The 56,276-nt window shown below is 72.2% G+C and carries 50 protein-coding genes, 1 tRNA gene and 1 pseudogene (2 of these 52 cut by a window edge); 30 read left to right on the top strand and 22 right to left on the bottom strand.

The features are described from left to right. Window positions 1–259 (bottom strand): annotated as a pseudogene (locus ACGFMM_RS10315) (alpha/beta hydrolase family protein) (it extends 702 nt beyond the left edge of the window). Between the two features lie 225 nt (window positions 260–484). Here ACGFMM_RS10315 and ACGFMM_RS10310 point away from each other — a divergent pair. After that, window positions 485–1,072, top strand: coding sequence for a TetR/AcrR family transcriptional regulator (locus ACGFMM_RS10310; protein ID WP_393645056.1), 588 nt, complete (start codon window positions 485–487; stop codon window positions 1,070–1,072). A gap of 176 nt (window positions 1,073–1,248) precedes the next feature. Here the strand turns inward: ACGFMM_RS10310 and ACGFMM_RS10305 are convergent, their stop codons facing one another. The 3 genes from ACGFMM_RS10305 to ACGFMM_RS10295 form a co-directional block, all read right to left on the bottom strand. After that, the gene (locus tag ACGFMM_RS10305; RefSeq protein ID WP_393645054.1) at window positions 1,249–1,944 is read right to left on the bottom strand and encodes a hypothetical protein; all 696 of its coding nucleotides are present in this window, start codon (window positions 1,942–1,944) and stop codon (window positions 1,249–1,251) included. Window positions 1,945–2,030: 86 nt separating this feature from the next. Then, window positions 2,031–2,396, bottom strand: a complete 366-nt coding sequence (locus tag ACGFMM_RS10300; protein WP_393645508.1) for a hypothetical protein — start codon at window positions 2,394–2,396, stop codon at window positions 2,031–2,033. 222 nt (window positions 2,397–2,618) lie between these two features. After that, window positions 2,619–3,437 carry a helix-turn-helix domain-containing protein gene (locus ACGFMM_RS10295; RefSeq protein WP_393645053.1) on the bottom strand — a complete coding sequence of 273 codons (819 nt, stop codon included), beginning with the start codon at window positions 3,435–3,437 and terminating at the stop codon, window positions 2,619–2,621. Between the two features lie 128 nt (window positions 3,438–3,565). On the opposite strand from ACGFMM_RS10295, the gene ACGFMM_RS10290 reads away from it, so the two are divergent. From ACGFMM_RS10290 to ACGFMM_RS10280, 3 genes are all read left to right on the top strand, one after another. Next, on the top strand, window positions 3,566–3,928 hold the full coding sequence (locus tag ACGFMM_RS10290; protein WP_393645051.1) for a VOC family protein: 363 nt from the start codon (window positions 3,566–3,568) through the stop codon (window positions 3,926–3,928). A 24-nt stretch (window positions 3,929–3,952) separates the two neighbouring features. Continuing rightward, window positions 3,953–4,372, top strand: a complete 420-nt coding sequence (locus ACGFMM_RS10285) for an SRPBCC family protein (RefSeq protein ID WP_393645049.1) — start codon at window positions 3,953–3,955, stop codon at window positions 4,370–4,372. A gap of 187 nt (window positions 4,373–4,559) precedes the next feature. Next, window positions 4,560–4,847 carry a hypothetical protein gene (locus ACGFMM_RS10280; RefSeq protein WP_393645047.1) on the top strand — a complete coding sequence of 96 codons (288 nt, stop codon included), beginning with the start codon at window positions 4,560–4,562 and terminating at the stop codon, window positions 4,845–4,847. 524 nt (window positions 4,848–5,371) lie between these two features. Here the strand turns inward: ACGFMM_RS10280 and ACGFMM_RS10275 are convergent. The 4 genes from ACGFMM_RS10275 to ACGFMM_RS10260 all read right to left on the bottom strand — a co-directional run bounded on the left by ACGFMM_RS10275 (window position 5,372) and on the right by ACGFMM_RS10260 (window position 6,865). Beyond that, window positions 5,372–5,593: a hypothetical protein gene (locus ACGFMM_RS10275; RefSeq protein ID WP_393645045.1), complete on the bottom strand. Its 222-nt coding sequence runs from the start codon at window positions 5,591–5,593 to the stop codon at window positions 5,372–5,374. A 354-nt stretch (window positions 5,594–5,947) separates the two neighbouring features. After that, a complete protein-coding gene (locus tag ACGFMM_RS10270) occupies window positions 5,948–6,271 on the bottom strand; it encodes a hypothetical protein (protein ID WP_393645043.1) in 324 nt (107 codons plus the stop codon). Beyond that, window positions 6,268–6,633, bottom strand: a complete 366-nt coding sequence (locus ACGFMM_RS10265) for a DUF6247 family protein (protein ID WP_393645041.1) — start codon at window positions 6,631–6,633, stop codon at window positions 6,268–6,270. Before ACGFMM_RS10265 ends, ACGFMM_RS10270 begins: the two co-directional genes overlap by 4 nt. A 25-nt stretch (window positions 6,634–6,658) precedes the next feature. Further along, window positions 6,659–6,865 (bottom strand): type II toxin-antitoxin system Phd/YefM family antitoxin, encoded by a 207-nt coding sequence (locus tag ACGFMM_RS10260; protein WP_393645039.1) that lies wholly within the window; start codon window positions 6,863–6,865, stop codon window positions 6,659–6,661. Between the two features lie 624 nt (window positions 6,866–7,489). Between ACGFMM_RS10260 and ACGFMM_RS10255 the strand changes: the two genes are divergently transcribed. Beyond that, window positions 7,490–8,764 (top strand): M23 family metallopeptidase, encoded by a 1,275-nt coding sequence (locus tag ACGFMM_RS10255; protein ID WP_393645038.1) that lies wholly within the window; start codon window positions 7,490–7,492, stop codon window positions 8,762–8,764. Window positions 8,765–8,853: 89 nt separating this feature from the next. On the opposite strand, the gene ACGFMM_RS10250 is transcribed toward ACGFMM_RS10255, so the two are convergent. Next, a tRNA-Gly gene (locus ACGFMM_RS10250) sits at window positions 8,854–8,924 on the bottom strand. 479 nt (window positions 8,925–9,403) lie between these two features. On the opposite strand from ACGFMM_RS10250, the gene dcd reads away from it, so the two are divergent. From dcd to ACGFMM_RS10230, 4 genes are all read left to right on the top strand, one after another. Next, window positions 9,404–9,979, top strand: a complete 576-nt coding sequence (gene dcd, locus ACGFMM_RS10245) for a dCTP deaminase (protein ID WP_393645036.1) — start codon at window positions 9,404–9,406, stop codon at window positions 9,977–9,979. 5 nt (window positions 9,980–9,984) lie between these two features. Then, complete coding sequence (locus tag ACGFMM_RS10240) at window positions 9,985–10,482, top strand: phosphoribosyltransferase (protein ID WP_393645034.1); 498 nt, start codon at window positions 9,985–9,987, stop codon at window positions 10,480–10,482. Between the two features lie 201 nt (window positions 10,483–10,683). After that, on the top strand, window positions 10,684–12,729 hold the full coding sequence (locus ACGFMM_RS10235) for a PA14 domain-containing protein (protein WP_393645033.1): 2,046 nt from the start codon (window positions 10,684–10,686) through the stop codon (window positions 12,727–12,729). Between the two features lie 232 nt (window positions 12,730–12,961). After that, window positions 12,962–15,025 (top strand): fibronectin type III domain-containing protein, encoded by a 2,064-nt coding sequence (locus ACGFMM_RS10230; protein ID WP_393645031.1) that lies wholly within the window; start codon window positions 12,962–12,964, stop codon window positions 15,023–15,025. 4 nt (window positions 15,026–15,029) lie between these two features. On the opposite strand, the gene ACGFMM_RS10225 is transcribed toward ACGFMM_RS10230, so the two are convergent. Then, a complete protein-coding gene (locus ACGFMM_RS10225; RefSeq protein WP_393645030.1) occupies window positions 15,030–15,773 on the bottom strand; it encodes a cobalt-precorrin-6A reductase in 744 nt (247 codons plus the stop codon). Window positions 15,774–15,785: 12 nt separating this feature from the next. Here ACGFMM_RS10225 and ACGFMM_RS10220 point away from each other — a divergent pair, with 12 nt between their 5' ends. Next, window positions 15,786–16,904 carry a cobalt-precorrin-5B (C(1))-methyltransferase gene (locus tag ACGFMM_RS10220; protein WP_393645028.1) on the top strand — a complete coding sequence of 373 codons (1,119 nt, stop codon included), beginning with the start codon at window positions 15,786–15,788 and terminating at the stop codon, window positions 16,902–16,904. A gap of 10 nt (window positions 16,905–16,914) precedes the next feature. On the opposite strand, the gene cobM is transcribed toward ACGFMM_RS10220, so the two are convergent. Beyond that, window positions 16,915–17,664: a precorrin-4 C(11)-methyltransferase gene (cobM, locus tag ACGFMM_RS10215; protein WP_393645027.1), complete on the bottom strand. Its 750-nt coding sequence runs from the start codon at window positions 17,662–17,664 to the stop codon at window positions 16,915–16,917. After that, a complete protein-coding gene (gene cbiE, locus ACGFMM_RS10210; RefSeq protein ID WP_393645025.1) occupies window positions 17,661–18,902 on the bottom strand; it encodes a precorrin-6y C5,15-methyltransferase (decarboxylating) subunit CbiE in 1,242 nt (413 codons plus the stop codon). Before cbiE ends, cobM begins: the two co-directional genes overlap by 4 nt. A gap of 154 nt (window positions 18,903–19,056) precedes the next feature. Between cbiE and ACGFMM_RS10205 the strand changes: the two genes are divergently transcribed. From ACGFMM_RS10205 to ACGFMM_RS10195, 3 genes are all read left to right on the top strand, one after another. Next, window positions 19,057–20,136 (top strand): LLM class flavin-dependent oxidoreductase, encoded by a 1,080-nt coding sequence (locus ACGFMM_RS10205; protein ID WP_393645023.1) that lies wholly within the window; start codon window positions 19,057–19,059, stop codon window positions 20,134–20,136. Window positions 20,137–20,142: 6 nt separating this feature from the next. After that, window positions 20,143–20,766: an FMN reductase gene (locus ACGFMM_RS10200; RefSeq protein ID WP_393645021.1), complete on the top strand. Its 624-nt coding sequence runs from the start codon at window positions 20,143–20,145 to the stop codon at window positions 20,764–20,766. A gap of 76 nt (window positions 20,767–20,842) precedes the next feature. Beyond that, window positions 20,843–21,214 carry a GNAT family N-acetyltransferase gene (locus ACGFMM_RS10195; protein ID WP_393645019.1) on the top strand — a complete coding sequence of 124 codons (372 nt, stop codon included), beginning with the start codon at window positions 20,843–20,845 and terminating at the stop codon, window positions 21,212–21,214. 25 nt (window positions 21,215–21,239) lie between these two features. Here ACGFMM_RS10195 and ACGFMM_RS10190 read toward each other — a convergent pair whose 3' ends face one another. The 3 genes from ACGFMM_RS10190 to ACGFMM_RS10180 all read right to left on the bottom strand — a co-directional run bounded on the left by ACGFMM_RS10190 (window position 21,240) and on the right by ACGFMM_RS10180 (window position 23,618). After that, on the bottom strand, window positions 21,240–22,103 hold the full coding sequence (locus ACGFMM_RS10190) for an ABC transporter permease (RefSeq protein ID WP_393645017.1): 864 nt from the start codon (window positions 22,101–22,103) through the stop codon (window positions 21,240–21,242). After that, entirely contained in the window at window positions 22,100–23,107 is a 1,008-nt protein-coding gene (locus tag ACGFMM_RS10185; RefSeq protein ID WP_393645015.1) for an ATP-binding cassette domain-containing protein, read from the bottom strand. The genes ACGFMM_RS10190 and ACGFMM_RS10185 overlap by 4 nt, the downstream gene beginning before the upstream one ends. Window positions 23,108–23,198: 91 nt before the next feature. Beyond that, complete coding sequence (locus ACGFMM_RS10180) at window positions 23,199–23,618, bottom strand: hypothetical protein (RefSeq protein ID WP_393645013.1); 420 nt, start codon at window positions 23,616–23,618, stop codon at window positions 23,199–23,201. Window positions 23,619–23,764: 146 nt separating this feature from the next. Between ACGFMM_RS10180 and ACGFMM_RS10175 the strand changes: the two genes are divergently transcribed. From ACGFMM_RS10175 to ACGFMM_RS10150, 6 genes are all read left to right on the top strand, one after another. Continuing rightward, entirely contained in the window at window positions 23,765–24,211 is a 447-nt protein-coding gene (locus tag ACGFMM_RS10175; RefSeq protein ID WP_393645011.1) for a hypothetical protein, read from the top strand. 33 nt (window positions 24,212–24,244) lie between these two features. After that, entirely contained in the window at window positions 24,245–25,210 is a 966-nt protein-coding gene (locus tag ACGFMM_RS10170; RefSeq protein ID WP_393645009.1) for an endonuclease/exonuclease/phosphatase family protein, read from the top strand. A gap of 26 nt (window positions 25,211–25,236) precedes the next feature. After that, the gene (locus ACGFMM_RS10165; protein ID WP_393645507.1) at window positions 25,237–25,473 is read left to right on the top strand and encodes a DUF2630 family protein; all 237 of its coding nucleotides are present in this window, start codon (window positions 25,237–25,239) and stop codon (window positions 25,471–25,473) included. 88 nt (window positions 25,474–25,561) lie between these two features. Continuing rightward, on the top strand, window positions 25,562–27,517 hold the full coding sequence (locus tag ACGFMM_RS10160; protein ID WP_393645008.1) for an FUSC family protein: 1,956 nt from the start codon (window positions 25,562–25,564) through the stop codon (window positions 27,515–27,517). Window positions 27,518–27,718: 201 nt separating this feature from the next. After that, on the top strand, window positions 27,719–29,194 hold the full coding sequence (locus ACGFMM_RS10155) for an APC family permease (protein ID WP_393645006.1): 1,476 nt from the start codon (window positions 27,719–27,721) through the stop codon (window positions 29,192–29,194). Between the two features lie 108 nt (window positions 29,195–29,302). Continuing rightward, complete coding sequence (locus ACGFMM_RS10150) at window positions 29,303–30,274, top strand: hypothetical protein (protein ID WP_393645005.1); 972 nt, start codon at window positions 29,303–29,305, stop codon at window positions 30,272–30,274. Between the two features lie 75 nt (window positions 30,275–30,349). On the opposite strand, the gene ACGFMM_RS10145 is transcribed toward ACGFMM_RS10150, so the two are convergent. Beyond that, window positions 30,350–32,419 (bottom strand): PhoX family protein, encoded by a 2,070-nt coding sequence (locus ACGFMM_RS10145; protein WP_393645003.1) that lies wholly within the window; start codon window positions 32,417–32,419, stop codon window positions 30,350–30,352. A 258-nt stretch (window positions 32,420–32,677) separates the two neighbouring features. Here ACGFMM_RS10145 and ACGFMM_RS10140 point away from each other — a divergent pair, with 258 nt between their 5' ends. From ACGFMM_RS10140 to metG, 5 genes are all read left to right on the top strand, one after another. Then, the gene (locus ACGFMM_RS10140) at window positions 32,678–34,243 is read left to right on the top strand and encodes a VWA domain-containing protein (RefSeq protein WP_393645001.1); all 1,566 of its coding nucleotides are present in this window, start codon (window positions 32,678–32,680) and stop codon (window positions 34,241–34,243) included. A 166-nt stretch (window positions 34,244–34,409) separates the two neighbouring features. Further along, window positions 34,410–34,727 (top strand): trypco2 family protein, encoded by a 318-nt coding sequence (locus ACGFMM_RS10135; protein ID WP_393644999.1) that lies wholly within the window; start codon window positions 34,410–34,412, stop codon window positions 34,725–34,727. A gap of 85 nt (window positions 34,728–34,812) precedes the next feature. Next, the gene (locus tag ACGFMM_RS10130; RefSeq protein ID WP_393644998.1) at window positions 34,813–38,889 is read left to right on the top strand and encodes a trypsin-like peptidase domain-containing protein; all 4,077 of its coding nucleotides are present in this window, start codon (window positions 34,813–34,815) and stop codon (window positions 38,887–38,889) included. Beyond that, the gene (locus ACGFMM_RS10125; protein ID WP_393644996.1) at window positions 38,886–39,326 is read left to right on the top strand and encodes a DUF4913 domain-containing protein; all 441 of its coding nucleotides are present in this window, start codon (window positions 38,886–38,888) and stop codon (window positions 39,324–39,326) included. The genes ACGFMM_RS10130 and ACGFMM_RS10125 overlap by 4 nt, the downstream gene beginning before the upstream one ends. 53 nt (window positions 39,327–39,379) lie before the next feature. Beyond that, the gene (gene metG, locus ACGFMM_RS10120) at window positions 39,380–40,987 is read left to right on the top strand and encodes a methionine--tRNA ligase (RefSeq protein ID WP_393644995.1); all 1,608 of its coding nucleotides are present in this window, start codon (window positions 39,380–39,382) and stop codon (window positions 40,985–40,987) included. 76 nt (window positions 40,988–41,063) lie between these two features. Here metG and ACGFMM_RS10115 read toward each other — a convergent pair whose 3' ends face one another. Continuing rightward, window positions 41,064–42,266, bottom strand: a complete 1,203-nt coding sequence (locus ACGFMM_RS10115) for an erythromycin esterase family protein (protein ID WP_393644993.1) — start codon at window positions 42,264–42,266, stop codon at window positions 41,064–41,066. Between the two features lie 58 nt (window positions 42,267–42,324). Here ACGFMM_RS10115 and ACGFMM_RS10110 point away from each other — a divergent pair, with 58 nt between their 5' ends. Further along, entirely contained in the window at window positions 42,325–43,038 is a 714-nt protein-coding gene (locus ACGFMM_RS10110; RefSeq protein WP_393644991.1) for a MerR family DNA-binding transcriptional regulator, read from the top strand. Between the two features lie 60 nt (window positions 43,039–43,098). Here the strand turns inward: ACGFMM_RS10110 and aspS are convergent, their stop codons facing one another. Then, window positions 43,099–44,919, bottom strand: a complete 1,821-nt coding sequence (aspS, locus tag ACGFMM_RS10105) for an aspartate--tRNA ligase (RefSeq protein ID WP_393644990.1) — start codon at window positions 44,917–44,919, stop codon at window positions 43,099–43,101. 136 nt (window positions 44,920–45,055) lie between these two features. Between aspS and ACGFMM_RS10100 the strand changes: the two genes are divergently transcribed. Next, on the top strand, window positions 45,056–47,140 hold the full coding sequence (locus tag ACGFMM_RS10100) for a SpoIIE family protein phosphatase (protein WP_393644988.1): 2,085 nt from the start codon (window positions 45,056–45,058) through the stop codon (window positions 47,138–47,140). A 77-nt stretch (window positions 47,141–47,217) separates the two neighbouring features. Next, window positions 47,218–48,036, top strand: coding sequence for an MBL fold metallo-hydrolase (locus tag ACGFMM_RS10095; RefSeq protein WP_393644986.1), 819 nt, complete (start codon window positions 47,218–47,220; stop codon window positions 48,034–48,036). A gap of 13 nt (window positions 48,037–48,049) precedes the next feature. Here the strand turns inward: ACGFMM_RS10095 and ACGFMM_RS10090 are convergent, their stop codons facing one another. Further along, window positions 48,050–49,108, bottom strand: coding sequence for an AI-2E family transporter (locus ACGFMM_RS10090; RefSeq protein WP_393644984.1), 1,059 nt, complete (start codon window positions 49,106–49,108; stop codon window positions 48,050–48,052). A gap of 135 nt (window positions 49,109–49,243) precedes the next feature. Then, window positions 49,244–50,206: a pirin family protein gene (locus ACGFMM_RS10085; RefSeq protein ID WP_393644982.1), complete on the bottom strand. Its 963-nt coding sequence runs from the start codon at window positions 50,204–50,206 to the stop codon at window positions 49,244–49,246. Window positions 50,207–50,335: 129 nt separating this feature from the next. On the opposite strand from ACGFMM_RS10085, the gene ACGFMM_RS10080 reads away from it, so the two are divergent. Continuing rightward, complete coding sequence (locus ACGFMM_RS10080) at window positions 50,336–50,872, top strand: hypothetical protein (RefSeq protein ID WP_393644980.1); 537 nt, start codon at window positions 50,336–50,338, stop codon at window positions 50,870–50,872. Here ACGFMM_RS10080 and ACGFMM_RS10075 read toward each other — a convergent pair. Continuing rightward, window positions 50,869–51,387, bottom strand: a complete 519-nt coding sequence (locus ACGFMM_RS10075; protein WP_393644979.1) for an SseB family protein — start codon at window positions 51,385–51,387, stop codon at window positions 50,869–50,871. The genes ACGFMM_RS10080 and ACGFMM_RS10075 overlap by 4 nt on opposite strands. 142 nt (window positions 51,388–51,529) lie before the next feature. Here ACGFMM_RS10075 and ACGFMM_RS10070 point away from each other — a divergent pair, with 142 nt between their 5' ends. Both ACGFMM_RS10070 and ACGFMM_RS10065 read left to right on the top strand, forming a co-directional pair. Continuing rightward, entirely contained in the window at window positions 51,530–53,359 is a 1,830-nt protein-coding gene (locus ACGFMM_RS10070) for an acyl-CoA dehydrogenase (protein ID WP_393644977.1), read from the top strand. A 169-nt stretch (window positions 53,360–53,528) separates the two neighbouring features. Continuing rightward, window positions 53,529–54,836 (top strand): M18 family aminopeptidase, encoded by a 1,308-nt coding sequence (locus ACGFMM_RS10065; protein ID WP_393644975.1) that lies wholly within the window; start codon window positions 53,529–53,531, stop codon window positions 54,834–54,836. Between the two features lie 46 nt (window positions 54,837–54,882). Here the strand turns inward: ACGFMM_RS10065 and ACGFMM_RS10060 are convergent, their stop codons facing one another. Then, window positions 54,883–56,276, bottom strand: the 3' portion of a protein-coding gene (locus tag ACGFMM_RS10060) for a thioredoxin-like domain-containing protein (RefSeq protein WP_393644973.1). The gene runs 424 nt beyond the window's last position; 1,394 of the gene's 1,818 nt are visible here — the last part of the coding sequence; its start codon lies beyond the right edge, outside the window; its stop codon occupies window positions 54,883–54,885.

Below are 56,276 nucleotides of genomic sequence, written 5' to 3'. Positions count from 1 at the left end.
CGGGGATGGCGAGGGTGCGGGAGTCGAGGTGGGTGGGCTGGACGACCACGAAGCCCTGCGCGGCCCAGTGGTCCGCGAGCGGAGCGTAGCCGTTCATGGACCAGCCGAAGCCGTGCGAGAAGACGACGACGGGCAGCTCGCCGCCGGAAGCGGGTGCGGACACGCGGACCTGGAGGCTGTCGCCGCGGCCGCTGAAGGCGGGCAGGACGACGGGCTTGGCGGAGAGCACCAGGGCGGGTGTGATCTTCGAATCGGACATGGAAGTGCCCATGGAAGTGCCTTTCGTTCGGATCTCCGGGCGCTTGTGCGATGGGCACGGCCGCAGGCGGGGCCGCGGGCCGGACCTGGTTCTTCGAGCGGACGACGCACGGTGTGGTCGGCGGCCCCCGGGTCTGCCATCATGAGTAAAACGGAACACCGTTCCGCAAGAACGATACGGAACACGGTTCCACTTCGCAAGGTTCGTCATGGAAGGAGTGCCGCAGTGGGCGACGGCAACCGGCAGGAGAGTGCGGCCGGCCCCAAGCGCAAGGACGTCCGGCGCAACCAGCAGACCCTGCTGGACGCGGCCGCGGCGGTCTTCGTCGCCTCGGGCGTGGAGGCGCCCGTACGCGACATCGCGGCAAAGGCGGGCGTCGGCGTGGCCACGCTCTACCGCCACTTCCCCACCCGGGCGGACCTCGTCATCGCCGTCTACCGCCACCAGGTCGAAGCCTGCGCCGAAGCGGGCCCGGCCCTCCTGGCGGCCGGCCCCACGCCGCACGCCGCGCTCGGACGCTGGGTCGACCTCTTCGTCGACTTCCTGGTCACCAAGCACGGCCTCGCCGCCGCGATGCAGTCCGACAACGCCGGCTTCGAGGCGCTGCACGCCCACTTCCTCGACCGGCTCGTCCCCGTCTGCACGCAGCTGCTCGACGCGGCCGCCGCCGCGGGCGAGATCCGCACCGACCTCACCGCGTACCAGCTCATGCGCGGCATCGGGAACCTCTGCATCGGGGCCGAGAGCGACCCCCGCTACAACGCCCGCCGCCTGGTCGCGATCCTCGTCGCGGGACTGCACGTGCCGCAGTGACCGGCGCCGCCGTCCCTCTCCGGCAGCCGGCCGAAAGGATCTCGCCCCGGCTGTGCCGCCAAGGGGGACACCCTCGGCGGCACAGGCAGAGCACCCCCCACCCGAGCAACCCCCTACCCTGCGGGGCCTACCCTGCGGGGATCAGTGGCTACGGACGCGGGACGAGAGTCTTCCCCTCAGTGGCTGTGGGACGAGTGACCGTCCTCTGCCTGCTTGGCGGGTGAGTTGGTCGGCTGCTCCTGTTGGTTGGCGGGTGAGTCGGTCGGCTGCTCCTGCTGGGCGGGAGTCTGGCTCTGTTCTGCGGGGGTCTTCGTCGTGGAGCCGCTGTCGTGGCTGTGGCCGTCGGAGCTGATGGTGCCGGCGAGGGCGGTCATGCCCAGCCAGACGAGGGCCGAGACGACGACGACACCGGCCGCGAACGGGCTGACGAGGTGCCGCCAGCGCCCCTTGGAGTCCTTGGCCACGAACGCGACATACGACATGAGCAGGCCGATGGGGGTCATCCAGGCGCTGCGCTCGGGGAACTGCTCGAAGTGCTGGATGCCGCCGCCGACCATGCCGACACCGAAGGACAGCAGCAGGGAGAACGCGACCAGCGAGACCGCCTGGCTCAGCACCGGCCGCTCGTCGGCCAGTACGAACTCGTTGACGACGGTGCCGAGGAGAAACACGAAGGCGCCGACGACGCAGATGATCGTGTACAGCTTCGGATCGATCGGGTAATGGACGACGGCACCGGCGATGAGGGCGGCGCCCATGAAGTACAGCATCTGGCCGCTGTAGCGAGCCGGGAGTGACTTCTTGTCGAAGGCTGGGCGCCGATGCTTCGAGGGGGAAGTCCGGTGGAGCTCGGGCTTGAGAACGGTGGTCATGCGGGTAAGGCCTTTCAGATCTTGCTGTGTCAGAGCAGGCGGAAGCGCGCCGGCACCAGTGGTGCGGCGTGACGCTGGTGCGGCTCTCAGCAGCGCAGGATCGAAAGTCGGTGCAGGCACGGCGGGTCGCCCGTGCGGCTGATCCAGCTGTGCGCGGGTGGCGCCCCACGGTGGAGCACGTAGAGGACGCGGTGGGAGGCTCCGCGCCCGAGGCCGAACGCGAGCAGGGCGCCGACGACGCACAGCAGCGCCAGGCAGGTCTCTTCGGCTCCGCCGTGGTCGTGGCGGGATGCGTGGCCCGGGCTGTCCGGTGTGTGGGCGGCGTCCCCGGGGGAGACGCCGGTGTGAGCATGCTGAGTCTCGTCCGCCCCGCCGATGAGCGGCAACGCGGCGGTGTGGCAGCTGTGGGCTCGCTCAGTGGTCAGGGTGTGCATCGCGAATACGGCAAACACCACCGCGAGGAGTGCTGCCCACAGCAACGCTCCCGTGTGGTGGCCGCGACGGACCTGGCCTGAATTCACGCCTCAGGACCATAGACGGGCTGGGTGGCGAAAATGACAACAGGAGGCGTCCCCACCCCCTGAAAAGAACAAGATCTCATCAGGCGGAGAATATGATTGCGCAGCGTAACGGCGTGGCCGCACCGTGTTGCGATCGAGCAGGGGCCGATATTCTCAGGGCAACCGCAGGGCGAGGAGCCGCCGCAGTGCCGTTGGCGTGTGGCCGAGGTGCTGGCGCATGGTCCGGCAGAGATGGGCCTGGTCGGAGAAGCCCAGGTCGGCGGCGAGGGTGGCGAGGCTGTCCTCGCCCGCGTCCAGACGGTCGAGAGCCCGGCCGACACGGACCCGGTTGCGGTAGCGCGTCAGCGAAACTCCCAGCTCGCGGGTGAAGGCGCGGCTCAGGCGGTAGGGCGAGACGCCGAGGAGCTCCGCGAGCGGCAGAAGCCCCTCGGAGGCGGGGTGGGCCTCGCCGATCGCATGCCGGGCCGCGGCGACGAGCGTCGCCTCGTCCCGGCCGGGGACGCCGGTCGGGACGGCTCCGTCGAGGGCCTGACCGACGGTGGCGGAGAGCAGTCCGACCAGTTCCTCGGCCACCGCATGGTCCACGTCGCCGGTGCGGGCGGACGCCAGGACGCGGCGGTGGGCCAGGTCGAGGCGGGCGTCCACGTAAACGCTCTGGCGAGCCGGGCGGGCCTCCTCACCGGCCACGGCCCGCCACAGCGTGGGCGTCAGGCTGATCGAGGTGCACTCGTCGCCCCCGGCGGCCGGGTGCGCGAAACGCTCCTCCTCGCCCGGGACACCGAGATAGGCCGTCGTCGGGTCGACCTCGGCCGGGGTTCCGGCGGCCCGCCTGCGGAACCGGCCGCGCCGTACGAGCACCACTCGGTAGTCCTCGCGGACCTCCGCCTCCGACCAGCGGGTGTGGTCGTCCCGGCAGTTCACCGCGGTGATGCGGAAGTCGGGCCGGGTGGCGAGGACGGTGGCGGTCAGCACTCCTGAACGCTACGCCGGGGGTCTGACATCGGCCCCGCCGCAAGGATCTTCAAGACCGGGACGGGGCGTGGCGAGCAGGCTGAGCGGCGTCGCACTTCACCCCGTACCGCCATCGAGGAGTCGCCGTCATGTCCGCTCTCGCGCAGATCAGCACCATCGTCATCGACTGTGGTGACCCGGCCCGGCTCGCCGAGTTCTACAGCGAGCTCACCGGCTGGGAGATCACCTACAGGGGCGAGGATTACGCCTCCCTGGCCGGCGGGGAGCACGCCGGCCTGACTTTCGTACGCATCGAGGGCTACCGGGCCCCCGGCTGGCCCGACGCCGGCAAGCACGCCCACCTCGACTTCACGGTCGCCGACCTGGAGGAGGCGGCCGGACGGATCCTCGCCCTCGGAGCGTCGAGGCCCGAATTCCAGCCCGACAAGGACCAGTGGGTCGTCCTCACCGATCCCGAGGGGCACCCGTTCTGTCTCACCACCGGTGCCTGACACGTCACCCGACAGGAGAATCACATGGCTCACATCCACAAGGAATTCCTGATCGACAACTCCCCGGAGAACGTCTGGGAGGCCCTGCGCGAGGTCGGAGCTGTGCACCAGCGCCTGGTGCCGGGCTTCGTCACGGACACCCGCATGGAGGCGGACACCAGGATCGTGACCTTCGCGAACGGTGTCGTCGTGCACGAGCTGATCGTCGACATCGACGAGGCGGCCCGCCGGGTGGCCTACGCGGTGGTCGGCGGCTCGATGGCGCCGAAGCACCATCACGCCTCCATGCAGGTCCTTGCCGCCACCGGGGGGCACAGCCGTTTCGTCTGGACGATCGACGTGACGCCGGACGAACTCGCCGGCCCCATCAGCGAGATGGCCGAGCAGGGCGCGCACATCATGCAGGAGACGCTGAAGTCCACACCGGTCCCGACGGACAGGTAGAGAGCTCGTACCGGGGCCGGGCCGAGAACGTGCCTCGGTCCGGGGCAGGTGGTGCGCAGGTGGTACGCACCACCTGCGCAGGTGGTGCTCGACGCCTGAATAGGTCTCGACAACGACGAAGCCCCAGGTGTCTGACCTGGGGCTTCGTTCACGAGCGGATGACGGGAATCGAACCCGCGCTATAAGCTTGGGAATCACTGCTGCCCAGCTCGAACATCTGTGGTCTGACCTGCGGAAACGCTTCTTGGTATGGCGTTTCTCGCCAATCCCGAGACGCCCGGGTCGACCGCTGTTCACCGCCCTGAAGGGCACGGCTGGGGCACGCTGCCAGAGCCTGGAAGCGATCTGCGTCGACACCAGCACCGGCGAGCCGGCCATGGCCGCGATCCCGGTCGGCCTGCCCACGCGCCACCGTCCGGTGTTCGTGCGCCTGGACGGTGCGACGGTGGGACCGGACCGGCTGGCCCGCCGCTGAGCTTCCCGTCCGACCGGGGAGGTGCCCCTCCTGTCGCCCTTTCCTGGACCTGATCATCGTCGCGATCGCGCTCGGTGTCATCGGCGCATCGTGCTGTTCGTGGCCGACCTCATCCATGCCGCCACGCGCCTGCGCCCGCTCACCGCCGCCTCGTCTGGTGACAGATCGGAGTCCGTCGCACCCGCACGGAGCCGGTCGGCGCATGCCGTGGATGGAGACGGAAACGGATACGCCTCGTGGCCCGATGCCGAAGCCGTCGTCACGAGTGGGAGCTAGCCTGCCTCGCGTCGAGCCGCACTCGTGCCAGGGGCGGACGCTTGCGCATCCTCGTCGAGCAGGAAGGTTTCGACCTCCCCGAAGTCGGGCGCCTGGAAGGGATGTGCGGTGGGATGCGGTGATGCTGCAGCGGTGCAGGGGGACGCCTCTACCGGAGCGGAGAACGGCGAGGTCAGGTCGATGACAGGGGTCCTCTTCATTGCGGGTCCAAGAACGGATCTGGTGTGCCGTGACCGGGCACGGCGGTCCTACAGCTTGCTCATCTTGGCGTACGGACTCAAGATCCGCTCTTGCGTCGAGCCGAAATCCACGACCGCCGCTATCCCGTCCTCGATGCCGGTGACCCGGCCGAGGCCGTGCACGTCGTGTGTGACCTGGTCGCCTACGGCGAACTGCTTAGGAGGCAGCGTGACCGGGGCTTTGAAGGGGCTGGTGGGCAAAAAGCGCTTCGGTGCACTTGGCTTTGTCATTGCTATCAGTATGCGCCCACGCGTATCCGCTACGGCCGTTCACGTCCGCAGCGCGCGGTAGCTGAGAAGGGTCTCCCCGAAAAGCAACAGCCCCAGGTCAGTGACCTGGGGCTTTGTCATGGAGCGGATGACGGGAATCGAACCCGCGCTATAAGCTTGGGAATCACCCGGCACTTGGGCCGGTGTATGGCGCCTGACCTGCAGAAACGTGTGCTGAAGGTTGCGTCGTGGTTACTTCCGCGCCCCCCTTGGTGACCGCTGTTCACCGCCCCTACTGGCGCGTTGTGGCACGCGCCTCCCGGCGGGAGCGTCGGAATGGATGCCTCTGGGGCGCAGGGTTGAGGGGCGCCGGGGTCAGGCCCAGAAGGCATCGGTCACGACGATCTGGGGCTCGGTGTGTCGGCGTATGAAGGTGTAGACGAGCCAGCCTCGTCCGCCGGCCAGGTCCACGATGTGGGGGCCGCCGGGGCTGGTGGAGGCCAGCGGCCGGACGGTCATCCAATGCGGAAGCGAGGCATCGGCGTCGATTCCCCGGAAGTAGGGGTCGTTGGCAGTGACCAGCTCCGCGCGGGCGCTCATGATCAGGTCCCGGCCTTCGGCGGGCATGCTCTGGAAGTCGTCCTGAGCCTGCTTCGTCCAGTCCATTTGCCAGGATGGCCGGGGTGGTTCGTCGATCACTCGCCCGGCTCCCTCTCGGCGGCTTCGTGGCGAAGACGGCTGTACTCCTCCAGGAGTCGCATGGACTCCTCGGGGTCTTCGGATGTGGCGGCGCGAGCTTCGAGATCGCGCATGTGGGAGTCGAGGACGGGATCTCGCGCTATGGCGTACTGCGTCCACCACAGGCGCATGAAGGCCGGCACCGGTGTGACGCTGAAGGCATTGCCGATGACGCGCTTCCAGTGGGCTTCGAAGTCGGGGAGGAGGTGCGGGGCGTGTTCCTGGATCGCCAGCCGGAGCGCTTGGGGGGTGCGTTCGGGCATGGGCGGCAACCGCCGGGGTTCCCCCTCGTACTCCTCGAAGTGGAGTGCATGGGCGGGCATGGTTCGGGGCTCCTTGGACGGAGGGTCAGGCCGCGTCCTGCCGGGCGTCCTGCCGGGCTTCGTGCGGCTGCTGCTGGCTGGTCATCTGCTCGAACCACTCGGCTGGAACCAAGTAAGCGACGGTCTTCCCTTTTCGGGTGATGGCTGCCGCCTCGCCGGCGATCCGGGTCCGGTCCAGGATCTCGCCCATCCCCTTACGAAGGTCGATGGTCGTGTACGTCTTCGTCTCCATGGGCTCCAGTGTATGGCAACTCTCATAGTTGAGATATGTGCCTGTGGTGCTCGGCGCAACACGGGAGGGTGTGCGGAGCTGGTGCGCGGCATCTGAACGGGAGTTGAGGCACCTGGAAGGGCACAACGGAGGTGAGGGGTCTGGACAACGACAAAGCCCCAGGTCGCTGACCTGGGGCTTTGTCGTGGAGCGGATGACGGGAATCGAACCCGCGCTATAAGCTTGGGAATCACCGCTGCTCAGGCGTTCAAACCGCCTCTGACCTGCGGACAAGTCCCTTGTTCGGGCCTGCCGGGAGGCTCTGCTCGCACCCGTGGTGACCGCTGTTCACCGCCCTGAAGGGCACGGATGGGGCACGCGCCGGCCCCTCGGGGAGTCTGCGGTCATCCGAGCGGGACCGCTGCCCACGGGCCGTCACGAACTCGGCGCTCGACAGAGGCCCGAAGGATCCGCGAGGCGAGGCCAGGCTCGGCGGGCCGGTGCGGCCGGACAGGTGTAGTTCGGCACCTGCCTCCGGCGCTGTCCGCCGGGAGCTCCGCGTCGCCGGATTACATGGGCCTGCGCCTCGGCGCGGGGCGTGCCGGTACCCATCGCGGTCCCGGACCCGACGACTGGAAGAGCACCATGGCACAGCGCTACCTTCGCAACCGCACGGGCCGCAGACCTCTACGTCGTGGGCTCGCCACCGCCGTGCTCGCGGTCGGCATGCTGATGGCTTCGACTGCACCCGGGTACGGCACCGGTACCACCACGCCGGCGCCCGGCCCCCAGTTCACGCCGTTGACGGCGGCGGTGATGACCGAACCGGCTCCGTTCATCGCCACGGACGGCAGGACGCACCTCTCGTACGAACTGCTCACCACGAACGCGCTGCCCAGCAGCTCACGGGTGCGGCTGGACCGTGTCGAGGTCCGGGACGCCCGCACACACCGGGTGGTGGGCTCGCTGAGCGGGCAGGCGCTGGCCGATGCCGCCAACCCGGTGGGCGACCCCCTGCCGGGTGCGGACGGGTACACGCCGGCGCCGCCGGGGCCGACGCCGACCGTGATCCCGGGCTCCCAACAGTGGGTCGTCTGGATCGACCTGGCCCTCGACCGCGACCAGCGGGTGCCCAGGGTCCTTGAGCACCACCTCTCCGGCGCCGTCCTCACCGCCTCGGGCTCCTCCCCGTTCGAGGAGACGGTCCAGATCACCCCGACCGACCGCACCGCGCCGCTGAACCTGGACGCGCCGGTCCGCCCCGGCACCTGGTACTCCAGCGAGTCGTGCTGCGGCAACACCCACCATCGGCGCGGCCTCGGCCCGATCAACGGCCGCTTCTACGTGCCGCAGCGCTTCGCGATCGACTGGTACCGGGTCGGCGAGCAGGGACAGACCTGGGAGGGCGACCCCGCGCGGCTCACCAGCTACCTGAGCTACCGGCAGCCCGTCGTGGCGGCGGCCGGTGGCCGAGTGGTGGAGGTCCAGGACGGGATCCCGGACAACACGCCGCCCGTCACGCCGCCGGTCCCGCCGATCGAGGAGACCGTCGGCAACCACGTCACCGTGGAGGTCGCGCCCGGCCGCTACCTCCTCTACGCGCACCTGAAGCCCGGCTCGCTCAGGGTCCGGGAAGGCGACCACGTCGAACCCGGCCGGGTCCTCGGGCTGATCGGCAACAGTGGCAACTCGACCACGCCGCACCTGCACTTCCAGGTGATGACCACGCCCGAGTTCTTCCCGACCGACAGCCCCCCGTTCACCTTCCGGAAGTTCCGCGTCGTCGGACACGTCGAACCCCGGATCTGGGACGACAACCTGGGCCTGCAGCCCACCGGCGTCCTCCCGATCACGCCCTCGCCGTACGACGGACCCCACCGTGCGCGCTACCCGCTCGACCGCGAGGTGCTGGAGTTCTGACCCCCGGGCCGCCTCCCCCAGTGCACGATGCATGGAGCGGCATGGACGACGACGAAGGCCCTGGTCGCTGACCAGGGCCTTCGTAGAAGAGCGGATGACGGGAATCGAACCCGCGCTATAAGCTTGGGAAGCTCATGTTCTACCATTAAACTACATCCGCGTAACGGTCGGTGATCCGTCCGTAGCGTCACACACTGTACCTCATCCCGGACTCCCGACGTGTCGCGTCGTGGGGTCCTTCGTGTTTTCGGGGTCGACCCCGGTGCGGGCGGGGGAAGTTGGGGCGTAGCGTGGGGGGCGGAGTGCCGGATGGAGTGGCGTCCTGTTTATCCCCTAATGTGGCAGTCTCGTCCATGCTTGTTGGGGAAGGGACTTGATGGGTTCGATGGGTTCGATGGAGCGCACCGTCGTCCGTTGTGCCGAGGGGCACGTGTTCAATACCGCTTCGTTCCCGCTGCAGCAGCTCGGGGCCGGGCGGATCGGGCCCGGGCGGCTCATCCGGTGTCCACGGTGTGCGCGGTTGCGGCACGCCGTGCCGGTCGAGCTTCAGCAGCGCTGAGGGCTGTCGCCGGGTGACGTGAGCCAGGGCGTGGACCGTCTCGAATTGGGACGTCCGCGCCCTCTGCGTATCGTGGGGGCGTGCTTCTCTCAGACAAGGACATCCGGGCCGAGATCGACTCCGGCCGGGTGCGCATCGACCCGTACGACGAATCCATGGTGCAGCCCTCGAGCATCGACGTGCGGCTCGACCGCTTCTTCCGCGTGTTCGAGAACCACCGGTACCCCCACATCGACCCCGCCGTCGAGCAGCTGGACCTCACCCGCGAGGTCGAGCCGGAGGGCGACGAGGCGTTCATCCTGCACCCCGGCGAGTTCGTGCTGGCCTCGACGTACGAGGTCATCACCCTGCCGGACGACATCGCCTCGCGGCTCGAGGGGAAGAGTTCTCTCGGGCGGCTGGGGCTCGTGACCCACTCCACCGCCGGGTTCATCGACCCCGGGTTCTCCGGGCACGTGACGCTGGAGCTGTCGAACCTCGCCACCCTGCCGATCAAGCTCTGGCCGGGCATGAAGATCGGCCAGCTCTGCCTGTTCCGGCTGAGCTCGCCCGCCGAGTTCCCGTACGGCAGCGAGCGCTACGGGTCCCGTTACCAGGGCCAGCGGGGGCCGACCGCCTCCCGCTCGTATCAGAACTTCCATCGGACGCAGGTGTGAGCAGCATGAGTGACGTACGGGAGAACCTGACCTACGAGGGCTTCGGGCGCGCCATCCGCGAGCTGGCCCAGACCATCGCCGACGACGGCTACGAGCCCGACATCGTGCTCTCCATCGCCCGCGGCGGCGTCTTCGTCGCCGGCGGTCTGGCCTACGCCCTGGACTGCAAGAACATCCACCTCGTGAACGTGGAGTTCTACACCGGCGTCGGCACCACGCTCGAGATGCCGGTCATGCTCGCGCCCGTCCCCAACGCGATCGACTTCTCCGACAAGAAGGTCCTGATCGCGGACGACGTCGCCGACACCGGCAAGACGCTCAAGCTGGTCCACGACTTCTGCGTCGACCACGTCGCCGAGGTCCGCTCCGCGGTCATCTACGAGAAGCCGCACTCCCTCGTGAAGTGCGAGTACGTGTGGAAGAAGACCGATGAGTGGATCAACTTCCCGTGGTCCGTCGAGCCGCCCGTGGTCACCCGGGCGGGGCAGGTGCTCGACGCCTGAGGCCGGTACGGAAAGGGGCCCTGCCGGAGTTCTCCGGCGGGGCCCTTTCGCGTGCCCGGGAGGTACGCGGCGCCTCGGCCGTCCTCCTGGCGGAAAAAGGTGCGGGGCGGAGGGCAACCACAGCCTCTCCTCGCGTGTCACACAGGCATCACTACGTTGCACGTGTTTCACCTCGGTCCGGAAGGGACCCCACTCTCTGTGATGACTCGTTCCCGCCTGGCAGCCGCGGCCATGACGGCCGCGCTCGCCACGGCCGGCGGCCTGATCACCGCCGCCCCGGCCTCCGCGGCCGTTTCCTGCGCCTCACCCGTGTGGACGGCGCAGTACTTCGCCAACACCTCGTTCAGCGGTACGCCGAAGCTGACCGCCTGCGACTCGGCCATCGCCGAGAACATGGGCAACGGCGACCCCGCCGGCGTCACCCTGCCCAACGACAACTTCTCCATCCGCTGGTCCCTGACCCGCGACTTCGGCTCCGGCGGACCCTTCACCTTCAACGCCGCCACCCAGGACGGCATGCGCGTCTACGTCGACGGCGTCCGCAAGATCGACCTGTGGAAGAACGTCACCGCCACCGCCCGCAAGACGCTCGACCTCAACATCCCGGCCGGCAAGCACACCATCCGCGTCGACTACGTCGCCTGGACCGGATACGCCTACGCCGGGTTCACCTACGCCCCGCGCACCGCGGCCGGCGTCGACACCGTCAAGCCGCTCGCGCCGACCGGCCTCACCGCCGCGTTCGACCCGTGGACGCTGAAGACCACACTGCGCTGGGCCGCCGGCAAGGAGATGGACCTCGCGGGCTACCGCGTCTACCGCCGGCTGAGCCTCACCCAGTGGGCCAAGGTCAGCGGCACCTCGCTGCTCACCACCCCGACCTTCGTCGACACGCCCCCGGCCACCGGCGAGACGTTCCTCTACGAGGTCCGCGCCGTCGACAAGGCCGGCAACGAATCCACCGGCAGCCTCGACGTCACGGCGAAGACCATCGACCACACGGGCCCGGTGGCCCCGACCGGTCTCACGGTCGTCAACGACGCGTGGCTGGCCTACCTGAACTGGCAGCCCGTCGCCGACGCGGCGAAGTACGAGGTGTACGCCTCCTCCGCTGCCACCGGCCCGTTCGAGTGGCTCGCCACGACGACGACACCGTCCTTCATGGCCGACGGGCCCCCGAACACGACGCGGTACTACCGGGTCCGCGGCATCGACGCGCTCGGCAACGCGGGGGCGTACGCCACGGTCACCGGCGACGGCGTCGACCGCACGCCGCCAGGGGCCCCGACCGGCCTGAGCGCCTACGCCCAACCCGGTTCCACCAAGGTGGGCTGGACGGCGCCCGGCGGCCGCTGGGGCGAGGACTGGGACAACGGCGGGCACTACCGCGTGTACCGCTCGCCCGGCAAGACCTTCGACCCTGCCGCCCGCACCCGGGTGACCTGCGCCGAAGAGGGCAGCCACGAGGCGGCCAACAACGGCGCGTGCGTCGACCTGGACATGCCCGTGAACACGTACGTGACCTACGCCGTGACCGCGGTGGACCCGGACGGCGTCGAGTCGGCGTACTCCGCCCCGCTCGTCGTCCGCACCGGCGACACCGAGGCGCCCGGAGCGGTCACCGGCGTGAAGGTCACCCCGCGCGCCGACGGCATGGTGGTGAGGTGGGCCGCCTCGCCCGAGGACGACATCGACGAGTACGTGGTGTGGAAGGGCGTCCGGCAGGCCGACGGCACGGTCAAGTGGCTCGGCCCCGACAACTGCTGGGACAACCCGAGCGACCCGCTCGCGACCCTCTGCGGCGACCTGCCGGACGGCACGAAGCACGTGTACGCGGTGATCGCCGTGGACCGCTGGGGCAACAAGCTGCACCCGAGCGACCCGAAGGTCACCGTCGTCGAGGCCACCGAGTTGGACGTCCGGCCGTCCGTGACCGTCACCAGGAACTGGAACCTCGGCGCCCTGGGCCACGGCACGACGATCACGACCCGGCCGACCGTCACCTGGCAGTGCACCGACACCGCGGTGTGCGACACGGTCGTCGGCTACCGGGTCAGCCGGTGGAACCCGGCCGCCGGGGAGTACCAGCCGCAGCACGCCGGTCTGCTGGCGGCCGCCACCCGGACGTGGGAGGACGCCACGGCGACGAAGCAGAACACGTACTTCTACACGCTGGAGGCCGTGACGGCCGACGGCACCGTGGTGGGCACGTACCCCTGGTACTCCGTCTTCCGGGACTGGGTCTAGGACGCCGTCCGACCCCGCGCCCGAGCGGCCGCCACCCCCCGGGGAGGCGGCCGCTTCCATATGAACTGGTGTGGGACCGAAGGCAGTTGTCGCGGACGGACGTTCCGTGGCCCGTACAAAAAGATCGGGAGTGAGGGCAACCCTCGGTGTGTCTCGCCGGTCACACAGGCACTAGGACGTTTCACGTGTTTCACGTGTTTCACGCGTGTCCGGAAAGGGCCCTGTCTCTGTGATGACTCGCTCCCGGCTGAGCGCTCTGGCCGCGACGGCCGCGCTCGCCGCCACCGGCGGCCTGATATCCGCCGCCGCCCCGGCCTCCGCGGCCGTTTCCTGTGCGTCCCCCGTGTGGACGGCGCAGTACTTCGCCAACACCTCGTTCAGCGGTACGCCGAAGCTGACCGCCTGCGACTCGGCCATCGCCGAGAACATGGGCAACGGCGACCCCGCCGGCGTCACGCTGCCCAACGACAACTTCTCCATCCGCTGGTCCCTGACCCGCGACTTCGGCTCCGGCGGGCCGTTCACCCTCAACGCCGCCACCCAGGACGGCATGCGCGTCTACGTCGACGGCGTCCGCAAGATCGACCTGTGGAAGAACGTCACCGCCACCGCCCGCAAGACGCTCGACCTCAACATCCCGGCCGGCAAGCACACCATCCGCGTCGACTACGTCGCCTGGACCGGATACGCCTACGCCGGGTTCACCTACGCCCCGCGCACCGCGGCCACCGTCGACACGGTCAAGCCGCTGTACCCGACCGGTCTGACCGCCGCGTACGACAACGCGACCCTGAAGACCACGCTGCGCTGGGCCGCCAACAAGGAGATGGACCTCGCCGGCTACCGCGTCTACCGCCGCCTCGGCCCCACCCAGTGGGCGCCGGTCAGCGGTGCGTCGCCGGTCACCGGCACGTCCTTCGTGGACACGCCGCCGGCCACCGGCCAGACGTACCTCTACGAGGTCCGCGCGGTCGACAGGGCCGGCCGCGAGTCCGCCGGCAGCCTCGACGTCACCGTGGCAAGCGCGGACCGCGTCCCTCCCGGCGTCCCCACCGGCATCACCGTCAAGGCCGACTCGTTCATCAACACCCTGAGATGGCAGGAGGTCCCCGACGCCGTCCGCTACGAGGTCCACGTATCCGCCACGGGCACCGGCCCGTTCACGCTGCTCGGCAGCGCCGGCGGGGCGATGTACGAGGACCGGACCGCGCCGATGAAGAGGTACCGGTACTACCAGGTCCGCGCGTTCGACGAGGCCGGCAACGCGGGCGCCTTCTCCGCCACGGCGGCCGGCGACGGCATCGACCTGACGCCGCCTCAGGCCCCGACCCGCATCAGCGGGGACGCGGACGCCACCACCACGCGGATCTACTGGAACATGCCGGGCACGTTCTTCCAGGACCTCGACAACGGCGGGCAGTTCCGCGTCTGGCGCTCGCCGGGCACCACGTTCGATCCGGACCGGCGCACCCGCGTGACGTGCACGGAGTACTACGTTCAGGGCGCCGACCCGATCGAGGGCCAGTGCGGGGACACCGGCGCGAGCCGGGGCACGAACTACACCTACGCGGTCGACGCTGTCGACGCCGCCGGCAACGAGTCCGAGCTGTCCACCCCGGTCACCGTCCGCTCCGGCGACCGCGTCGCGCCCGGCCCGGTGACCGGCGTGAAGGCCACCCCGCGCAAGGACGGCGTGCTGGTGAGCTGGGACGCCTCGCCCGAGGACGACATCGCGAGTTACGCGGTCTGGACCGGCGTCCGGCAGGACGACGGCACGCTCCAGTTGGTCAACTCCGAGTGCCGGGAGGGGCAGAGCGACCCGCTCGCGGTCCTCTGCGGCGACCTGCCGGACGGCCAGCTCTACGAGTACGTGGTCGTCGCCAAGGACCGCTGGGGCAACGCGCTTCTCCCGGGCGACCCGAAGGTCACCGGCGTCGAGGCCGCCGAGCTCAACCTCCTGCCGTCCATTCCGGTCACCAGCGACTGGCCGTTGGGCGGCGGCCCCGTGGCCCACGACACGGTGACCGGCGGCGGCTACGGGCCCAGTGCCAACTGGAAGTGCGAGAACACCTTCGTGTGCCCCACGGTCACGGGCTACCGGGTGAGCCGGTGGAACCAGACGAGCCAGGCGTACGAGCCCCTGACCAGTGAGCTGCTCCCGGCGGACACGCGCTCCTGGACGGACCACAGCGCGACCAGGGGCGACACGTACTTCTACATGCTGGAGGCCGTGCGGGCCGACGGCAGCGTGGCGGGCTACTACATGTGGTACACCGTCGTCCAGGACCGCGTCTGAGGGACTAGGTTCCGGCGTTCTGGTCCGACCGCATGACCCAAGCGGCCGCCTCCGCCACGGAGGCGGCCGTTTCCACGCCCTCCGGCACCGGCGGGCGGCGGACCACGACGACCGGGATGCCGGCCTCGCGGGCCGCGGCGAGCTTCGGGGCGGTCGCGGCGGCCCCGCTGTCCTTGGTGACGAGGACGTCGACGCGGTGCCGACGCAGCAGCTCGCGCTCACCGTCCAGGGTGAACGGGCCGCGGTCCAGGAGCACTTCGGTGCGGGCCGGCATCGGCGGCTCCGGGGCGTCCACCGACCGTACGAGGAACCACTGCGGGCAGTCCGCGAAGGCGGCGAGGCCCATGCGGCCGGTGGTCAGGAAGACCCTGTCGCCGAGGCCGTCCAGCATGGCCGCCGCCTCCTCCAGCGAGCGGGCCTCGTGCCAGTCGTCGCCCTCGACCGGGACCCAGCCGGGGCGGCGCAGTGCGAGCAGGGGAACATGGGCGGCAGCGGCCGCCCGGGCCGCGTTGAAGCTGATCCGCTCGGCGAAGGGATGCGTGGCGTCGATGACCCGGTCCACCGCGTGCCCGCCGATCCACCGCGCGAGCCCGTCCGGGCCGCCGAACCCGCCGATCCGCACCTCGCCCTCGGGCAGCCGCGGGTTCGCCACCCGGCCGGCGAGCGAGCTGGTAACCCGCGCGTGCGGGTGCAGCAGCCCGGCGAGGGCGCGGGCCTCGGCGGTCCCGCCGAGAATGAGTACGTGCACGGGAGTCCCTTCATGAGTTCAGGCGGCGGGCGCGACGCCCAACTCAAGCACACCGGTCTGCGGCCGGGCTGGACGACGGGGGCGTGCGCGACGGCGGCGACGACCGCCGCGTACACGGCGCTGCTCGCCGGGGACTTCCCGGACCCGGTGACGATCACGCTGCCGAAGGGGGGAACACCGTCGTTCGCACTGGCGGCGGAGTCCCTGGCGGGCGGCGCGGCCATGGCCGGCATCGTCAAGGACGCCGGCGACGACCCGGACGTGACGCACGGGGCGCTGGTCCGGGCGACGGTACGGCTGCTGCCGCCCGGGGCCGGGGTGGTGTTCAAGGCCGGTCCGGGCGTGGGCACGGTGACGCTGCCGGGGCTGCCGCTTGAGGTGGGCGAGCCGGCGATCAACCCGGTGCCGCGGCAGATGATGCGGGAGCATGTGGCGCGGGTGGCCGCCGCGCACGGCGGCACGGGCGACGTGGAGATCACGGTCTCCGTCGACCACGGCGAGGAGCTGGCGCGTTCCACGTGGAACCCGCGGATCGGGATCCTCGGCGGCCTGTCCATCCTCGGCACGACCGGGATCGTCGTCCCCTACTCCTGCTCGGCCTGGATCGACTCCATCCGGCGGGGCGTCGACGTGGCGCGGGCCGGCGGCCTCACCCACGTCGCCGGCTGCACGGGCTCCACGTCCGAGCGGACGGTGACGGAGCTGTACGAGCTTCCGGAGATCGCGCTGCTCGACATGGGCGATTTCGCGGGCGCGGTCCTCAAGTACGTCCGGCAGCACCCGGTGGACCGGCTCACCCTGTGCGGCGGCTTCGCGAAGCTGTCCAAGCTCGCCGCCGGGCATCTGGACCTGCACTCGGCCCGTTCCCAGGTCGACAAGCCCTTCCTGGCGGACCTGGCCCGTGCGGCGGGCGCGTCCGAGCCCCTGGCCGCCGAGATCGCAGGCGCCAACACGGGCCTGGCCGCCCTCCGCCTCTGCGAGGCGGCCGGCGTCCCCCTCGGCGACGCGGTCGCGGCCCGCGCCCGCGACGAGGCCCTGGCGGTCCTGCGCGGCGCCCCGGTCACGGTCGACGTGGTCTGCATCGACCGCGCGGGGACAGTGGTGGGCCGCTCCGCCCCTAAGGGGCCGTAGCCGCCGCGGCTCAGCAGACGTGTCGCTCGCGGGCTGGGTCGTAGAGGTGGCTGTCGCGGAACTGGGAGGCGGCGAGGGTGCGGCCCACGAGGATGACCGCGGTCTTGGTGATGCCGGCGGACTTCGTCTGTGCCGCGATGTCGTCGAGGGTGCCGCGCAGGACGACCTCGTCGGGGCGGCTGGCCATCGCGACGACCGCCGCGGGGCAGTCCGCGCCGTAGTGCGGGAGCAGTTCGGCGACGACGCGGTCCACGTAGCGGGCCGCGAGGTGCAGGACGAGCAGCGCGCCGCTGCGGCCCAGGGTGGCGAGGTCCTCGCCGTCCGGCATGGGCGTGGCCTGCTGGGCGATGCGGGTCAGGATGACGGTCTGGCCGACGGTCGGGACCGTCAGCTCCCGCTTCAGGGCCGCCGCGGCCGCGGCGAACGCCGGCACGCCGGGCACGACCTCGTACGGGATGCCCGCCGCGTCGAGCCGCCGCATCTGCTCGGCGACCGCGCTGAAGACGGACGGGTCGCCGGAGTGCAGCCGGGCCACGTCGTGGCCCTCCTCGTGGGCGCGGACGATTTCGGCGACGATCCGGTCCAGGTCCAGGTTCGCGGTGTCGATCAGGCGCGCGTCCGGCGGGCATTCGGCGAGCAGTTCGCGGGGGACGAGCGAGCCCGCGTACAGGCAGACCCCGCAGGACGCCAGCGTGCGCGCACCGCGGACGGTGATCAGGTCGGCCGCGCCGGGGCCGGCGCCGATGAAGTAGACGGTCATCCCTCTTCAGAACCTTTCGTTACGGACCACTGGGTGACCGGCATCGCCTGCCGCCAGCCGGTGAAGCCGCCCACCGGGACGGCCTGGGCGACGGCGAGCCGGACCAGCTCGCCGCCGTGCCGGCGGTACCAGTCCGCCAGCAGCGCCTCGGACTCCAGCGTGACGGTGTTCGCGACCAGCCGGCCGCCGGGCGGCAGCGCGGCCCAGCAGGCGTCGAGCAGGCCGGGGGCGGTGAGCCCGCCGCCGATGAACACCGCGTCGGGGGTGGGCAGCCCGGCCAGGGCCTCGGGGGCGGGGCCGGTGACGATGCGGAGTCTCGGCACGCCGAGCGCGAGCATGTTGTGGCCGATCCGGTCGGCGCGCCCGGGGTTCTTCTCGACGACGATCGCCCGGCAGGTGCGGTGCGTACGCATCCATTCGATGCCGATGGAGCCGGAGCCGCCGCCGACGTCCCAGAGCAGTTCGCCGGGCGCGGGCGCGAGGGCCGCGAGGGTGGCCGCGCGGACGTGCCGCTTGGTGAGCTGGCCGTCGTGCTCGTACGCCTCGTCCGGCAGGCCGGGCACGGCGCCGAGGCGGAGCGTGCCCGGGTCGCGGACGCAGTCGATCGCGATCACGTTCAGGGCGTCGAGCCGCTCGGCGTCGTCCCAGGCGGCCGCCGTGCCGTCGACGATCCGCTCGTAGGGGCCGCCGAGCTGTTCGAGGACCCGCATCCGGCTGCCGCCGTAGCCCCGCTCGCGCAGCAGTCCCGCCACCAGCCCCGGGGTGTGGCGGGTCGCGCTGAGGACCAGCAGCCGCCGGCCGTCGTGGAGGGCGGCGGTGAGCGAGGCGAGCGGCCTGCCGACCAGGGTGACCGTCTCGACGTCCTCCAGCGGCCAGGAGAGCCGGGCGCAGGCGTACGAGACGGAGGACGGGTGCGGCAGGACGCGGATCCGGTCGGCGCCGATCGTCTCGGCGAGGGTGCGGCCGATGCCGTAGAACATCGGGTCGCCGCTGGCGAGCACCGCGATCCGGCGGCCCTCGTGCGCGGCGATCAGTTCGGGGACGGCCTCGCGCAGCGGGGAGGGCCAGGTGACGCGCGCGCCGAGGCAGACGTCTGAGGGCGCCAGCCACAGCTGGCGGTCGCCGCCGATCAGTACCTCGGCCTCGGTCAGGACCCGGCGGGAGGCCTCGGGGAGCCCGTCCCAGCCGTCCGCGCCGATGCCGACGACGGAGATCAGGGGCGGGGGTACGGAGCTCACGCCGGAACTCTACGTGACCGGAACATGACCTCCGAGGTGAGCCGGATCACCCCACATCACCGCGGGAATAGGGCGCGGTGGGTCACCGTTGAGCGAGTCAGTTCAACTTTCAACAACTAGACTCCCCCAACAACCAGCGCGAAAGGCGATCACGATGCAGTTCGGAATCTTCACCGTCGGCGATGTGACGACCGACCCCACCACCGGCCGCACCCCCACCGAGCACGAGCGCATCAAGAACACCGTCGCCATCGCGCTGAAGGCCGAGGAAGTCGGCCTGGACGTCTTCGCCACGGGCGAGCACCACAACCCGCCGTTCGTCCCGTCCTCCCCGACCACCCTGCTCGGCCACATCGCGGCCCGCACGGAGAACCTGATCCTCTCCACCTCGACGACGCTGATCACCACCAACGACCCGGTGAAGATCGCCGAGGACTACGCGACCCTCCAGCATCTGGCCGACGGCCGCGTCGACCTGATGATGGGCCGAGGCAACACCGGTCCGGTCTACCCGTGGTTCGGGCAGGACATCCGGCAGGGCATCCCGCTCGCCATCGAGAACTACGCGCTCCTCCACAAGCTGTGGAGGGAGGACGTGGTCGACTGGGAGGGCAAGTTCCGCAGCGCGCTCCAGGGCTTCACGGCCACCCCGCGCCCGCTGGACGGCGTCCCGCCCTTTGTCTGGCACGGCTCCATCCGGTCCCCGGAGATCGCCGAGCAGGCCGCGTACTACGGCGACGGCTTCTTCGCCAACCACATCTTCTGGCCCAAGCAGCACACCGAGAAGATGGTCCGGCTCTACCGGCAGCGGTACGCGCACTACGGCCACGGCACCCCGGAGCAGGCGATCGTCGGCCTCGGCGGACAGGTGTTCATGCGGAAGAACTCGCAGGACGCGGTACGGGAGTTCCGCCCGTACTTCGACAACGCGCCGGTCTACGGCCACGGCCCGTCCCTGGAGGAGTTCAGCAGCCAGACCCCGCTGACCGTCGGCTCCCCGCAGGAGGTCATCGACCGCACGCTGTCCTTCCGCGACTACGTCGGCGACTACCAGCGCCAGCTGTTCCTGGTCGACCACGCGGGGCTGCCGCTGAAGACCGTCCTGGAACAGCTCGACATCCTCGGCGAGGAGGTCGTCCCGGTGCTCCGCAAGGAGTTCGACAACATGCGCCCGGCGGACGTCCCGTCCACCGCGCCGCTCCACCCCGCCGTACTCACGCAGCAGGAGGCGTAAGCAGCCATGCAGACCCTGAAGCTCGTCGCCGTCTCGGCCGGCCTCAGCTCGCCGTCCTCGACCCGGCTGCTCGCCGACCGCCTGCTCCAGGCGGCCCGGTACAAGCTGGCCGAGCAGGAGTACGCGGTCGACGTCGAGGTGATCGAACTGCGCGACCTGGCGGTCGACATCGCGAACAACTTCGTCACCGGCTTCCCGTCGCAGAAGCTGCAGACGGCGATCGACACGGTGACCGGCGCGGACGGGGTGGTGGCGGTGACGCCGGTCTTCACCGCCTCGTACAGCGGCCTGTTCAAGTCGTTCTTCGACCTGATCGACCCTGCGGCCCTCACCGGCACCCCGGTCCTGGTCGCCGCCACCGGCGGCACCGCCCGCCACTCCCTCGTCCTCGACCACGCCCTGCGGCCGCTGTTCGCCTACCTCCGCGCCCAGGTCGTCCCCACGGCCGTGTACGCGGCCTCGGAGGACTGGGGCACCGGCGGCGACGCGTACACCGAGGGCCTGCCGGCCCGCATCACCCGCGCCGGCGAGGACCTGGCCAGGGCCGTGGCCGCCCGTCCGGCCGCCACGCCGGCGGACGACGAAGTCGTCCCGTTCGAGCGGCAGCTGGCCGACCTGCGGCTCGACTGACGAGAGGCCGCCGTCCCGCCGGGGAAACCGGGCGCTCCGCCGTGCGCTCCCCGCGCGCACGGCGGATGATGCCCCCATGGACATCAAGCTGGAGCTCATCGGGGTGCCCGTCAGCGACGTCGACCGGGCCAAGGACTTCTACGAGAAGGTCGGCTTCAACGCCGACCACGACGTGACCGTCAACGACGGCATCCGGTTCGTGCAGATGACGCCGCCCGGCTCGGCCTGCTCGATCGCCTTCGGCAAGGGCATCACGGAGATGGCCCCGGGGTCGCTGGACAACATGCAGGTCGTCGTCACGGACATCGAGGAGGCGCACGCCGACCTCACCGGCCGCGGCATCGACGTCAGCCCCATCGACGACCAGCCCTGGGGCTCCTTCGTCTACTTCGCCGACCCCGACGGCAACCGCTGGGCCGTGCAGCAGACCACACCGCGCAACGCCTGACCCACCTGCTGGCTCAAGGCCCGACCTACCTGCGGTTGTACAGGCGCATCGTGATCGTGCCGAACACCGCCGTGAACAGCAGCGACCACCCCACCGACCAGGCGATCTCCGTCGCCGGCCACTCCCCCGCCATCAACTCGCGCACCGCCGTGGACACGTGCGTCACCGGGTTGTTGTTGACGAACGCCTGCAGCCAGCCGGGCATCGTGCTCGGGTCGACGAAGACGTTGGAGAGGAAGGTCAGCGGGAAGATCACCATCATCGCGACGCTGATCACCGCCTTCTCGGTGCGCAGCAGCAGGCCGACCATCGTCCAGATCCACGAGAAGCCGAACGCGAACACCAGCAGCAGGACGACCCCGAGCACGACGCCCATCACCCCGCCCTCCGGGCGGTAGCCGATGATCAGGCCGACGGAGAGCATCACCAGCGAGGCGATCACGTAGCGGACCACGTCGCCGAGCAGATAGCCGACCATCGGGGCCGGGCGCCAGATCGGCAGCGTGCGGAAGCGGTCGAAGACGCCCCGGTCGATGTCGTTGTTGACCGACGACCCGGTGTACATCGTGATCATCACGACGCTCAGCACGAGGATGCCCGGCAGCAGGAACTGGATGTAGTCCGACACCGAGCCGGACAGCGCGCCCCCGAAGAGGTACGTGTACATCAGCACCATCATGATCGGGAACGCGGTCACGTCGAAGAGCTGCTCCGGCACGTGCTTGATCTTCAGCATCGCCCGCCACCCGAACGTCAGCGAGGCCGACAGCGCGCTCGGACGCTTCGGGCGCTCGTGCCCCACGAGCAGCTCGGCCAGTTCGTCGGCCTTGGGCGCGACGAAGTCGAGGGCCGCGGTGTCCTTGTCCTTGTCGGTGGTGACGGTGGTCATGCCGCCGGTTCCTTCCGTCCCTCGTCCCGTCCCTCGCCCCGTCCCTCGTCACGGCCGTCCGTGAGCGCCAGGAACACCTCGTCGAGGCTCGGCTGCCCCAGCGCGAAGTTGTCGACCGTGATCCCGGCCCTCGCCAGCTCCGCGAGCGCCCGCGCGGCCTGCTCCGACGCGCCCAGGTCCGTCCCGTGGCCGTTCACGGTCGCCGTGAGCGCCACGGGGTCCGGGTCGAGCTGTACGGACGCCCGCAGCGCGCTCGCCAGCACCCGCTCCGCGTCGGGCCGCTGCGCCGGGTCCCGGAGCCGTACGTGCACCGAGCCCGAGCCCACGGACGCCTTCAGCTCGCCCTTCGTGCCCTCCGCGATGACCTTGCCGTGGTCGATCACGGCGATCCGGGACGCCAGCTGGTCCGCCTCGTCGAGGTACTGCGTGGTGAGCAGCACCGTCGTGCCCTGCGCGACGACGGCCCGCACGATGTCCCAGACCTGGTTGCGGCTGCGCGGGTCGAGGCCCGTGGTCGGCTCGTCGAGGAACAGCAGGTCGGGGACGTTCAGCAGGGACGCCGCGATGTCGATGCGCCGCCGCATGCCGCCCGAGTAGCTCTTCACCTGCCGTTCGGCCGCCCCGGCAAGCCCGAACGCGGCGAGCAGCCGCGCCCCGCGGTCCTTCGCGGCGGGGCGGGTCATGCCGAGCAGCCGGCCGAGCAGCACCAGGTTCTCGGTGCCGGTGAGGTCCTCGTCGACGGAGGCGTACTGGCCGATGAAGCCGACCCGGTCGCGTACGGCGTCGGCCTCGCGCACCACGTCCCGGCCGAACACCCGGGCGCTGCCGCCGTCGGGGCGGAGCAGGGTCGCGAGCATCTTCACGGCCGTGGTCTTCCCGGCGCCGTTCGGCCCGAGCACCCCGTAGACCGTCCCGGCCGGGACGCGCAGGTCCGCGCCGTCGACGGCGCGGTTGGCGCCGAAGACCTTCACGAGTCCGTCGGTCTCGATGGCGAGGTCGGACATGCGCATCCTCCGGGCCGGGGGTCGTTCGGGCCGCTTTTCCCAGTCTCCGTCGTCCGGCGACCGGATGCCACAGGGCCCGCCCGCGCCGGCCCTAGGCCCTGATCGGCCTGCCCCGGGCGTCCTCGTGCGTGTAGTACATGTAGAACGTGCCGAGCGTCGTGCCCGCCATGATGATCAGGCCGAGCACGGACGCCGACAGGATGCTCGCGCCGGAGAGGCTGAACAGGAAGCCGACCGCGCCGCCCGCGACCACGCCCCAGGCAGCCGCGTGCAGTTCACGGGGCAGCAGGGGCCCGACGGTGTGCACGACGTAGACCGCGCCCGCGAGCACCACTCCGGAGATCAGGCCGAGCCACAGCTGGCCCCAGGACCATCCGCCGCCGCCGCGTGCGACGGTCGACGTGTAGAGGCCGTAGACGACGCCCAGCGTGACCGGGAAGCCCCAGCCGCGGGTGACGCCCTCGTAGTGCCGTGCGTGGCGCCGGACCGGCGCCGCTGCGTGTGCGGCCATGGCAGGGCTCCTTCCCTCTCGGGGATCTCATCCTCCAGAGCACACCCACGGCCCGGGTCCCGCAACCGGACCGGGCGCGCCACGGCCTTCACCCGTTCGGCGCAGCAAAAAGTCCCGTTCCGGACGACCGCTTCGACGATGAGGTCATGAGCCAGAACACCGCACCCCCTCCCGCGCCCACCCCGCCGCAGGGCAGGTCGGGCGAGTCCGCCTGGGCGACCGGCGGCACGGTCTTCGCCGGCGTGCTGATGACGGTCACCGGCATCGTGGACATCTTCCAGGGCATCGCCGGAATCGCCGAGGACAACGTGTACGCGCGCGTCGGCGACTACGTCTACCGGTTCAACCTCACCGCCTGGGGCTGGATCCACCTGATCCTGGGCGTCGTCATCGCCGTCACCGGCTTCGGGATCCTCCGCGGCGCGGAGTGGGGCCGGGTGGCGGGCATCGCGCTCGCCTCGCTGAACATCGTGGCGCAGTTCCTGTTCCTGCCGTACCAGCCGTGGTGGGCGCTGTTCTCGATGGCCCTCTCGGTCTTCGTGATCTGGGCGCTCGCGTCGGACGAGTCGTACGGCAAGCATCCGATCATGTGAGACGCGCCGCCGGGGCGCTGCGACACTGGGCGGGTGCCCGCGCAACAGGTCCGTACGCTCGCCGCCTGGGCCGCCGGGCTGCTCGTCGCCGTCCCCCTCGTGACCGCGGTCTGCCGGCTGGCCGGCACGGACGGCGTCACGCCGGTGCCGCAACTGCTGTCGGCGCTGCCGCTGATGGCCGTGCCGGCCGTGCTCGCGCTGGTCCTGGCGCTGGTGGCGCGGCGGCGGGTGCTCGCCGGGGTCACCGCGGCGGTGCTCGCGGTGACCGGGTGGTTCGTCCTGCCGTACGGGCCCGACGGCACCGGGGCCGGCGGGCCGGTCGTCGCGCGGGTGCGGGTGCTCGCCGCGAACGTCGAATTCGGCCAGGCGACCGGGCGGTTGCTGGCGGCGGCGCGGGCCGAGCGGGCGCAGCTGGTGTTCGTCACCGAATGCGACCCGGCGTGCGTGCGGACCCTCGCGGAGGGCCTGCGGGACCGGCTGCCGTACCGGGTGACCGTGCCCGGGGCGGGCTCCACCGGCTCGGCGATCCTCAGCGCGTACCCGCTCGTCGCGGAGGCGCCGCTGCCGGCGGCGATGGGGATGCCGGGCGCGACGGCGCGGATCGGGGGCCGGGAGGTACGGCTGCGGCTCGCGCACCCGCTGCCGCCGCTGCCGGGGCAGGTCGACGACTGGCGGGCGGAGCTGGGGCGGGTGCGGGACTGGGCGGCCGGGGCGGTGGCGGCGGGGCCGCCGGTGCTGCTGGCCGGGGACTTCAACGCGTCCCAGGACCACGAGGCGTTCCGGGACGTGCTGGACACCGGGCTGCACGACGCGGCCCGGCTGACGGGGGCGGCGCGGACGCCGACCTGGCCGCGGGAGGGGGCGGTGCCGACGTACACGCAGATCGACCATGTGCTGGCCGGCGCGGACTTCACCGCCCGCGGCACCCGCTTCCTCGACCTGCCGGGCAGCGACCACCGGGCGGTGCTGGCGGAGCTCGACCTGCACGCCGACGGTTGATTTGTCACGCTTGTGGCATGAGCCCCATGAACAACGAGCAGATCCTGGAGAACATCGGGCAGCTCGTCGAGGAGGAACGGTCCCTGCGGCAGCGGACCGGTGGGCTGCTCCCGGAGGAGCTGACCCGGCTCGCGGAGCTGGAGGTGCAACTGGACCAGGCCTGGGATCTGTTGCGTCAGCGGCGCGCCAAGTCGGAGTTCGGCGAGGACCCGGACACGGCGGCGGTCCGCCCGCCCGCGGAGGTGGAGGCCTACCGCAGCTGACCAGGACCGCAGCCGACACAGGACCGCAGGTGACACAGGACCGCAGGTGACACGGGGCGGGCCCACCGCGTGACCCTAGGGTGGTCGCATGGTTCGTCGTGCTCGGCTCGCTCAGCTCGCACCGCCCGAGTGGCTCGTGGCGGGGCTGCGGCCCCAGAAGGCGCCGGTGCCGTGGGCGGCCGTGGCGCGGGCCTCCGTCGCGCTGTCCGCACCGCTCGCCGTCGGGATGGCCACGGACCGGCCCGTGTACGGCGCGCTGGTCTCCATGGGCGCGCTCTCCGGCGTCATCGGCGACACCGCCGACGCCTACCGGATGCGGCTGCTCAACATCGCCGTCCCCCAGCTCTTCGGCGCCCTCGGCGTCACCCTCGGCTCCCTCGTCTTCGGGCACGGCTGGACCACCGTCGTCGTGGTCACCCTCGTCGCGCTCGTCTCCGGGATGATCTCCTCCATCGGGGCCATCGCCTCCGTCTCCGGGCTGCTCCTGCTGCTCAACACCGTCGTCGGGGCCGGTCTGCCGATGCCCGACCCGTGGTGGCTGCCGGCCGTGCTGCTCGGCCTCGGCGGACTGGTCGTCCTCGCGCTGAGCCTGCTCGGCTGGCCGCTGCGGCGCGGCGCGCCCGAGAAGGCGTCGGTGGCCGCCGCGTACCGGGCCGTGGCCGACGTCCTGGAGGCCGCGGGCACCGACGCGTACGAGGGGCGCCGGCGCGACGTCACCCAGGCGCTGAACCAGGCGTACGACCTCATCGTCGGCCGCCGCGCCCGCGAGCACGGCCGGGCGCCCGTGCTGATCCGGCTGCTCGCCCAGCTCAACGCCCTGATCCCGCTGGTCGAGGCGGCCCCCGCGTCCCATCTGAAGGCCCGTCGGACCGGGCCGATGCCGCCGCGCATCCCGGCCGCCGTGCGCGATCTCGCCGACGCCGTCGAGGAGGGCCGCACCGGCGACCACGAGCTCGACCTGCCCGCCCCCGCACTTCCGTCCGAGCGGGCCGTCGACCACGCCCTGCGCTACGCCGCCACCGTCGTCCACAAGGCCGAGCCCAACCCGTACAACGTCGACGACCGGCTCGGCCGCCCCGCCGCCCTGCGCGTCCGGATCCGCCGCACCGCCCGCGGCGTCCTGCTGTCCGACGAGTCCTGGCGGTACGGGCTGCGCCTCGCGCTGTGCATCGGACTCGCCCAGGCCCTGGTCTCGCTGATCGAGGTGCCCCGCTCGTACTGGGTCGCGCTCACCGTCACCTTCGTGATGAAGCCCGACTTCGGCTCGGTGTTCTCGCGCGCCGTGCTCCGCGCGCTGGGCACCTGCCTCGGCCTGGTGACGGCGGCGATCGTGCTCGCCGAGGTGCCGCGCGGCTGGTGGGACGTGCCGGTGATGTTCGTCCTCGCCGGTCTCATCCCCGCGTTCTCCGCGAAGGGGTACGCCTTCCAGACCGCCGCCATCACCCCGGTCATCCTGTTGCTCTCCGACCTGATCAACCGCGAGGGCTTCGACCTGATCCTGCCCCGCCTGTACGACTCCCTCATCGGCTGCGGGATCTCCCTGATCGCCGGCTATCTGCTCTGGCCGGAGTCCTGGCACACCCGGATCGGCGACCGGCTCGCCGACGCCGTCGCCGACGCCGCGCGGTACGTGTCTCTCGCGTTCTCGGCGAACGCCTCCGAGCAGCCCGCCCGCGTCCGCTCCCGCCGCAAGCTGTACCGCGACCTGTCCGCCGTGCGCGCCGAGTTCCAGCGCGCCCTCACCGAGCCGCCGCCGACCGGAGCGCGCGCCGCCGCCTGGTGGCCGCTGCTCGTCGCCGTCGAGCGGATCGTCGACGCCACCACCGCCGCCCGCGTCCGCGTCGACCACGGCGCCCCGCCGCCGGACCTGGCCGAGGCCGCCGCCATCGAGCGGGAACTGCGCGAACTCGCCGCCGGGCTGCGCGAGTCCGAGATCCTGGTCGAGGTGCACACCGAGCTGACCGGCCCCGACGACAGCGTGCTGCGCCCGCTGCGGCAGGAGGTCCTGGCCGCCCGCGCGATCGCGACGCCGACCCCCAAGTAGCGCGCGGCGCCCACGTGCTGCGCCGGCAGCGGAATCCCTGCCACCGCCGTCACCGCAGACCGGCCGGTACGACTACGATGCGCCCATTCACGCGCGCACCGGAAGGCACCCGCACCCAGGCGGCCAACGGCGCCGGAGGCACGCACCCACTCCGCAGCTCCACAGCGTCCCTTTCCCACGGGTCACACAAGGACATCCGCCATGCGCAGTTCCACCGGCAGAGGGCTCCAGGCCAACGTCCTCGGCACGTCCGACACCGTGGTGATGGCGGTCGCCGGCAGCGCCCCGGCGTACTCGCTCGCCGCCACGACCGCCGTCCTGTTCGGCGCGGTCGGGCATGCCGGTCCCGCCGCGCTGCTGTACTGCGCGCTCCCGATGCTCGGCATCGTCCTCGCGTACGCCCGGCTGGGCCGGATCGACGTCAACGCGGGCGCCGGGTACTCGTGGGTGGGCCGCACCCTGCACCCGTTCCTCGGCTTCCTGTCCGGCTGGGCGCTCGTGGTGTCCGCGACCGTGTTCATGGTGGCCGGCTCGCTGCCCGCCGGCGTGCTCACGCTCTCCCTGATCGACCCGGACCTCGCCGGGAACACCCCGCTCGCCGCCGCCGTCGGCGCGGGCTGGTTCCTGATGATGCTGCTCGTGGTGCTCGGCGGCACCCGGCTCACCGCCCGCGCCCAACTCCTGCTCACCGGCGCCGAGATCGCGATCCTGCTGGCCTTCCTGCTGGCCGCACTGCTGCACCGCGGCGCGGCGACCGCCTTCGACTGGTCCTGGTTCGGGCTCGACGGCTTCGACGGAACGGCCGGCTTCGCGTCGGGCGCGCTGATCGCCGCGTTCTACTACTGGGGCTGGGACGTCACCAGCAACCTCAGCGAGGAGACCCGGAACAGCGGGCGCACCGCGGGGCGGGCCGCGCTGATCGGCTTCGGCGTCGTCTTCCTGCTCTTCGAGGCCGTCACGGTCACCGTGAACGTGCTGCTGAGCGCCGAGCGGATCGAGGCCGGCGGGGCGAACGTGCTGGCCGTCCTCGGCCAGGAGATCTGGCCCGGCGTCGGCGGGAAGGTGCTGGTCGTGGCCGTGCTGCTGTCCACCGTCGCCACCCTGGAGACCACCCTCATCCAGGTCACCCGCTCCCTGTTCGCGATGGGCCGCGACCGCACCCTGCCGGAGAGGCTCGGCGCCGTGCACCGCCGCTGGAACACCCCTTGGGTGGCCATCGCCGCCGTCGGCGTGGCGGCGCTCGTGCTGTTCGCCGCGGCGGCCGCCGCCGGCTCCGTGCAGTCGGTGCTGCGCGACGCCGTCGCCGCCATCGGGCTGCAGATCGCGTTCTACTACGCCCTCGCCGGCCTCGCCGCCGTCGTCGCCTACCGGGGTCTGCTCCTGCGCTCCGTACGGGACTTCGTGCTCGGCGGGGTGTGGCCGCTGCTCGGCTCGGCGTTCATGCTCTGGGTGTTCGCCCAGTCACTGGGCGAGCTGTCCGGCACCTCGCTCACCATGGGGCTCGGCGGACTGCTCCTCGGGCTCGTCCCCATGGTCGTGTACTGGCGGAAGGGCAGCGCCTACTACCGGCCCGCGCCCCTGTGCGCCACGCGCGCGCTGGCCGCCGACCCGCCGCCGTCCACCCGGCGACCGCGCCGCCCGCGCCGGGACGACGGGGTACCGGCCACGGACTTCTGACGAACGACCGCTGACGAACGACTGCTGACGACCGAACCGCCGACGACCGAACCGCCGACGACACACGCGCCTCACCGACACCCGCCGAGCCGCCCGGAAGGAGAGCCGATGGCCGCCCGCCGCCGCCCCGCCCGATTCGTACCGGATTTCGACCCCGACCACGGCGACCGGCCGCTCACCGCCGCGCGCCAGGACATGGTCATCGGCCGCTGGCAGGGCGTCCGCGACCTGTTGCGGGCCACCGGCACGGACTGGGCGCGCCGCACCCACCGGCTGCGGCTGCTCTCGCACGCCGCCGCCGACAGCTCGGCCGCGGAGTCCTGGCGGGCCGCCGAGCCCGACGACCCGGACGCGGCGGTGCTGCGGGCGGCGACCGTGGTCGTACGGGTCTTCAACGAGGCCATCGCGATCGGCCGCGGCTCCGCCGTGGACCGGGGCCGCCTCGACGCGGCGGTGGAGGCGTGCCTGCAGGCGGCGGAGGCGGCGCCGGGGGACCCGATGCCGTGGGTGTCGCTGCTGACGGTGGCCCGGCTGTACGAGGGCGGGGTCGCGCGCGGCGAACTGCGGCACTGGTTCGACGAGTTGCGCCGCCGCGACCCGTACAACCTGGAGGGCCACGCGCAGGTGATGCGGTACTGGTCGGCGCGCTGGCACGGCACGCACGGCGCGATGTACGACTTCGCGCGCAACGCCGCCGGGATCGCCCCGCCCGGCTCGCCGCTGCCGGTCCTGGTGCAGATGGCGCGGGTGGAGGAGTACCGCTACATCGCCGACGCGGCGCGCGGCCGGGGTCCGGTGCGCGGCTTCGACCAGCACTGGAAGCACGAGCTGGCGGTGACGGAGGTGCGCCGCACGGCCGAGCGCTGGATCGACGACCGGGACACGGGGCGCCCGGTGGCGCCGGAGGAGGTCGCCGACCTCAACTACCTTGCGCACGCCGCCTGTTACGCGGGCGAGCACGTGGTGGCCGGCCGGGTCCTCGGGATGCTGGGGGCGTGGGCGGCGTGGGTGCCGTGGGCGTACACGGGGGACCCGGAGGAGCAGTTCACGAGATTCAGGGAGGGCCTGGACCTCGGTTGAGTTGTGAGGCGCTCACGAAGCGAGGGGCACGGGTGGACGGCCCCGTGCCCCTCACTCGTCTCAGACGTTCACCGCTCAGACGCCGATGTCGTCGCCGTCCGTGCGGTAGACCGCCACGACCGACGGGCGGACGATCTTACCCGGGCCGTCGGGCCAGACGGACGCCGGGTTCTCGACGGACGCGCCGTCGATCTCGCCCGGGTGCTGGACCGCGACCAGGACACGGCGGTCCTGGATGATCGGGCCGCAGGTCTCGGCGCCCTTCGGCACGGTCAGGAACTGCTTCAGCTCACCGCGGCGCTCGCCGTGGGTGGCGACGCCGAACAGGCCGTCGTGCGAGCCGAGCTGGTTGCCGTCCGTGGAGATCCACAGGTTGCCGTACGGGTCGAACGCCACGTTGTCCGGGCAGGAGATCGGGCTGACCTTCTCCTTCGGGAAGCCCGCGAAGTACGTGGCCGGGTCGTTCGGGTCGCCGGCGACGAGGAACAGACGCCAGGCGAAGCCGTCCGAGGCCGGGTCGTCCCAGTGCTCGGCGAGCTCCAGGATCTGGCCGTGCTTGTTGAGGTTGCGCGGGTTGGCCTCGTCCGCGCCCGGGTTGGTGCCCTTGCCGCGGTTGGAGTTGTTGGTCAGCGCGACGTACACGCGACCGGAGCGCGGGGACGGCTCGACGTCCTCGGGGCGGTCCATCTTGGTGGCGCCGACCTTGTCACCGGCGAGGCGGGTGAAGACGAACACCTCCTCGGCGGTCATGCCGGGGACGTGCGAGACCGCGCCGTCCGGGCCCGCCGTGGCCAGCGGGATCCAGACGCCGGAGCCGTCGAACTCGCCGTCGTTCGGGAGCTTGCCGGTGCCGTCGATCTCGGCGGCCGGAGAGTCGCCGGAGAGCTTGGCGACGTACAGGGTGCCCTCGTCGAGCAGGGTGAGGTTGTGCGCGTGGGCGGCGCGCGAGCCGCCCTTCTTCATCCGCTTCGAGGAGACGAACTTGTAGAAGTAGTCGAAACGCTCGTCGTCGCCCATGTAGACGACCGGGCGGCCGTCGTCGGTCAGGCGCGGCTGCGCGGCCTCGTGCTTGAAGCGGCCGAGGGCGGTGCGCTTGCGCGGGGTGGACTCCGGGTCGTACGGGTCGAGTTCGACGACCCAGCCGAAGCGGTGCACCTCGTTGGGCTCCTGGGCGACGTCGAAGCGCTTGTCGAAACGCTCCCACTTGCGCTCGGTGGGGCCGGCGGCGATGCCGTAGCGCTTGTCGGTGGCGGAGGAGCCGTTCGCGAAGTACTGGTTGAAGTTCTCCTCGCCGTGGAGCGTGGTGCCCCACGGGGTGGTGCCGCCGGCGCAGTTGTTGAGCGTGCCGAGGACGGTACGGCCGGCCGGGTCCACGGAGGTCTTCACCAGGGCGTGGCCGGCGACCGGGCCGGTCAGCTCGAACTCGGAGCCGTTGTGCAGACGCCGGTTGAGCGGGTGGCGGCGGACCGGGGAGAGCTTGCCGGAACGGTGCTCCTCCTGGACGACGACCACGGACAGGCCGTGCGCGGCCCAGGCGATCTCGACCTGCTCGCGGGTCGGGTTCGCGGCGTCGTAACCGCGGAACATGAGGACTTCGTCGGTGTACTCGTGGTTGGCCACGAGCACCTGGCGGCCCCGCTCGCCGCGGAGCGGGAGCAGCGAGAGGAAGTCGTTGTTGTAGCCGAACTGGCCGGCCTGCGCGGCGGCGGTCTGCTTCTCGGCGTCGAAGGCCGGGGCGCCGCGGAGGATCGGCTCGCCCCAGCGGATGACGACGTTCTGGCTGTAGCCGGCCGGAACGGTGACCTGGTCGGCGGTGTTGGGGGCGACCGGCTGGAAGCGGAGGCCGCGGGCGCCGTCGTTGCGGCGCTTGTACGCGGCCGCGGCGGCGGCCGGGGTGGCGTCGGCGGAGGGCGCGCCGCCGAGGGCGATGCCGGCGCCGGCGGCGGAGGCCACGGTGACCACGGCGGCGGCGCGCATCATCGAACGGCGCGAAAGCGCGCCGGCTATGACGTCGCCGACGTACTCGTTGTCGCTGGTGTTCGGCACCTCGTGGAAGCAGGCGTCACCGCAGCGGTAGCGGCAGGTGAGCGCGGAACGACCGCCCCCGTGGGGGTTGGTGTTCAGCAGCGGCAGCAGTTTGCGCACTTCGTCCTCCTCCGGCGCACACTGCGCCGACATGGTGTCGGGTATCCGTCCGGCGGTGACGGTATGTGCGCGGATCTGCACGCGGGCAGCGGTGGAATGAACGGCTGATGAACCCGCGGCGACCGGGCGCGACGAAGGGCCGACCGGGGCGCGGGCGGCGACACGGCAGGCCGCTAACCTTACGTGTCCGCCCTGGCCAGGGATGATTCCCCCAGTACGGACATAGACGGCACACCACTCATGCGAAAGGCCTCGCTCATGGGCATTCGGAGTTTGCTGCGCAAGGTGTTCGGACGCGACCGTGCGGAGCAGAACGAGTCGCCGGCAACCTCCGTCCCGACCCAGGCGGAGCCGACGGCCACCACGACCGCGACCAAGGACGCGCCCACGGTCCCCGCCCAGAGCCAGGCGGAGAAGGCCGCCCAGGCCCTGGTCGCCGCGTCCTTCGACAACCCGCCGCAGGCCAAGGTCCCCGAGGCCCGCACCGAACAGCCGGCAAGCACGCCCGAGACCGAGCCGGTTGCGGAGCCGCCGGTGACGGTCGAGGAACTGACCGCACTGGTGGAGACGGCGGAAATCGGCACGGAGGCGGACGCGGCGAAGACGGACGCGCCTGAGGCGCAGGCCGACGCTGCGAATGAACCGGCGGCCGAGACCGCCAAGTCGGAGGCGCCGGCCGCGGAGGCCGAGCCGGAGACCGCTGCGGCCGAGACCGTGGCCGAGGAGCCTGTGGCCGAGGCCGAGGCCGCCGCCGAGGAGCCGGAGGCCGTCGCCACGGCCGAGGAGCCGGAGGCCCAGGCCGAGGACGCGCCGGAGGCCCAGGCCGAAGAGGCACAGGACGCCGAGGCCGAGACGCCGGCGGAGCCGGTCGTCGCCGAGGCCGACGCCGAGGAGACCCCGGCCGCCGATGAACCGGCCGCCGCGGCCGCCGAGTCGGAGGAGCCCGCCGCCGAGACCGAGGCCGTCGCCACGGCCGAGGAGCCCGAAGCCAAGGCCGAGGACGCGCCGGAGGCCCAGGCCGAAGAGGCACAGGACGCAGAGGCGCAGGCCGAGGACGCCCCGGCCGCCGAGCCTGAGGCGCAGGTCGAGGAGCCGGCCGCCGACGGCGACGTGTCTGAGGCGGCGGACGATGAGGGCGCTCGTGAGGTCGTCGTTGCGGCCGCCGGCACCCCCGCGCTCACGCTCGCCCGCGTCAAGAAGGGCGCGCCGCAGGTCGTGGACGCGTACAAGGCCGCCGGCGCCGTGCTCAAGGCGCAGGGGCTGACCGGGACGCGCGCGGCGGTGTACCTCGTGGTCGACCGGTCGCTCTCCATGCGCGGGTACTACAAGGACGGTTCCGTCCAGCACCTCGCCGAGCAGGCGCTCGCGCTCGCCGCGCACCTCGACGAGGAGGCGACCGTGCCGGTCGTGTTCTTCTCGACCGAGGTCGACGGCACGGGCGACCTCACGCTCGAGAACGTCGACGGCCGCATCGCCGGCCTGCACGACTCCCTCGGCCGCATGGGCCGGACCAACTACGACCGCGCGATCGCCGAGGTGCTGGCGCACCACGAGAAGGCCGACCCCGCGCGCCCCGCGTTCGTGGTGTTCCAGACCGACGGCGCGCCGGAGTCCCGTACCGCCGCGACGCAGGCGCTCGCCTCCGCCGCGGACCGCCCGATCCACTGGCGGTTCGTCGCCTTCGGCGAGGAGGACGCGAAGGCGTTCGACTACCTCCGCAAGCTGGACGTCCCGCACGCGGCGTTCTTCCACGCCGGCCCCACCCCGGCCGAGCTCCCGCACCCGGTGTTCTTCAAGGGCCTGCTGGACGGCTACACCGCCTGACCGGCCGACGCGTCACCGCGCGCGCAGCGACCACGAGCCCCGCCCCCGCCCCGGGGGCGGGGCTTCGTCGTCGTCGCCCCCGGGGGAACCCCCACGGGAACCATCCGCCACCCCGTCTCCGTTGATTCCCACGGGTGTTGACCGTGTGCTGAGGGGGGACATACCGATGACCACGAGTGTCACGAACCACGGCGGCGAGGACTGGCTCGACCTGGCCGACGCGCTCGACCTGCTGCGCGTGCAGGTGGCGGAGGCCCAGCGCCGGGCGCAGCGGTCCGAGGTCCGGTTCGGGGTCGACGAGATCACCGTCGAGTTCGAGGCGGAGCTGATCCGCACCCGCGAGGGCGGCGGCGGTCTGCGCTTCGGGATCGTCGAGGCCAGGGGGCGTACGGAGGGCAGCCGCAGATCCGTGCAGCGGATCGCCCTGAAACTGCGCCCGCAGCGCGCCGACGGCGGCGACACGGCGATCGGCGACATCGAGTAGCACGGGAGCACACGCACGGGGAGCACACGCACGGGGAGCACGGGCACGGGGAGCACGACCGGAGCGAGCGCGTACGGGGGTGCGCATGGAGATGGACCGTGCCGTGCAGATACGCGCGCGCCGCGGCGACGGGCCGGCCCGGTTCGGCTCCGGCTACCTCGTCGCGCCCCGGCTGGTCCTGACGGCCGCCCATGTCGTCCCGCCGGACGCCGCCGACGTCACCGTGACGCTGCCCGGCCCGGGTCTCGTCGCCGACGCCGACACCGACGCCGAACCGCGCCCGTGGCGGGCGGCCGTGCGCTGGCGGCGGGAGGACCGGACGGCCGACGCCGCCCTGCTCGAGGTGACGGACGCGGACTGGCAGGCTCCGCCGTCCTTCGCGGGCAACCCCAACCGCCGCGTCCAGCGCTGGGGCCTGCTCGTCACGGCCGCCGCCGAACAGCCGGTCACCTGCCTGGGTTTCCCGCGCATGGGACGGACCGTGCCGGAGGCGGGCGCCCCGCCGCGCCGCACCGCCGAACAGTTCTCCGCCCGGATCAACCCGCTGACCGGCGCCGCCGCCCACCGCTACGAACTGCTTGGCGTCCACTCCCCGTACGGCCCCCACGCCTCCGGGGCGGCGGACGACGCCCCGTCCCCCTGGTCGGGCATGTCCGGCGCGGCCGTGTTCCGCGACCGGCTGCTCATCGGGGTCGTCCGGGACGACCGCCACGCCCGCACCGGAGCGCGCCTGACCGCCACCCGCAGTCGCGCGCTGGTCGCCGACCCCGGTTTCCGCGCCGTCGTCACCGCGCACGCCGCCGTCCCACCGGAACTGGAGGCCGCCGAGCTGGACGGGCTGCTCGACCCCGCGCCGCCGGAGCGCGACCTGCGCTCGCCGCTGATGCTGCTGCGCGCCGACACCGAGGCCGTCGCCTTCCGGGGCCGCGCCGAGGTCTGCGACGAGCTGCTGGCCTGGTGCGAGCAGGACCCCGAAGTCCTGTCCGTACGGGCCCTGGTCGGCCCCAGCGGCCAGGGCAAGACACGGCTCTCGCGCCGGCTGACGGCCACCCTGCGCGCACGCGGCTGGGCGGCCGGGCAGCTCCGCTCCGACCTCCGGTCCGGCCCGGGCGTGGCGCCGGACCTGAGCCCGCTGGCCCGGCTCCAGGTCGACGCCCTGGTCGTCGTCGACTACGCGGAGATGCAGCCCCGGCTCGTCCGGCAGCTGATCGCCGAGGCCCGGCAGGCCGGGCGGCGGTTCCGCATCCTGCTGCTGGCCCGCTCGGAGGGCACGTGGAAGACCGCCGCGCTCGGCGCGTCCGGCGCCGTGCACGACATCCTGAGCACCGCTCCGGTCGTCCGGCTGCACGCCCTCGACGACACCGTGGAGGGCCGCGACGAGGCGTTCGCGCTGGCCGCCGCCGACCTCGCGCCGCTGCTCGGCCTCGTCCCGGGGCACGCCGGGGTGGACTGGCCCGCGCTGGCCCGGCGGGCGCGGCCCGCACCGCGCCGGAGACGCGCCGCCTTCGAGGCGGCCCTGACGGTCCAGATGGGCGCGCTGACCGCGCTGCTGCAGCTCGGCCCGCGGCCGCTCGCGGACGGCCTCGACACGGTCCAGGAGGGCCTGCTGCGGCACGAGGAGCGGTACTGGGAGAACACCGCGGAGTCGGTCGGTCTCGGCCCGCGCGATCTGCCGCTGCTGCGCAAGGCGGTGGCCACGGCCGGCCTGCTCGGCGCCGCCGACCGCGCGGAGGCGCTGCGTACCGTGGCCCGCATCCCCGAGGTGACGGCCGGGCTGTGCGCGCCGCTCGCGGACTGGCTGCACGAGCTGTACCCGTCCTCGCACGGCCGGTACTGGGGGCTGCTGCAGCCGGACCGGGTCGCCGAGTTCCAGGCGTCCACGGAGGTGATCGCGGACCCGGCGCTGCTGCCCTCGCTGTTCGCCGGCGCGTCGGACGAGCAGTTGGTCCAGGCCCTGATCGTGCTGGCCCGGTCGGTCGTCGCGCACGCCAACGCGGACCGGCCGGACGAGGCGGGCACGGTCCTGGCCCGGCTCCATCAGGCGCTGCGCACCGTCCACCCGAGCGCGGCGGTGCTGCGGCGCACCTCGGCGGCCCTGCCCGAGACCTCGCACGTGCTGGCCCGGTTCGCCGCCCGGATCGCGGCCGACCTGCTCGCCGCGTACGAGGAGGAGCGTGACGCGGGCGGCACCGCGATCACGGAGGCCGATCTCGCCTGGGCCCACCACAACCTCGCCCGGCGCACGCTGAGCCTGCGCCGCGACGGGGAGGCGCTGGAACACGTGGACACGGCCGTGCGGATGCGGGAGCGGCTGGCGGCCGCGGACCCGGCGGCGCACGAGGCGGACCTGGCGAGCTCCCTGTCGCTGCGGGTCAGCTGCCTGACGTGGCTGGACCGGCCCGACGAGGCGTGGGAGCCCGCCCTGCGGGCGCTCGGCATCCACCGCCGGCTGGCCGCCGCCGACCCGGAGCGGCAGCTTCCCGACCTGGTGCGCGGCCTGAGCGTCACCGCGGTCGTGCTGTGGCGGACCGGGCGGCGGCAGGAGTCCGACACGCACACGCGGGAGGCGCTGCGGCTGAGCCGGCAGCTGGAGCGGGAACGTCCCGGCTCGCATCTCGGCCTCCTCGCCGACGCGCTCGGCGACACCAGCGTCGGGTACTGGAACGACGGCAAACTGGAGCAGGCCCTGGCGCACGACGAGGAGGCCGTGTCGCTGTGGCGCCGGCTCGCCGCCGCGAACCGGGACGCCAACGCGTCGAAGCTGGCCGGCGCGCTGGTGTCGCTGTCCGTGGTCTACGCCAGGGACGAGCGCCTGGCGGAGGCGACCGCGCTGTGCGCCGAGGCCGTCGCGATCCGCCGTCGCCGCGCCCACGACCTGCCGCGTGTGTACGCGGAGAGTCTCGGGGTCGATCTGTACCGGCTGGGCGAGATCCACTACTACGCGCAGCGGCAGCCGGAGGCGCAGCGGGCGCTGGCCGAGTCGGTGGCCGTGCTGCGGGCCTCCCCGGGCATCCCCGAACGCCGCCGCCGGGAGCAGCTCGGCTTCTCGCTCCACTGGCACGGCATGAGCCTGCACGCCGAGGGGCGGACGCAGGAGGCGGCGGACTCCTACCGGAAGGCGTACGAGGAGCGCCGGACCGCGCCCGCGAGCAGCAAGGCGAGCCGTCAGCTGGCCTGGTCGGCGTACGCGCTGGGCGGCTGCCTGATGGAGCTGGGCCGGTACGCCGAGGCGGCGGGCCCGCTGTGGGAGGCGGTCGCGCTGCGGCGCGCGGTCCGGGAGACGGCGGAGGCGGAGGCGGAGCGCGTCGCGGCCGGGGAACGGCCGGCGGGAGCGGAACAGGATCCGAGGCCGGAGCTCGACGACGTGCGGACCTCCCGGGCCGATCTGGCGCACACGCTGATGCGGCTGGCGTCCTGCTACTCGGCCGCCGGACGGCCGGCGGCCGAGCGCGTGCTGCTGCGCCGGGCGGAACCGCTGCTGCTGCGCCCCGGCGGTCCGGTCGACCCCACCTCCCTGGGCGCCTGCGCGTTCGCGCTCGGCACGAGCGTGCTCGCGTCCCGCCCCGCGGAGGGGCGGCGGCTGCTGGCCCGGGCGGTGTCCCTCCAGCGGCGCGTGGTGGCCGAGCGGCCCGTCCCCGAGGAGTACGCCGTCCTTCGCCACCGGGCCTTCCTGCTGGCCGAGGCCCGGCTCGGGGCGGGGCTCGACCGCTCTGCCGCCCAGGCGGCAGAGCTGGCCCTGGAGGCGGCGCGGCACGAGGAGAACCCCGTGACGTGGAGGGCCCTCATCGTCCTGGCGACGGCCCGTGCGCGCACGGCCCGCGGCCCGGCGGAGCGCGCGGATGCACGGTCCCTGGCCCGCCGCGCCGTCGCGGAGACCCGGCGGGCCGTCGCCGACGGCAGAGAGAACGCTCCGTACCTCTCGCACGTCCTGCACCAGCAGGCGGAGGTCCTGCTGGCGTGCGCGCGGCACGGCGGGCCGCGCGAGGCGCGCGAGGCCCTCGCCCCCGCGCTGGAGGCCGTCGCCCTGCTGCCCGAAGCGCACGCACCGCAGCCCGCGGTCGCCGGCCTCGTCCGCGTACTGGAACGGCTCGGCCGGGCGGACGAGGCGACGGCGCTGCGCACCGGGCACACCACCCGCATCACCCACCGGAGGCACCGATGAGCACGGAGCACGTCGACGACGAGGACCGCCGCCTCATGGAGGAGGAGCCGTCCCGGGCCCTCGTCTTCCCCGGCCTGGAGGCGTTCGTCGCGGAGTACCTGGTCCAGATCCTCGGCCGGGACGCGGCGGGGCCGGTGTACGCCTGGTGTCCGGACTGGTGGCAGCACGCGGAGGCGCTCGTCCGGCTGAGCGCCATGTGGCGCGCCTTCGAGTACCTGCGCCTGGACAGCTCGCTGGGCATGTCCAGCTGGTGGCTGCACCACGCCGATCCCCACCTGGCGGTGCTGCTGCACCCGGTCACGGGGCCGTTCGCCGCCTGCAAGGCGGCCGGCGGGCACGTCTCCCTGCCCCCGCTGCCCGTGACGCCCGCCCCGCCGGGCGTCCTCGACGGCCCGGTGTACGCGTTGCCCGCGGAGGACCCGTGGAGCCTGGACTGAGGGCCGTCTCAGCGCGGTGAGTGGATCTTCGGGGGGCCGATAGGATTTCGACCATGGCGGCCACTGGATCCGAGAAGCAGGGGGCGAAGGCGTACTACGTCTCGACCCCCATCTACTACGTCAACGACGCTCCTCACCTGGGCCACGCCTACACGACCGTCGCAGGCGACGTGCTCACGCGCTGGCACCGTCAGCGCGGCGAGAAGGTGTGGTACCTCACCGGCACGGACGAGCACGGTCAGAAGATCATGCGCACCGCGGAGGCGAACGGCGTCACCCCGCAGGAGTGGTGCGACAAGCTCGTCTCCGAGGCGTGGAAGCCCCTCTGGGAGCACCTGAACATCGCGAACGACGACTTCATCCGGACGACGGAGAAGCGGCACACGGACCGTGTGCAGGAGTTCGTGCAGGACCTGTACGACAAGGGCGAGATCTACAAGGGCGGGTACGAGGGCCCGTACTGCGTGGGCTGTGAGGAGTACAAGCTCCCCGGCGACCTCATCGAGGCCGAGGACGGCACGAAGCTGTGCCCGATCCACAAGAAGCCGGTGGAGATCCTCAAGGAGGAGAACTACTTCTTCAAGCTCAGCGAGTACGGCCCGAAGCTGCTGGAGTTCTACGGGGCCAACCCGGGCTTCATCCAGCCGGAGTCGGCCCGCAACGAGGTCGTGAACTTCGTCAAGCAGGGCCTGCAGGACCTGTCGATCTCCCGGTCCACCTTCGACTGGGGCATCCCGATCCCGTGGGACGACAAGCACGTCATCTACGTGTGGGTCGACGCCCTGCTGAACTACGCCACCGCGGTCGGCTACAACGAGAACCCGGCGAAGTTCGAGGCGACCTTCCCGGCGAACGTGCACCTGGTCGGCAAGGACATCCTGCGCTTCCACGCGGTGATCTGGCCGGCGATGCTGATGGCGCAGGGCCTGCCGGTGCCCGGCAGGGTCGCGGCCAACGGCTGGCTGATGGTCGGCGGCGAGAAGATGTCGAAGTCCAACCTGACGGGCATCAAGCCGCAGGACCTGACCTCGCACTTCGGCGTGGACGCGTACCGCTGGTACTTCCTGCGCGCGATCGCCTTCGGCAGCGACGGCTCGTTCTCCTGGGAGGACTTCACCGCCCGCTACACGAGCGAGCTGGCGAACGACTACGGCAACCTGGCGTCCCGGGTCGCGGCGATGGTCGGCAAGTACTTCGGCGGGGAGCTGCCGGCTGCGACGGCCGACGGCGACGCGGAGAAGGCCGTCCACGAGGGCCTGGCCAAGGCGGTCGCCGAGGCGGACCGGAAGATCGGCGAGGAGCTGGACTTCCAGGGCGGCATCCTGGCGATCTTCGACTTCGTGAAGCAGGTCAACGGCTACATCACGGAGCAGGAGCCGTGGAAGGTCGCCAAGGACGACTCGGCCGAGGGCCGCGCCCGTCTCGCGACGATCCTCTACACCGCCGCGGAGTCCCTCCGCGCGGTGGCCGTCCTGCTGAACCCGATCATGCCGGAGACGTCCCAGGCTCTCTGGGACTCCCTCGGTGCGGAGGCGTCCCTGGGCGCCCTGCCGGCCCAGCCGCTGCAGGACGCGGGCACGTGGGGCCGGCTCCCCGCCGGCGCGACGGTCACGAAGGGCGCGGTCCTCTTCCCGCGCCTGGAGGACCCGAAGAAGGACTGACGTCCACGGCTCACAGGCACCGTACGACGCGGCCGCCGTCCCCCTGGTGGGACGGCGGCCGCTGTCGTGCAGCCGGCTAGCTCCCGTGGACGTCCCTGACGTACACGAGGCCGTCGACGGACGCCAGGTGCGCCGGGTCGTACGGGGCGTAGCCGAACCAGGGGGAGACACGGAGGGCGGGGGACGTCTCGGCCAGGGCGGCCGCCAGGGCACGGGGGTCGAAGACCGTGCGGGGCTCGGGGAGGACGTGGAGGAGGCCCTCCAGGGTGTCCGGGGGCGGCGCCGCCACGCCCTGGTGCTCGATCGTGCCCAGGGCCGTGGCGACGAAGGCGTACTCCTCGCCGAGCCTCGCGCTCACCAGTGCGCCGGCGCTCCACCAGTGCAGCGACGCGCCGCCCATGGTCATGGTGGTGCGCTCCCGCTGGAGGTGGGAGTTGTGGGCGTACGTGAAGACCGGGCCGCGGGCGGCGAGGGCGTGGAGGTTGTCGGCCATCATGCGGTCGCGTACGCCGACCAGGCGGGCGAGCCGGCCGGGCGAGGCGTCGGCCATCCAGTGGTGGTAGCGCAGCAGGCCCACCGCGGTGCGGGCGTACAGGTGCGCGCGGTCCCGGTCCTCCGGCGGGGCCACGGCCGCCAGATGCGGGGCCTGTTCGTCCAGGAGTTCCGTCAACTCGTCCGCCAGGAGCCGGAGTTCACGCGCCTGTGGCGAGCGGCCGAACGAGCGGGCCGGGTCCCGCATCGCGGCGGGTTCCGTCCAGCGGGCGTCCGCGCCGAGCAGGTCGTCGAGCGTCTGCGCCGTGCAGGGGAGCAGGGTCGCGTCCACGTGCGCCGCGAGGAAGGCGTGGAGCGCGGTGAGGGGCTGCCGGGGGCTCTCGGCCGCCGTGATCTCCAGCGGGCCGTCGAAGCCGGCGAAGCGGAGCCGGTCCTCCTGCGGGCGGTTCTCGTTGAACTGCCGCATCCAGCGGACCAGTTCGCGGTTGGCCGGCAGATCGTTCCAGCCGTGGCCGAAGCCGCGCTCCACGACGTCGTCGAGCGTGCCGGCGCCCGTCGTCACGTACGCGTCCACGAGCAGGCCGGCCAGGCAGTCGGTCTCGAGCGCGATCGTGCGGTAGCCGTGCTCCTCGGCGAGCTGCCGGAAGAGTTCGTTGCGCAGGTCGAGCAGGGTGTCCGCGCGGTGGGTGGGCTCGCCGACGGCGAGCAGCCGAGGGCGGTCCGGAAGCAGCCGCAGGACGGCTGCCGCGTCGACGGGATGTGCGAGGTCCTTGAGGTCGGTTGCCATGCCTTCAACGGTATCGTTGAACCTTCGATTGAGACTTTGAAGCAAAGGTGGCGGAGCAGTGGGGAGAAAGCTTCAAAGTAGGCGTGCACTGCGGCCGGTGGATCTCGCTCGTGCGCACGGGCTCTCCACGCAGGCCGTGCGGAACTACGAGGACGCCGGCATCCTCCCCGCCGCCGCGCGCAGCCCGCACGGCTACCGCGCCTACACCCCGCTGCACGCGAGCGCCCTGCGCGCGTTCCTCGCCCTGCTGCCCGGGCACGGCCATGCGACGGCGACGGCGATCATGCGCGCGGTGAACGAGGGCGCGGCGGAGGAGGCGTTCCGGCTCGTCGACGAGAGCCATGCCCAACTGCGCGACGACCGGCGGACGCTGTGGGCCGTGGAGGCCGCCCTGCGGGACCTGGAGCCGGTGCCGGAGCCGGAGGAGGGCGGTACGTTCATCGGTCCGCTGGCGCAGCGGCTGGGCATCCGGCCCGCGACCCTGCGCAAGTGGGAGGCCGCGGGCCTGGTGAGCCCGCGCCGCGACCCGGTGACCGGATACCGCGTGTACGACGCGGCCGCCGTACGGGACGCGCGCCTCGCCCATCAGCTGCGGCGGGGCGGCTACCTGCTGGAGCAGATCGCCCCGCTGCTCGCCCGGGTGCGGGCGGCGGGCGGGCTCGCGCCGCTGGAGGCCGCCCTGACCGAGTGGCACGCCCGGCTGTCCGCGCGCGGCCGGGCGCTGCTCGCGGGGGCCGCGGCCCTCGACGCGTACCTCCGTGAGCGCGGCTGAAGAAAGACGAAGGGCCCGGGACCGTCGTACGGTCCCGGGCCCCTGCCGACTGCTGCGTGCCTAGCGGCCCGCCTCCGGGTGGACCGCCTCCGTGACGGGGCGGCCGTCGGCGGGCTTCTCCTTGGCGACCGGCTTGCGAAGCTGGATGTTCAGCTCCTTCAGGCGGGCCTCGTCGAGCTCCGTCGGGGCGCCCATCAGCAGGTCCTGGGCGTTGCCGTTCAGCGGGAAGGCGATGGTCTCGCGGATGTTGGGCTCGTCGGCGAGCAGCATCACGATGCGGTCGACGCCCGGGGCGATGCCGCCGTGCGGCGGGGCGCCGTACTCGAAGGCGCGCAGCATGCCGGCGAACTCGTTCTCGACGGTCTCGCGGCTGTAGCCGGCGATCTCGAACGCCTTGAACATGATCTCGGGCTCGTGGTTCCGGATCGCGCCGGAGGACAGCTCGATGCCGTTGCAGACGATGTCGTACTGCCAGCCGAGGACGTCCAGCGGGTCCTGGGTCTCCAGGGCCTCCAGGCCGCCCTGCGGCATGGAGAACGGGTTGTGCGAGAAGTCGATCTTGCCGGTCTCCTCGTCCCGCTCGTACATCGGGAAGTCGACGATCCAGGCGAACCGGAAGACGCCCTCCTCGAACTGGCCGGCGCGCTTGGCGGCCTCGACCCGGACCGGGCCCATGATCTTGGAGACCTCGTCGAACTCGCCGGCGCCGAAGAACACCGCGTGACCCGGCTTCAGGCCGAGGCGCTCGGTGAGGACCTTGACGTTCTCCTCGGTGAGGAACTTGGCGATCGGGCCGGTCAGCGCGTTCTCGTCGCCGACGCGGACCCAGGCCAGGCCCTTCGCGCCCAGCGAGATCGCGTACTCGCCGAGGCCGTCGAAGAACTTGCGCGGCTGGTCGCCGGTGTCCGGCACCGCGAGGGCGCGGACGTGCTTGCCGGCGAAGGCCTTGAACTCGGAGTTCTCGAAGACGTCGGTGATGTCGACGAGTTCGAGGGAGGTCCGCAGGTCCGGCTTGTCGTTGCCGTACTTCAGCATCGACTCGCGGAACGGGATCCGCGGGAACGGCGAGCTGACGTGGCGTCCGCCGCCGAACTCCTCGAACAGCTCGGTCATCAGCCGCTCGACCGGCTGGAAGACGTCCTCCTGCTCGACGAAGCTCATCTCGATGTCGAGCTGGTAGAACTCGCCCGGCGAGCGGTCGGCGCGGGCGTCCTCGTCGCGGAAGCAGGGCGCGATCTGGAAGTAGCGGTCGAAGCCGGAGATCATCAGCAGCTGCTTGAACTGCTGCGGCGCCTGCGGCAGCGCGTAGAACTTGCCCGGGTTGAGGCGGGACGGGACGACGAAGTCGCGGGCGCCCTCGGGGGAGGTCGCGGCGAGGATCGGCGTCGCCATCTCGTTGAAGCCGAGGGCCACCATCTTGGAGCGGATGGAGGCGATGACGGCGGAGCGCAGCATGATGTTGCGGTGCATGCGCTCGCGGCGCAGGTCGAGGAAGCGGTACTCCAGGCGCCGCTCCTCGTTGACGCCGTCGTCGGCGTTGATGGTGAAGGGGATCTGCTTGGCCGCGCCCAGGACCTCGACCTCGGCGGCCTCGATCTCGATCTCGCCGGTGGCGAGCTCGGCGTTCACGTTGTCGGCGCCGCGGGAGACGACCTTGCCGTCGACGCGGACGACGGTCTCCTTGGTCAGCTTGTCCAGGACCTCGGCGGCCGCGGTGCCGGGGCGGGCGACCAGCTGGGTGATGCCGTAGTGGTCGCGCAGATCGATGAAGAGGATGCCGCCCAGGTCGCGCCGATTGTGCAGCCAGCCGCTCAGCCGGACGTCGGTGCCGACGTCAGAGGCGCGGAGCTCGCCGCAGCTGTGGGACCTGTACCGATGCATCGTCGTTCATCCAGTCTTCGGAATCGGTGGGAGGGCCGGGACGTGTCCAGGCCCGTCAAGGGTACCGGGCGGGCCGAGATCACTCGTCGAATACTCTCGGTGGCAACCTCCGGTCCGATATTCATAAAGTGGGGCAATGCGCACCGAGGACATCCTGGCCGCGATCGCGACCGGCCTGTGGCGCTGGGACGACTCATCCGGGATCGTCACCCTCGACGCCGAGGCCGCCCGGCTGCTCGGGCTGCCCGCCGAGCCCGTCGGCCTGACCGAGGCGGCGGTGCGCTCGCGTTTCCACCCCGCCGACTGGAACGAGAACGGCGGCGTGGTCGGCCTCGCCCGCGCCGAAGGCACCCTCGCCGAGTCCCGGCTGCGCGTCATGGGCCCGGACGGCACGGTGATCCGTACCGTGCGCAGCCGCGCCAAGCCGCTGGGCGGCGAAGCGGGCCGCCCGCTCGTCGGCACCATCCAGGAGGTCGCCGAGCCCGGACCGGGCATGGCGGCCCGTACACCCGTCACCGGCGACTGGCGGCGCTCGCGGGAGGCGTTCCTGCTCGACGCGGGACGGGCGCTCGCCGAGGCCCGGTCCACCGCGGAGGTGCTGCGGGTGGCCGCCTCGCTGTCGATGCCCGGGTTCTCGCCGGACGGGCTCGCCGTCTTCGGCGTGGCCGGCGACCGGCTCACCGTCACCGGGCACCACGGGCACGGCGAGGGGGACGAGGGCCCGTTCACCGAGATGTCGCTGGACACCGACTACCCGGCGGCCGAGGCGGCCCGCACCGGGCGGGCGATCTACCTGCCGACGCCGGCGGAGTACAAGCGCCGCTTCCCGCTCACCTGGCCGCTGGCACAGCGCTTCGGACGGGAGTCCTGGGCGTTCCTGCCGCTGACGGTCGCGGGGCGGACGATGGGCGCGTGGATGGCCGCGTTCGAGCATCCCGTCGCGTTCACCCCGGACGAGCGGTCCGTGCTCACCACCGTCGCCCGGATGCTCGCCCAGGCGCTGGCCCGGGCCGGCGTCGCCGAGTCCGAGCGGGAGCTGTCGCTGGGGCTGCAGCGCACGATGATGCCCGCGCTCGGGCCCGGCATCCCGGGGCTCTCGGTGGCCGGGCGGTACGTGCCGACGGGCGGCGGCCTGGAGATCGGCGGCGACTGGTACGACATGATCCAGCTGCCCGGAGGGCGCATCGCCCTCGTCATCGGCGACGTCCAGGGCCACGACGTGCGGGCCGCCGGACTGATGGGCCAGCTCCGGATCGCGCTGCGCGCGTACGCCTCCGAGGGCCACCGCCCCGACGCGGTGCTCTCCCGGGCCTCGCGCTTCCTGCACGGGATCACCGACGGCGCCGACGACCTCGGCGGCCCCCGCTTCGCGACCTGCCTGTACCTGGAGGTCGACCCGGACACCGGGACCCTGGACATCGCGCGGGCCGGCCACCCCGAGCCGGCGGTGCGCACCGCCGACGGAACGGTCCTGCAGCAGCCGACCGCGGGCGGGCTCCCGCTGGGCATCGACCCGGACAGCGACTACCCGACGACCCGGCTGCGCCTGGAGCCCGGCGAGACGCTGATGGTCTGCACCGACGGGCTCCTGGAGACCGGCGGGCACGACCTGGACAGCGGTTGGGAACGCGTCCGCTCGCTCCTGGAGCAGCACGGCGGCACGTCCCTGGAGGAGCTCGCGGACCGGCTCGTCGAGGCCGTCCACGGCCCCGGCTCGCACCACACCACCGGCCCGCTCGCCGACCGCCGCGAGGACGACATCGCGGTGCTGCTGCTGTCCCGCACCGGCGACCGGACGGCGCCGCCGCCCCCGCGCCGCACCGTCATGACCGTCGCCCAGGCGGAGCCGGAGCGGATCGCCGACGCCCGCCGGCAGCTGCGCCAGCTGCTGCACGACTGGGCGGACGAGGACCAGGTCGACTCGGCGGTCCTGATGGTCTCCGAGATGGTCACCAACACCCTCATCCACACCGACGGCGACGCCCTGCTGGTCGCCGAGGTGGTCTCCGGCGGGGAGGCGCGCCGGCTGCGCGTGGAGGTCACGGACGCCAGCGACGAGCTGCCGCACAAGCGCCACCCGGGCGAGCTGGCGTCGAGCGGCCGCGGCCTGATCCTGATGGAGATGCTCGCCCACGCCTGGGGCGTCGACCCCCGGGGCGAGGGCAAGTCGATCTGGTTCGAGCTGCACGAGCCGCCGTCCGGCGACGGCTCCCGCGCGTAGCTCCCGGACGGGCGGGCCGCGGCCGGGCGGCGCAGACTGGTGTCGTACGGCCGCCGGGGGACCAACGGAGCACCGTCATGGACACGCACAAGGTCGGCAGCGACACCACCGTCATCGCGGACAGCCTGGAGATCCCGGGGATCGGGCACATCCCCGTCAACGCCTACGTGCTCACGGCCCGCGAGCCGGTCGTCGTCGACACGGGGCTGTCGCTCCCGGACCGGGACTTCGTGGCCGCGCTCCGCGAGGTCGTCGACCCGGCCGACGTCCGCTGGATCTGGCTCACCCACCCCGACCGCGACCACACCGGCGGGATCTTCGACCTGCTGGAGGCGGCTCCTGAGGCCAAGGTCGTGACGACGTTCGTCGGCGCCGGGATCATGACCACCGAGCGGCCGCTGCCGATGGACCGGGTGTACTTCCTCAACCCCGGCCAGTCCCTGGACGTCGGCGACCGGATGCTGCGGGCCTTCCGGCCGCCGCTGTTCGACAACCCGGCGACCGTCGGCTTCTACGACGACCGCACCCGGATCTGCTTCAGCTCCGACTGCTTCGGCGGCCCCATGCCCACCGCCGAACTGGCCGAGAGCGGCCACGCCAACGACCTCAAGCCGGAGGAGCTGCACGGCGCGCAGCTGCTGTGGGCGACGCTGGACAGCCCCTGGGTGCATGTCGTCGACCCGGCGAAGTACCGGGCGACGATCGAGCCGCTGCGGGCGATGAACCCGGAGATCGTGCTGTGCACGCATCTGCCGCCGGCGGTCCGGATGACCTCCCGGATGATCGACACGATCACGATGGCCCCGGACTCGGACCCCTTCGTCGGCCCCGACCAGGCGGCCCTGGAGCAGATGCTGAAGTCCTTCGAACCCGGCGGCACGCCGGCGGCGGCGTAGGGCCGGGCAGGCCCTATGCGGCGGGCTCGCCGGCAGCCGTGTACCGCGTGCGCAGCTCTCCGATGATGCCGAAGGCGGCGGCGGTCAGCGGAACGGCGAGGAGCATCCCGAGGATGCCGGCGACGGACGCGCCCGCCGTGATCGCCAGCATGACCACGGCCGGATGCATCTGGACCGTCCGGCTCTGCACCATCGGCTGGAGCACGTTCCCCTCCAGGACCTGCACGGCGAGCACCACGCCCAGCACCCACAGGGCGATCACGAAACCCCGGTCGGCGAGGGCGACGAGCACGGCGATCGCGCCGGACAGGAACGCGCCGAGGTACGGGATGTAGGCGGTGACGAAGACGAGCGCGGCGAGTCCGACCGCGCCGGGCACGTCCAGGATCAGCAGGGCGGCGCCGATCAGGGTCGCGTCGACCAGCGCGACGAACGTGGTGCCGCGCATGAACCCCTCGACGGCCTCGAAGGCCCGTCGTCCCATGGCCTCGGCCATGTCGCCGATGCTGCGCGGGACGAGTGAGCGCAGGGTCTCGACGGCCCGGTCGGAGTCGCGCAGGAAGAAGAAGATCAGCAGCAGCGCGAGGACGGCGGTGGCCGCCATCTGGCCGACCACGCTGAGCCCGGAGATCACCCCGGAGGCCGCCGTCCCGCCGAACTTCTCCAGCAGCTGCCGGGCGTTCTTCGCCAGGTCGTCGAGCGAGGTCCCCGCCGCGCCGAGATGCTCGGCGATGTCGACGGCCGCACGGCGCAGCGAGGCGACGATCTGGTCGCCGGTGTCGATGAGCGCCGCGACGACGATGTACGTGGCCCCGCCGACGACGACCAGGACGGCGACGCAGGTCAGCGCGGCGGCCAGCGACTTGTGCATCTTCATGCGCAGCAGCCGCCGGTAGAGCGGTCCGAGCAGCGCCGTGCCGAGCAGCGCGAGCAGGACGGGCGTGACGACGGTCTTGAAGACGACGCAGAGCCAGATCCCGACCGCGGCCACCCCCGCAAGGAGCAGGAAGACCACGCACCAGGCGGCGGCCCGCCGGGCGGCCTCGGGAAGGAGCGGTCTCGTCGGCTGCACCCCTCCACCGGACCACGCCCGTCGGCGCGCCGTCCTGCGCTGCGGGACCGCCCGGGTGACGTGGTGTCAGCCCGGGCGGGAAGGTGCCGTGGAGTGCCGTGGAGTGCGTGGCCTGCCGTGGACTGCCGTACCGGCTTACTCGCCCATCCCGTGCACCGCCGGGATGGTGCCGAGCCGGCCGGCCTGGAAGTCCTCGAAGGCCTGGCGGAGTTCGGCCTGGGTGTTCATCACGAACGGCCCGTAGTGCGCCATCGGCTCACGGATCGGGCGGCCGCCGAGGAGCACGACCTCCAGGTCCGGCGTGTGGCCGTCCTGCTTCTCGTCCGCGCGGACGGTGAGCGAGGCACCGTCGCCGAAGACCGCGGTCTGACCCATGTGGACGGGCCGGCGCTCCGCGCCGACCGTGCCGCGGCCGGCCAGCACGTACGCGAGGCCGTTGAAGTCCTCGCGCCACGGCAGGGTGACCTCGGCGCCCGGCCGGAGGGTCGCGTGGACCATCGTGATCGGGGTGTGGGTGACGCCCGGTCCGGCGTGCCCGTCGAGCTCGCCGGCGATGACGCGGAACAGCGCGCCGCCGTCGGGGGAGGTCAGCAGCTGGACCTGGCCGCCGCGGATGTCCTGGTAGCGGGGGGCCATCATCTTGTCGCTCGCGGGCAGGTTCACCCAGAGCTGGAGCCCGTGGAAGAGCCCGCCGCTGACGACCAGCGACTCCGGCGGGGCCTCGATGTGCAGCAGGCCGGAGCCGGCCGTCATCCACTGGGTGTCGCCGTTGGTGATGGTGCCGCCGCCCCCGTTGGAGTCCTGGTGGTCGAAGACTCCGTCGATGATGTAGGTGACGGTCTCGAAGCCGCGGTGGGGGTGCCAGGGGGTGCCCTTGGGCTCACCCGGGGCGTACTCCACCTCGCCCATCTGGTCCATCATGATGAACGGGTCGAGGTACCGGTAGTTGATCCCGGCGAACGCGCGGCGCACCGGGAAGCCCTCCCCCTCGAAGCCGGAGGGCGCCGTGGTCACGGCGAGCACCGGGCGCGGCGCGGCATCGGCCGGCGCGGCCACTCGGGGCAGGGTGAGCGGGTTCTCGACAGTCACAGCGGGCATGGCGACCTCCTTGTGTCAGTCCGAGTTTAGTTGAACCTCGAACTTTCTGCATGTCGGCCCAACAGAGAACGGGTCCCCGTACATTCCCCGGAAGCCAACCCCGCCGCACCGGTACGCGTCTTCATGCCCATGACCAACCTTCCGGATCATGACCGCGCCACCGACTCCGGCCTCCTCGATCATGACCGCGACCCCGGCTCCGGCCTTCCCGATCACGACCGCGACTCCGCCCCCCTCGACCCGACGGAGCCCATGGGGGACGACCTCAGGTCCGGCCCCCTGTGGCGGCACGCGGTCGCGGCGGTCGCCGCGACCCTCCTCGGCCTGGCCGCGGGATGGGTGGCCTCGAATTTCCGCATCGGTCCGCCCGAGTTCGGCATCCCGAGCGCCGCCCCCGGCTCGCCCTGGCCGCTGCTCGCCGTCTGCGGCGTGGCGGGCCTGGCCGCCGCCGCGCTGTTGCGCGGCGTCTCGGCGCGGATCCCGGTGTACGGCCCGGGCCGGGTCGGCTTCTTCCTCGTCGTCTTCGGCACGCGGCTCGCCCTGGCCTTCCGCCCGGAGGCGCCCGTGCTCGCCGCCGGCTGCGCGGCGATGCTGCTGGCCGCCCTGGCGTGGTGCGCCTTCGCGTGGTGGACCCACCGCGCGGCGGGGCGCCGGGAGGCTGTCTAGCCGTACATCCGGCGCATCGCGAACTCCACCATCTGCTCCACGGCCTTCGCGTCGAAGACCATCCGGTGGTCGCCCTCCATGTCCAGCACGAAGCCGTAGCCGGTGGGCAGCAGGTCGATCACCTCGGCGCCGGTGATCACGAAGTACTTGGACTCCTTGCCGGCGTACCGGCGCAGCTCCTTCAGCGAGGTGAACATCGGGATCACCGGCTGCTGCGTGTTGTGCAGCGCCAGGAAGCCCGGGGTGTCGCCGCGCGGGCAGTACACCTTCGAGGTCGCGAAGATCTGCTGGAAGTCCTCGGCCGTCATCGAGCCGGTCGTGAAGGCCCGCACGGCGTCGGCGAGCGAGGGCGGCGACGGCTCCGGGTACAGCGGCGGCTGCTGTCCGTAGCCCCCCTGCATCCCGGCCATCGGGTCCATCCCCGGCTGCATGCCCGGCATTCCGCCCTGCATCCCCGGCTGCGGAGGGGGAGCGTACTGCTGCTGGGCGCCCGGGTTCTGCTCGTAGCCGTACATGAGGGCGAGCCTACTGCGTCACACCATCACGGTTTGGGGTTGCTCTTATTACCGGTGGGTAGCATCATCGTAGAGAGCGTTTTGCTACTAGCCGGTACGTGTACGAGGAACCTCCCTCCCCGAGCCTTACGGAGCCGTCGCCATGGGGCACTACAAGTCGAATCTCCGCGACATCGAGTTCAACCTCTTCGAGGTCCTCGGCCGCGACAAGGTGTACGGCAGCGGTCCGTTCGAGGAGATGGACGTCGACACCGCCAAGAGCATCCTCGACGAGATCCGCCGCCTCGCCGAGAACGAGCTGGCCGAGTCCTTCGCCGACGCCGACCGCAACCCGCCGGTCTTCGACCCCGAGACCAACACCGCCCCGGTCCCGGCCTCCTTCAAGAAGTCCTACAAGGCCTTCATGGACTCCGAGTACTGGCGCCTGGGCATCCCGGAGGGCATCGGCGGCACCGTCTCCCCGCGCTCCCTCGTCTGGGCCTACGCGGAGCTCCTCCTCGGCTCGAACCCGGCCGTCTGGATGTACTCCTCCGGCCCGGCGTTCGCCGGCGTCCTCTACAACGAGGGCAACGAGGCGCAGAAGAAGGTCGCGCAGATCGCCGTCGAGAAGCGCTGGGGCTCCACCATGGTCCTCACCGAGCCCGACGCGGGCTCGGACGTCGGCGCCGGCCGCACCAAGGCGGTCCAGCAGGAGGACGGCTCCTGGCACATCGAGGGCGTCAAGCGCTTCATCACCTCCGGTGAGCACGACATGGAGGAGAACATCCTCCACTACGTCCTCGCCCGCCCCGAGGGGGCCGGCCCCGGCACCAAGGGCCTCTCCCTCTTCCTCGTCCCGAAGTACGAGTTCGACTGGGAGACCGGCGAGCTGGGCGCCCGCAACGGCGTCTACGCCACCAACGTCGAGCACAAGATGGGCCTCAAGGCCTCCAACACGTGCGAGATGACCTTCGGCGACAAGCACCCCGCCAAGGGCTGGCTGATCGGCGACAAGCACGAGGGCATCCGCCAGATGTTCCTCATCATCGAGTTCGCCCGCATGATGGTCGGCACGAAGGCGATCTCCACCCTCTCCACGGGCTACCTCAACGCCCTGGAGTACGCCAAGGAGCGCGTCCAGGGCACCGACCTGGCCAACTTCATGGACAAGGCCGCGCCCAAGGTCACCATCACGCACCACCCCGACGTCCGCCGCTCGCTGATGACGCAGAAGGCGTACGCCGAGGGCATGCGCTCCCTCGTCCTCTACACGGCCTCCGTGCAGGACGAGATCGCGATCAAGGAAGCCGCCGGCGAGGACGCGAAGGCCCTGATCGGCCTGAACGACCTGCTGCTGCCGATCGTCAAGGGCTACGGCTCCGAGAAGGGCTACGAGCAGCTCGCCCAGTCGCTGCAGACCTTCGGCGGCTCCGGCTTCCTGCAGGAGTACCCGATCGAGCAGTACATCCGGGACGCCAAGATCGACACCCTCTACGAGGGCACCACGGCCATCCAGGGCCAGGACTTCTTCTTCCGCAAGATCGTCCGCGACCAGGGCGCCTCCCTGAACGCGCTGGCCGAGGAGATCAAGAAGTTCCTCTCGGACGGCACCGGCGGCGAGGACCTGGCCGGCGCCCGCGACGCGCTCGCCAAGGCCGCCGTGGACCTCGAGGGCATCGTCGGCGTGATGCTCACCGACCTCACCGCCACCGGCGAGGACGTCAAGAACATCTACAAGGTGGGCCTCAACACCACCCGCCTGCTGCTCGCCTCCGGCGACGTGGTCGTCGGCTACCTGCTGCTGCGCGGCGCGGCCGTGGCCGGCGAGAAGCTGGCCGCCGGCGCCACCGGCAAGGACGTCGCCTTCTACCAGGGCAAGATCGCGGCCGCGAAGTTCTTCGCCGCCAACATCCTGCCCGGCGTCTCGGCCGAGCGCGCGCTCGCCGAGGCCGTCGACGGCTCGCTGATGGACATCGACGAGGCCGCGTTCTAGTCGACGCGCCCGTCTCCATGCTGGAACGGCTCGCTCCCGGGGAGGGGGGCGGGCCGTTCCCCATTTGTACGACGAGGTGCGACGCAGCACGACGAGGTGCGACGCGTCATGACGAGGTACGAACTCTCCGCCCCCGTCCGCATATCGAGACCTGCGTAAGGTGAAGGCCATGAGTAGCGCACCCTCCAGCCCGGCGACCGCCCCCTTCGACCGCGGCCACACCGATGACCTCATGACCTTCCTCGCGGCGTCCCCGTCGCCGTACCACGCCGTGGCCAACGCCGCCGAGCGGCTGGAGAAGGCCGGCTTCCGCCAGGTCGAGGAGACCGCCGCCTGGGACGGTACGACGGGCGGGAAGTACGTGATCCGCGGCGGCGCGATCATCGCCTGGTACGTGCCCGAGGGCGCCTCCCCGCACACCCCCTTCCGGATCGTCGGCGCGCACACCGACTCCCCCAACCTGCGCGTCAAGCCGCAGCCGGACATGGGCCGGGAGGGCTGGCGGCAGGTCGCCGTCGAGATCTACGGCGGACCGCTGCTCAACAGCTGGCTCGACCGCGACCTCGGCCTGGCCGGCCGGCTGACCCTGCGCGACGGCTCGCACCGCCTGGTGAACATCGACCGTCCGCTGCTGCGCGTCCCCCAGCTCGCCATCCACCTGGACCGGCAGGTCAACGAGGGCATGAAGCTGGAACGCCAGCGCCACATGCAGCCGATCTGGGGCCTCGGCGACGTCCACGACGGCGACCTGCTCGACTTCGTCGCCGGGGAAGCCGGCGCCGACGCCGACGACATCGCCGGCTGGGACCTCATGGTGACCGCGATCGAGGCCCCCGCCTACCTCGGCCGCGACCGCGAACTGCTCGCCGGCCCGCGCATGGACAACCTCATCTCCGTGCACGCCTGCGTCGCCGCGCTCACCGCGGCCGCCGCACAGAAGGACCTGCCGTACATCCCGGTCCTCGCCGCCTTCGACCACGAGGAGAACGGCTCCGAGGCCGACACCGGCGCCCAGGGCCCGCTCCTCGGCAACGTGCTGGAACGTTCGGTCTACGCCCGCGGCGGCGGCTACGAGGACAAGGCCCGCGCCTTCGCCGGCTCCGTCTGCCTCTCCTCCGACGTCGGCCACGCCGTCCACCCCAACTACAGCGAACGGCACGACCCGACGCACCACCCGCGCCCCAACGGCGGCCCGATCCTCAAGGTCAACGTCAACCAGCGGTACGCCACCGACGGCAGCGGCCGTGCCGTGTTCGCCGCGGCCTGCGAGAAGGCCGGCGTGCCGTGGCAGTCCTTCGTCTCCAACAACGACATGCCCTGCGGCACGACGATCGGCCCCATCACCGCCGCCCGCCACGGCATCAGCACCGTCGACATCGGCGTCGCCTGCCTGTCCATGCACAGCGCCCGCGAACTGTGCGGCTCGGACGACCCGTACCTGCTCGCGAACGCGCTCGTGGCCTTCCTGGAGGGCTAGGGCCTGTCCGACCCTGATCCGCCGGACAGGCCCCGGCAGCCGGCGGCTAGCCGTCCATCCCCGCGAGGATCAGCGGCAGGCGGGACACCCCCTGGGGCGTCACCTTCACCGGGACGCCCCAGTCCTGCTGGTGGACGTGGCAGGCCGGGTACTCGATGTCGGGGGCGTCGTCGCAGGAGGCGGCCATCGCGGACACGTGCAGCACGCCCTCGGCGACCTCCGGGTTCAGCTCCAGCTCGCGGAACAGGTCGGTCGCGGCACCCTCGCCGGACAGCAGCAGCTCGGGCGGGGTGGAGGAGACCAGGAGCCGGGTGGACGGCCCGTACCGCTCGTCCAGCTTCTGGCCCGTGGGCGCCTGGAACACCACGTCGAGCCGGAGCCGGCCGGGGGCGACCTCGGTGGCCTCGCGCTGGGTGCGGTGCGCGACCGACTCGACCTGCACGGCCTCCTCGGGCAGCCGCAGCCGGGTGAGCCGGTGCCGGGCGGACTCGACGACGACGATGTCCTCGCCGACCTGCACCGCGTCGCTGGGCTCGCGCAGATCCGTGGCGAGCGTGGTGACGTCGCCGGTGGCCGGGTCGTAGCGGCGCAGGGCGTGGTTGTACGTGTCGGAGACCGCGACCGAGCCGTCGGGCAGCGCGGTCACGCCGAGCGGGTGCTGGAACAGGGCCTGGGCGGCGTCGCCGTCACGGTGCCCGAAGTCGAACAGGCCGGTGCCGACGGCGGTGCGGACGGCGTACCCGTCCCCGTCCTTCTCCACCCAGCGCAGCGCGCTGGTCTCGGAGTCGGCGACCCACAGCCGGTCCTCGGCGGCGGCGAGCCCGGAGGGCTGCGCGAACCAGGCCTCGGCCGCGGGCCCGTCGACGAGCCCCTCGTTGGTGGTCCCGGCGGCGACGGCGACGGTCTTGGTCTCGGGGTCGTACGTCCACAGCTGGTGCACACCGGCCATCGCGATCCACACCTTGCCCTGCCACCAGGCCACGTCCCACGGCGACGACAGGTCCACGTCGAGCGCGGGCCCGGCGGTCGGCGACCCCTGCCACCACTGCGAGCCGGTCCCGGCGATCCGCTCGACGGCCCCGGTGGCGAGGTCGAGGCGCTGCAGCGCGTGGTTCACGGTGTCGGCGACGACGACGGACCCGTCCGGCAGCAGCGCGAGCCCCTGCGGCTCACGGAACTCGCCGTCCCCGATCCGCCGTACGACGCTCTCGCCGTCGGCGGCCAGCTCCACGAGCTGGTGCCGGGTCGTGTCGGAGACCAGCACGTTCCCGGACGGCAGCAGCACGGCCTTCCCCGGGAACCGCAGATCCGTCGCCACCGGCTCCGGCGGCACGTACGGCCCGTCCCCGCGCCGCAGCGTCCCCTTGGCCTCGTGCTCGGCCTCCAGCTCCTCCACGAGCGTCCGGATCGCGTTGGCATGCCCCTCACCGGCGTGCTGCG

The sequence above is a fragment of the Streptomyces sp. NPDC048604 genome, from assembly GCF_043199435.1.
Lineage (GTDB): Bacteria > Actinomycetota > Actinomycetes > Streptomycetales > Streptomycetaceae > Streptomyces.
Note: the sequence above shows the minus strand (reverse complement) of the source record. Positions and strands in the feature narration are given on the sequence as shown.

Excerpts from the sequence above, each read along its gene's own strand:
- ACGFMM_RS10305 (WP_393645054.1), bottom strand. The coding sequence starts at position 1,944 with ATGACCACCGTTCTCAAGCCCGAGCTCCACCGGACTTCCCCCTCGAAG.
- ACGFMM_RS10290 (WP_393645051.1), top strand. The coding sequence starts at position 3,566 with ATGTCCGCTCTCGCGCAGATCAGCACCATCGTCATCGACTGTGGTGAC.
- ACGFMM_RS10285 (WP_393645049.1), top strand. The coding sequence starts at position 3,953 with ATGGCTCACATCCACAAGGAATTCCTGATCGACAACTCCCCGGAGAAC.
- ACGFMM_RS10275 (WP_393645045.1), bottom strand. The coding sequence starts at position 5,593 with ATGACAAAGCCAAGTGCACCGAAGCGCTTTTTGCCCACCAGCCCCTTC.
- ACGFMM_RS10265 (WP_393645041.1), bottom strand. The coding sequence starts at position 6,633 with ATGCCCGCCCATGCACTCCACTTCGAGGAGTACGAGGGGGAACCCCGG.
- ACGFMM_RS10260 (WP_393645039.1), bottom strand. The coding sequence starts at position 6,865 with ATGGAGACGAAGACGTACACGACCATCGACCTTCGTAAGGGGATGGGC.
- ACGFMM_RS10255 (WP_393645038.1), top strand. The coding sequence starts at position 7,490 with ATGGCACAGCGCTACCTTCGCAACCGCACGGGCCGCAGACCTCTACGT.
- ACGFMM_RS10240 (WP_393645034.1), top strand. The coding sequence starts at position 9,985 with ATGAGTGACGTACGGGAGAACCTGACCTACGAGGGCTTCGGGCGCGCC.
- ACGFMM_RS10235 (WP_393645033.1), top strand. The coding sequence starts at position 10,684 with ATGACTCGTTCCCGCCTGGCAGCCGCGGCCATGACGGCCGCGCTCGCC.
- ACGFMM_RS10230 (WP_393645031.1), top strand. The coding sequence starts at position 12,962 with ATGACTCGCTCCCGGCTGAGCGCTCTGGCCGCGACGGCCGCGCTCGCC.
- ACGFMM_RS10220 (WP_393645028.1), top strand. The coding sequence starts at position 15,786 with ATGAGTTCAGGCGGCGGGCGCGACGCCCAACTCAAGCACACCGGTCTG.
- cobM (WP_393645027.1), bottom strand. The coding sequence starts at position 17,664 with ATGACCGTCTACTTCATCGGCGCCGGCCCCGGCGCGGCCGACCTGATC.
- ACGFMM_RS10205 (WP_393645023.1), top strand. The coding sequence starts at position 19,057 with ATGCAGTTCGGAATCTTCACCGTCGGCGATGTGACGACCGACCCCACC.
- ACGFMM_RS10200 (WP_393645021.1), top strand. The coding sequence starts at position 20,143 with ATGCAGACCCTGAAGCTCGTCGCCGTCTCGGCCGGCCTCAGCTCGCCG.
- ACGFMM_RS10195 (WP_393645019.1), top strand. The coding sequence starts at position 20,843 with ATGGACATCAAGCTGGAGCTCATCGGGGTGCCCGTCAGCGACGTCGAC.
- ACGFMM_RS10190 (WP_393645017.1), bottom strand. The coding sequence starts at position 22,103 with ATGACCACCGTCACCACCGACAAGGACAAGGACACCGCGGCCCTCGAC.
- ACGFMM_RS10185 (WP_393645015.1), bottom strand. The coding sequence starts at position 23,107 with ATGTCCGACCTCGCCATCGAGACCGACGGACTCGTGAAGGTCTTCGGC.
- ACGFMM_RS10180 (WP_393645013.1), bottom strand. The coding sequence starts at position 23,618 with ATGGCCGCACACGCAGCGGCGCCGGTCCGGCGCCACGCACGGCACTAC.
- ACGFMM_RS10175 (WP_393645011.1), top strand. The coding sequence starts at position 23,765 with ATGAGCCAGAACACCGCACCCCCTCCCGCGCCCACCCCGCCGCAGGGC.
- ACGFMM_RS10165 (WP_393645507.1), top strand. The coding sequence starts at position 25,237 with ATGAACAACGAGCAGATCCTGGAGAACATCGGGCAGCTCGTCGAGGAG.
- ACGFMM_RS10160 (WP_393645008.1), top strand. The coding sequence starts at position 25,562 with ATGGTTCGTCGTGCTCGGCTCGCTCAGCTCGCACCGCCCGAGTGGCTC.
- ACGFMM_RS10155 (WP_393645006.1), top strand. The coding sequence starts at position 27,719 with ATGCGCAGTTCCACCGGCAGAGGGCTCCAGGCCAACGTCCTCGGCACG.
- ACGFMM_RS10150 (WP_393645005.1), top strand. The coding sequence starts at position 29,303 with ATGGCCGCCCGCCGCCGCCCCGCCCGATTCGTACCGGATTTCGACCCC.
- ACGFMM_RS10140 (WP_393645001.1), top strand. The coding sequence starts at position 32,678 with ATGGGCATTCGGAGTTTGCTGCGCAAGGTGTTCGGACGCGACCGTGCG.
- ACGFMM_RS10135 (WP_393644999.1), top strand. The coding sequence starts at position 34,410 with ATGACCACGAGTGTCACGAACCACGGCGGCGAGGACTGGCTCGACCTG.
- ACGFMM_RS10130 (WP_393644998.1), top strand. The coding sequence starts at position 34,813 with ATGGAGATGGACCGTGCCGTGCAGATACGCGCGCGCCGCGGCGACGGG.
- ACGFMM_RS10125 (WP_393644996.1), top strand. The coding sequence starts at position 38,886 with ATGAGCACGGAGCACGTCGACGACGAGGACCGCCGCCTCATGGAGGAG.
- metG (WP_393644995.1), top strand. The coding sequence starts at position 39,380 with ATGGCGGCCACTGGATCCGAGAAGCAGGGGGCGAAGGCGTACTACGTC.
- ACGFMM_RS10115 (WP_393644993.1), bottom strand. The coding sequence starts at position 42,266 with ATGGCAACCGACCTCAAGGACCTCGCACATCCCGTCGACGCGGCAGCC.
- aspS (WP_393644990.1), bottom strand. The coding sequence starts at position 44,919 with ATGCATCGGTACAGGTCCCACAGCTGCGGCGAGCTCCGCGCCTCTGAC.
- ACGFMM_RS10100 (WP_393644988.1), top strand. The coding sequence starts at position 45,056 with ATGCGCACCGAGGACATCCTGGCCGCGATCGCGACCGGCCTGTGGCGC.
- ACGFMM_RS10095 (WP_393644986.1), top strand. The coding sequence starts at position 47,218 with ATGGACACGCACAAGGTCGGCAGCGACACCACCGTCATCGCGGACAGC.
- ACGFMM_RS10085 (WP_393644982.1), bottom strand. The coding sequence starts at position 50,206 with ATGCCCGCTGTGACTGTCGAGAACCCGCTCACCCTGCCCCGAGTGGCC.
- ACGFMM_RS10080 (WP_393644980.1), top strand. The coding sequence starts at position 50,336 with ATGACCAACCTTCCGGATCATGACCGCGCCACCGACTCCGGCCTCCTC.
- ACGFMM_RS10075 (WP_393644979.1), bottom strand. The coding sequence starts at position 51,387 with ATGTACGGCTACGAGCAGAACCCGGGCGCCCAGCAGCAGTACGCTCCC.
- ACGFMM_RS10070 (WP_393644977.1), top strand. The coding sequence starts at position 51,530 with ATGGGGCACTACAAGTCGAATCTCCGCGACATCGAGTTCAACCTCTTC.
- ACGFMM_RS10065 (WP_393644975.1), top strand. The coding sequence starts at position 53,529 with ATGAGTAGCGCACCCTCCAGCCCGGCGACCGCCCCCTTCGACCGCGGC.